50 protein-coding genes (1 of these 50 only partly in view) are annotated in these 57671 nt (G+C 40.7%); 32 read left to right on the top strand and 18 right to left on the bottom strand.

The window, feature by feature from the left end:
* From rpsM to dnaK, 7 genes are all read left to right on the top strand, one after another.
* Positions 1-299: the 3' portion of a 30S ribosomal protein S13 gene (gene rpsM / locus R2Q66_RS01415; protein ID WP_062550421.1), read on the top strand. Its footprint begins 79 nt before the window's first position; only the last 299 of its 378 coding nucleotides appear in the window; its start codon lies beyond the left edge, outside the window; the stop codon is at positions 297-299.
* 21 nt (positions 300-320) lie between these two features.
* The gene (gene rpsK / locus R2Q66_RS01410) at positions 321-710 is read left to right on the top strand and encodes a 30S ribosomal protein S11 (protein WP_041878538.1); all 390 of its coding nucleotides are present in this window, start codon (positions 321-323) and stop codon (positions 708-710) included.
* Positions 711-773: 63 nt separating this feature from the next.
* A complete protein-coding gene (rpsD, locus tag R2Q66_RS01405; protein ID WP_062550420.1) occupies positions 774-1382 on the top strand; it encodes a 30S ribosomal protein S4 in 609 nt (202 codons plus the stop codon).
* A 79-nt stretch (positions 1383-1461) separates the two neighbouring features.
* The gene (locus R2Q66_RS01400) at positions 1462-2454 is read left to right on the top strand and encodes a DNA-directed RNA polymerase subunit alpha (protein ID WP_062550419.1); all 993 of its coding nucleotides are present in this window, start codon (positions 1462-1464) and stop codon (positions 2452-2454) included.
* 91 nt (positions 2455-2545) lie between these two features.
* Positions 2546-3052: a 50S ribosomal protein L17 gene (gene rplQ, locus R2Q66_RS01395; protein ID WP_316746132.1), complete on the top strand. Its 507-nt coding sequence runs from the start codon at positions 2546-2548 to the stop codon at positions 3050-3052.
* Positions 3053-3191: 139 nt separating this feature from the next.
* Positions 3192-4403, top strand: coding sequence for an SAM-dependent methyltransferase (locus R2Q66_RS01390; protein WP_316746131.1), 1212 nt, complete (start codon positions 3192-3194; stop codon positions 4401-4403).
* A 179-nt stretch (positions 4404-4582) separates the two neighbouring features.
* Entirely contained in the window at positions 4583-6496 is a 1914-nt protein-coding gene (gene dnaK / locus R2Q66_RS01385) for a molecular chaperone DnaK (protein WP_316746130.1), read from the top strand.
* Between the two features lie 171 nt (positions 6497-6667).
* Here the strand turns inward: dnaK and R2Q66_RS01380 are convergent, their stop codons facing one another.
* The 7 genes from R2Q66_RS01380 to R2Q66_RS01350 all read right to left on the bottom strand — a co-directional run bounded on the left by R2Q66_RS01380 (position 6668) and on the right by R2Q66_RS01350 (position 15079).
* Positions 6668-7567 (bottom strand): NDP-sugar synthase, encoded by a 900-nt coding sequence (locus R2Q66_RS01380; RefSeq protein WP_316746128.1) that lies wholly within the window; start codon positions 7565-7567, stop codon positions 6668-6670.
* Between the two features lie 101 nt (positions 7568-7668).
* On the bottom strand, positions 7669-9219 hold the full coding sequence (locus R2Q66_RS01375; RefSeq protein ID WP_316746126.1) for a helicase HerA-like domain-containing protein: 1551 nt from the start codon (positions 9217-9219) through the stop codon (positions 7669-7671).
* A gap of 136 nt (positions 9220-9355) precedes the next feature.
* Complete coding sequence (locus R2Q66_RS01370; protein WP_316746125.1) at positions 9356-10468, bottom strand: M42 family metallopeptidase; 1113 nt, start codon at positions 10466-10468, stop codon at positions 9356-9358.
* An 80-nt stretch (positions 10469-10548) separates the two neighbouring features.
* Positions 10549-10968: a GNAT family N-acetyltransferase gene (locus R2Q66_RS01365; protein ID WP_316746123.1), complete on the bottom strand. Its 420-nt coding sequence runs from the start codon at positions 10966-10968 to the stop codon at positions 10549-10551.
* 6 nt (positions 10969-10974) lie between these two features.
* A complete protein-coding gene (locus R2Q66_RS01360) occupies positions 10975-12138 on the bottom strand; it encodes an MFS transporter (protein WP_316746121.1) in 1164 nt (387 codons plus the stop codon).
* Between the two features lie 3 nt (positions 12139-12141).
* Positions 12142-13683: an acyl-CoA carboxylase subunit beta gene (locus R2Q66_RS01355; RefSeq protein WP_316746119.1), complete on the bottom strand. Its 1542-nt coding sequence runs from the start codon at positions 13681-13683 to the stop codon at positions 12142-12144.
* Between the two features lie 157 nt (positions 13684-13840).
* Positions 13841-15079 carry a porin gene (locus R2Q66_RS01350; protein ID WP_316746117.1) on the bottom strand — a complete coding sequence of 413 codons (1239 nt, stop codon included), beginning with the start codon at positions 15077-15079 and terminating at the stop codon, positions 13841-13843.
* A gap of 212 nt (positions 15080-15291) precedes the next feature.
* On the opposite strand from R2Q66_RS01350, the gene R2Q66_RS01345 reads away from it, so the two are divergent.
* From R2Q66_RS01345 to can, 3 genes are all read left to right on the top strand, one after another.
* The gene (locus R2Q66_RS01345; RefSeq protein ID WP_316746115.1) at positions 15292-15633 is read left to right on the top strand and encodes a hypothetical protein; all 342 of its coding nucleotides are present in this window, start codon (positions 15292-15294) and stop codon (positions 15631-15633) included.
* Positions 15634-15713: 80 nt separating this feature from the next.
* Positions 15714-17318: a SulP family inorganic anion transporter gene (locus R2Q66_RS01340; protein WP_316746113.1), complete on the top strand. Its 1605-nt coding sequence runs from the start codon at positions 15714-15716 to the stop codon at positions 17316-17318.
* Positions 17319-17324: 6 nt separating this feature from the next.
* Positions 17325-18005: a carbonate dehydratase gene (gene can / locus R2Q66_RS01335; RefSeq protein WP_316746111.1), complete on the top strand. Its 681-nt coding sequence runs from the start codon at positions 17325-17327 to the stop codon at positions 18003-18005.
* A 149-nt stretch (positions 18006-18154) separates the two neighbouring features.
* Here can and pruA read toward each other — a convergent pair whose 3' ends face one another.
* Positions 18155-19789: an L-glutamate gamma-semialdehyde dehydrogenase gene (gene pruA / locus R2Q66_RS01330; protein WP_316746109.1), complete on the bottom strand. Its 1635-nt coding sequence runs from the start codon at positions 19787-19789 to the stop codon at positions 18155-18157.
* A gap of 111 nt (positions 19790-19900) precedes the next feature.
* Here pruA and lpxK point away from each other — a divergent pair, with 111 nt between their 5' ends.
* From lpxK to R2Q66_RS01315, 3 genes are read left to right on the top strand one after another with little or no spacing between them, the layout of a single operon-like run.
* Positions 19901-20962 (top strand): tetraacyldisaccharide 4'-kinase, encoded by a 1062-nt coding sequence (gene lpxK, locus R2Q66_RS01325; RefSeq protein ID WP_316746108.1) that lies wholly within the window; start codon positions 19901-19903, stop codon positions 20960-20962.
* Positions 20934-21749 carry a purine-nucleoside phosphorylase gene (locus tag R2Q66_RS01320; protein WP_316746106.1) on the top strand — a complete coding sequence of 272 codons (816 nt, stop codon included), beginning with the start codon at positions 20934-20936 and terminating at the stop codon, positions 21747-21749. The genes lpxK and R2Q66_RS01320 overlap by 29 nt, the downstream gene beginning before the upstream one ends.
* Positions 21749-23794, top strand: a complete 2046-nt coding sequence (locus tag R2Q66_RS01315) for a putative porin (protein ID WP_316746104.1) — start codon at positions 21749-21751, stop codon at positions 23792-23794. The genes R2Q66_RS01320 and R2Q66_RS01315 overlap by 1 nt, the downstream gene beginning before the upstream one ends.
* A gap of 18 nt (positions 23795-23812) precedes the next feature.
* Here R2Q66_RS01315 and R2Q66_RS01310 read toward each other — a convergent pair whose 3' ends face one another.
* Positions 23813-24994, bottom strand: a complete 1182-nt coding sequence (locus tag R2Q66_RS01310; protein ID WP_316746102.1) for an asparagine synthetase B — start codon at positions 24992-24994, stop codon at positions 23813-23815.
* Positions 24995-25241: 247 nt separating this feature from the next.
* Between R2Q66_RS01310 and R2Q66_RS01305 the strand changes: the two genes are divergently transcribed.
* A complete protein-coding gene (locus R2Q66_RS01305) occupies positions 25242-25703 on the top strand; it encodes a peptidylprolyl isomerase (RefSeq protein ID WP_316746101.1) in 462 nt (153 codons plus the stop codon).
* 26 nt (positions 25704-25729) lie between these two features.
* Entirely contained in the window at positions 25730-26269 is a 540-nt protein-coding gene (locus R2Q66_RS01300) for a DUF5606 domain-containing protein (RefSeq protein WP_316746099.1), read from the top strand.
* 313 nt (positions 26270-26582) lie between these two features.
* On the opposite strand, the gene rlmH is transcribed toward R2Q66_RS01300, so the two are convergent.
* On the bottom strand, positions 26583-27056 hold the full coding sequence (rlmH, locus tag R2Q66_RS01295; protein ID WP_316746097.1) for a 23S rRNA (pseudouridine(1915)-N(3))-methyltransferase RlmH: 474 nt from the start codon (positions 27054-27056) through the stop codon (positions 26583-26585).
* Positions 27057-27186: 130 nt separating this feature from the next.
* Between rlmH and R2Q66_RS01290 the strand changes: the two genes are divergently transcribed.
* Both R2Q66_RS01290 and R2Q66_RS01285 read left to right on the top strand, forming a co-directional pair.
* The gene (locus R2Q66_RS01290; RefSeq protein WP_316746095.1) at positions 27187-29001 is read left to right on the top strand and encodes a MutS-related protein; all 1815 of its coding nucleotides are present in this window, start codon (positions 27187-27189) and stop codon (positions 28999-29001) included.
* A gap of 113 nt (positions 29002-29114) precedes the next feature.
* The gene (locus tag R2Q66_RS01285) at positions 29115-30452 is read left to right on the top strand and encodes a GH1 family beta-glucosidase (RefSeq protein ID WP_316746093.1); all 1338 of its coding nucleotides are present in this window, start codon (positions 29115-29117) and stop codon (positions 30450-30452) included.
* A gap of 105 nt (positions 30453-30557) precedes the next feature.
* Here the strand turns inward: R2Q66_RS01285 and R2Q66_RS01280 are convergent, their stop codons facing one another.
* Positions 30558-32834, bottom strand: coding sequence for an aconitate hydratase (locus R2Q66_RS01280; RefSeq protein WP_316746092.1), 2277 nt, complete (start codon positions 32832-32834; stop codon positions 30558-30560).
* 275 nt (positions 32835-33109) lie between these two features.
* Positions 33110-33727, bottom strand: coding sequence for a polysaccharide deacetylase family protein (locus tag R2Q66_RS01275; RefSeq protein ID WP_316746090.1), 618 nt, complete (start codon positions 33725-33727; stop codon positions 33110-33112).
* An 87-nt stretch (positions 33728-33814) separates the two neighbouring features.
* Here R2Q66_RS01275 and R2Q66_RS01270 point away from each other — a divergent pair, with 87 nt between their 5' ends.
* The 4 genes from R2Q66_RS01270 (at position 33815) to R2Q66_RS01255 (ending at position 38106) form a co-directional block, all read left to right on the top strand.
* Entirely contained in the window at positions 33815-35269 is a 1455-nt protein-coding gene (locus R2Q66_RS01270; RefSeq protein WP_316746088.1) for a TolC family protein, read from the top strand.
* A 44-nt stretch (positions 35270-35313) separates the two neighbouring features.
* Positions 35314-36660 carry an efflux RND transporter periplasmic adaptor subunit gene (locus tag R2Q66_RS01265; protein WP_316746086.1) on the top strand — a complete coding sequence of 449 codons (1347 nt, stop codon included), beginning with the start codon at positions 35314-35316 and terminating at the stop codon, positions 36658-36660.
* 75 nt (positions 36661-36735) lie between these two features.
* Positions 36736-37734, top strand: coding sequence for an NAD(P)H-dependent glycerol-3-phosphate dehydrogenase (locus R2Q66_RS01260; protein WP_316746084.1), 999 nt, complete (start codon positions 36736-36738; stop codon positions 37732-37734).
* 51 nt (positions 37735-37785) lie between these two features.
* Complete coding sequence (locus tag R2Q66_RS01255; RefSeq protein WP_316746083.1) at positions 37786-38106, top strand: hypothetical protein; 321 nt, start codon at positions 37786-37788, stop codon at positions 38104-38106.
* An 89-nt stretch (positions 38107-38195) separates the two neighbouring features.
* Here the strand turns inward: R2Q66_RS01255 and R2Q66_RS01250 are convergent, their stop codons facing one another.
* Together R2Q66_RS01250 and R2Q66_RS01245 are read right to left on the bottom strand one after the other, a co-directional pair.
* Entirely contained in the window at positions 38196-40124 is a 1929-nt protein-coding gene (locus R2Q66_RS01250) for a DEAD/DEAH box helicase (RefSeq protein ID WP_316746081.1), read from the bottom strand.
* A gap of 85 nt (positions 40125-40209) precedes the next feature.
* Positions 40210-40668 carry a DUF4293 domain-containing protein gene (locus R2Q66_RS01245; RefSeq protein ID WP_316746079.1) on the bottom strand — a complete coding sequence of 153 codons (459 nt, stop codon included), beginning with the start codon at positions 40666-40668 and terminating at the stop codon, positions 40210-40212.
* Between the two features lie 84 nt (positions 40669-40752).
* Here R2Q66_RS01245 and truA point away from each other — a divergent pair, with 84 nt between their 5' ends.
* A complete protein-coding gene (truA, locus tag R2Q66_RS01240; protein ID WP_316746077.1) occupies positions 40753-41529 on the top strand; it encodes a tRNA pseudouridine(38-40) synthase TruA in 777 nt (258 codons plus the stop codon).
* Positions 41522-43294: an ABC transporter ATP-binding protein gene (locus R2Q66_RS01235; RefSeq protein ID WP_316746075.1), complete on the top strand. Its 1773-nt coding sequence runs from the start codon at positions 41522-41524 to the stop codon at positions 43292-43294. Before truA ends, R2Q66_RS01235 begins: the two co-directional genes overlap by 8 nt.
* A 215-nt stretch (positions 43295-43509) precedes the next feature.
* Here R2Q66_RS01235 and R2Q66_RS01230 read toward each other — a convergent pair whose 3' ends face one another.
* Positions 43510-43938, bottom strand: coding sequence for a hypothetical protein (locus R2Q66_RS01230; protein ID WP_316746073.1), 429 nt, complete (start codon positions 43936-43938; stop codon positions 43510-43512).
* Positions 43939-44180: 242 nt separating this feature from the next.
* Here R2Q66_RS01230 and sucD point away from each other — a divergent pair, with 242 nt between their 5' ends.
* The 9 genes from sucD to R2Q66_RS01185 all read left to right on the top strand — a co-directional run bounded on the left by sucD (position 44181) and on the right by R2Q66_RS01185 (position 54527).
* Entirely contained in the window at positions 44181-45053 is an 873-nt protein-coding gene (gene sucD, locus R2Q66_RS01225; protein ID WP_316746071.1) for a succinate--CoA ligase subunit alpha, read from the top strand.
* 140 nt (positions 45054-45193) lie between these two features.
* Positions 45194-45694 (top strand): methionine-R-sulfoxide reductase, encoded by a 501-nt coding sequence (locus R2Q66_RS01220; protein ID WP_316746070.1) that lies wholly within the window; start codon positions 45194-45196, stop codon positions 45692-45694.
* A 109-nt stretch (positions 45695-45803) separates the two neighbouring features.
* On the top strand, positions 45804-46202 hold the full coding sequence (locus R2Q66_RS01215; RefSeq protein ID WP_316746067.1) for a septal ring lytic transglycosylase RlpA family protein: 399 nt from the start codon (positions 45804-45806) through the stop codon (positions 46200-46202).
* Positions 46203-46588: 386 nt separating this feature from the next.
* A complete protein-coding gene (locus R2Q66_RS01210; protein WP_265840727.1) occupies positions 46589-47563 on the top strand; it encodes a ribonucleoside-diphosphate reductase small subunit in 975 nt (324 codons plus the stop codon).
* A gap of 75 nt (positions 47564-47638) precedes the next feature.
* The gene (locus R2Q66_RS01205; RefSeq protein ID WP_316746064.1) at positions 47639-50017 is read left to right on the top strand and encodes a ribonucleoside-diphosphate reductase subunit alpha; all 2379 of its coding nucleotides are present in this window, start codon (positions 47639-47641) and stop codon (positions 50015-50017) included.
* Positions 50018-50476: 459 nt separating this feature from the next.
* Complete coding sequence (locus R2Q66_RS01200; RefSeq protein ID WP_316746062.1) at positions 50477-50680, top strand: cysteine-rich CWC family protein; 204 nt, start codon at positions 50477-50479, stop codon at positions 50678-50680.
* A gap of 130 nt (positions 50681-50810) precedes the next feature.
* Positions 50811-51554, top strand: a complete 744-nt coding sequence (fabG, locus tag R2Q66_RS01195) for a 3-oxoacyl-[acyl-carrier-protein] reductase (protein ID WP_316746060.1) — start codon at positions 50811-50813, stop codon at positions 51552-51554.
* 264 nt (positions 51555-51818) lie between these two features.
* On the top strand, positions 51819-53903 hold the full coding sequence (locus R2Q66_RS01190; protein ID WP_316746058.1) for a hypothetical protein: 2085 nt from the start codon (positions 51819-51821) through the stop codon (positions 53901-53903).
* 12 nt (positions 53904-53915) lie between these two features.
* Positions 53916-54527: a trimeric intracellular cation channel family protein gene (locus R2Q66_RS01185; protein WP_316746056.1), complete on the top strand. Its 612-nt coding sequence runs from the start codon at positions 53916-53918 to the stop codon at positions 54525-54527.
* Between the two features lie 50 nt (positions 54528-54577).
* On the opposite strand, the gene R2Q66_RS01180 is transcribed toward R2Q66_RS01185, so the two are convergent.
* The 3 genes from R2Q66_RS01180 to aqpZ form a co-directional block, all read right to left on the bottom strand.
* Complete coding sequence (locus R2Q66_RS01180) at positions 54578-54877, bottom strand: FtsB family cell division protein (protein WP_187665887.1); 300 nt, start codon at positions 54875-54877, stop codon at positions 54578-54580.
* 264 nt (positions 54878-55141) lie between these two features.
* Positions 55142-56437, bottom strand: coding sequence for a phosphopyruvate hydratase (gene eno / locus R2Q66_RS01175; protein ID WP_316746052.1), 1296 nt, complete (start codon positions 56435-56437; stop codon positions 55142-55144).
* Between the two features lie 162 nt (positions 56438-56599).
* Positions 56600-57283, bottom strand: a complete 684-nt coding sequence (aqpZ, locus tag R2Q66_RS01170; RefSeq protein WP_316746050.1) for an aquaporin Z — start codon at positions 57281-57283, stop codon at positions 56600-56602.
* Positions 57284-57671: the final 388 nt, after the last annotated feature.

Raw genomic sequence — 57671 nt, 5'->3', positions numbered from 1 at the left:
GATCAACTGCTCAACGTATTTTAACGGAAGCAGGTATCGATTTTAACAAGAAAGTACAGGATTGGTCTGACGACGAGTTGTCAGCTATTCGTACCATCATCAACGACGGCGTAAAAGTAGAAGGTGCTTTACGTTCAGAAGTTCAGTTGAACATTAAACGTTTAATGGATATCGGTTGTTACCGTGGATTACGTCACAGAAAAGGTTTGCCGGTACGTGGACAACGTACTAAGAACAACTCTCGTACACGTAAAGGCAAGAGAAAAACAGTTGCTAACAAGAAAAAAGCTACTAAATAAAATTAGTACTGAATAAGAATTATGGCTAAGAGTAAAAAAGTTACCAAAAAGCGTATTGTTGTTATTGAACCTGTTGGTCAGGCGCACATCAATGCTACTTTTAACAATATCATTGTTACTTTAACAAATAACAACGGTCAAACTATTTCATGGTCTTCTGCAGGTAAAATGGGATTCAAGGGTTCTAAAAAGAACACTCCTTATGCAGCAGGTCAAGCAGCATCTGATTGCGGTAAAGTAGCATTTGACTTAGGTCTTCGTAAAGTAGAAGTTTTTGTTAAAGGTCCAGGTTCAGGTCGTGAATCAGCAATTAGAACATTGCAGATTTCAGGTATCGAAGTAACCTCTATCAAAGATATCACTCCGCTTCCGCACAACGGTTGTCGTCCTCCTAAAAAGAGAAGAGTTTAATTATTAATTTTTAAAGCTAAGAGTCTGTAGCTTAAGGCTGCATGATACTTTAATCAAAGCACAATGGCAAGATATACAGGACCAAAGTCCAAAATCGCCCGTAAATTCAGAGAGCCAATTTTCGGCCCTGATAAGGTATTAGATAGAAAAAATTATCCTCCTGGACAGCACGGTGCTTCCAAAAGAAGAGGAAAACAATCCGAGTACGCAGTACAGTTAATGGAAAAACAGAAAGTTAAATATACTTATGGTGTATTAGAACGTCAGTTCCGTAACTTATTCACCAAAGCATCTTCTCGTGAAGGTATCACTGGTGATAACTTATTGCAATTATTAGAAGCTCGTTTAGATAACACAGTATACAGATTAGGTATTGCTACAACACGTTCAGCTGCACGTCAGTTAGTTAGCCATAAACACGTAACAGTTAACGGTGAAGTAGTAAACATTCCTTCATATCAATTAAAAGCTGGTGATGTTGTTGCAGTTCGCGAAAAGTCTAAAACTTTAGAAGCGATTACTAATTCAGTAGCAGGCAGAGTAATCAATAAATTCAATTGGTTAGACTGGAATGCAAGTGAATTGTCAGGTAAGTTCTTAACTTATCCTAACCGTGATGAGATCCCAGAAAATATCAAAGAGAACCTTATAATAGAGTTATACTCTAAGTAATATATTTAGTGAATTGCCTTTATGGGCAATTCACTTTATTTCATTACATAATTTTAATAACGATCTAAAAACATTATAAATGGCAATTTTAGCATTTCAGAAACCCGATAAGGTAATCATGCAGAAATCAACAGATTTCGATGGTATATTTGAATTTCGTCCTTTAGAGCCCGGTTTCGGTGTAACAATTGGTAATGCCCTAAGAAGAATTTTACTTTCTTCATTAGAAGGTTATGCCATTACAAGTATTCGTTTTTCTGGCGTATCTCACGAGTTTTCTACAATGAAAGGTGTTGTAGAAGATTTGACGGAAATCATCCTTAACTTGAAACAAGTACGTTTTAAGAAAGTTGGTGATTCTGGTGATTCTGAAAAAGTTTTCATTTTAGTAAACGGGCAAGATCAGTTTACCGCTGGAGATATTACAAAATTCTCTAACAACTTCGAGGTTCTTAACCCTGATTTCGTTATTTGTAACATGGAAAAAACAGTGACTTTAGAGGTAGAATTAACTATCAATAAAGGCCGCGGTTATGTTCCAGCTGAAGAAAATAAAATCAATGATGCTGTAGTTGGTGTAATCGCAATCGATTCGATTTTTACCCCAATGAAAAATGTAAAATACTCGATTGAAAATTATCGTGTTGAACAAAAAACAGATTATGAAAAATTAATCCTTGATATCTCTACAGATGGATCTATCCATCCTGAAGAAGCACTAAAAGAAGCTGCGAAAATTTTAATCCAGCACTTTATGTTGTTCTCTGATGAGAATCTGGTATTAGAATCTCAAGCTAAAGAAGAAACTAAAGAAGTAGACGAGGAAATTTTACATATGCGTAAAATCCTTAAAACTGAATTGGTTGATTTAGATCTTTCTGTACGTGCATTAAACTGCCTTAAAGCAGCTGATATCCGTACTTTAGCTGACCTGGTTTCTTATGATGTTGCTGATATGTTAAAATTCAGAAACTTCGGTAAAAAATCATTGACTGAGATTCAGGAATTGGTGAAATCTAAAAGCTTATCTTTCGGTATGAACTTATCGAAATTCAAACTTGACGAAGAGTAATCAAAACTACCCTTAAATAACAATATTGTAAATCGTGCATAATTCCCTCAGATTTTAATCAACGAGACGGTATGCACTGAATAAAATCAAAATGAGACACGGTAAAAAAAATAACCACTTAGGAAGAACAGATTCACATCGTAAGGCGATGTTGGCTAACATGGCTTCATCGTTAATTAAATACAAAAGAATCCAAACTACTTTAGCAAAAGCAAAAGCTTTGCGTATGTATGTTGAGCCTCTTTTGACTAAATCTAAAACTGATACTACACACTCTCGTCGTATCGTTTTTAGCTACTTACAAGATAAAGAAATCGTTACTGAATTGTTCCGTGATGTTGCAGCTAAAATTGCAAACCGTCCAGGTGGTTACACAAGGATCATTAAATTAAACAACCGTTTAGGTGATAATGCTGAAATGGCTTTAATCGAATTGGTTGATTACAATGAAATTTACGGTAAAGAAGTTGAATCTGCTGAGAAGAAAACTACACGTCGTGGTAGAACCAAAGCTAAGAAAACTGATGATACTGTTGAAGCAACTCCAGCTACTGAAGAAGCAGCGGTTGAAACTAAAACTGAAGATAAAGGCGAATAATTTATTCCCTCATCATTATAAGGAAAACCCTGTCCGTTTCGGTCAGGGTTTTTTCTTTTTAGCGGAATTTCCAGGCTTTCCGCTTTCGCATTTAGTATTCACTGATCAAATGGGTATCTTTGCCCCGTAATCCAATTTCATGTCAAATCAACTCCATTTACAGCGTTTTCAAGAACAACTCGCAGAAAGTATTTCTTCGAGCACTTTTTTGAAAGTTTCCCTGGGCAATTATCAGGGAAATGATAAAGAATTAAAAAATGTTTATGTCCGCAGGGTAAAGATCAAAAGGGTAGATATGCTCTCTTTTACTTACCGCAACAAAACCAGAGATATCGTTAAGAACTTTGGGATTCCGGAAGGAATCACTAAAGTGTCCAATTTTATCAGCAATGATTTTAAAGCGGCTACTTTGTTTACGACCGAAAAGGAAGTGACCCTGGAGCATGATAAGAACCACGTGATCTCTATGCGGGAACGGGTATTGAACGGCGATGGAAAAACAGCAACTCCTGTATCACATAATAAAGAAAAGAAGCGGTTGATTCAGCCTGCCGGCAAGCCTTATTTACAGGAGCTGAAGATTACTGATGCAGAAGGTAATGTTTTCAAAAATGCGCAGGATAAATACAAACAGATCAATCAGTACGTAGAGATCTTAAGTTCCCTGATTAAGGAATTACCTGAAAACAGCATCAAGAAAGTGGTCGATATGGGTTCCGGAAAAGGATACCTGACTTTCGCTTTATATGATTACCTGCATCAGGTATTGAAACTGGATACGAAAGTAACCGGTGTAGAATTTAGAGATGACCTGGTGAGTTTATGTAAGGGAATTGCAAAAAGTTCTGGTTTTACCGGTCTTGATTTTGTACCGGGTACGATTCAGGATTATCAGGTAGATTCTATTGATTTACTGATCGCGCTGCATGCTTGTGATACGGCAACTGATGATGCCATCTATAAAGGGATTAAGGCCAATGCCAGTTTAATTGTGGTTGCTCCTTGTTGCCATAAACAGATCAGACGCGAAATGGATAAGGCCAAAGTTAAGAACGAAGTTTCGGTGCTGACTAAATACGGAATTTTCATGGAACGCCAGGCAGAAATGGTAACTGATGCCATGCGTGCTTTGATTCTGGAATACTATGGTTACAAAACTAAAGTGTTTGAATTCATCTCTGATGCACATACGCCTAAAAATGTTTTGGTCGTAGGTGTGAAGACTGGCAAGCTTTCGGGTAAAGCCCTGGAGGTAAAACAGGCAGAGATTAAAGAGAAGCTGGCGGAGACAAAGGCTTATTTTGGGATTGGCTACCATCATTTAGAGCGTTTACTGAAGTTAGATCAGTAAAAGACAGTGTATTTCTGTCATCCTGTCACATTTTTGTAACAAGATTCGGACAGAAGATTCCTTTCTGAATGGAAAATAACAAAATTTTCTGCCAAAACTTAATTGGCACATTGCTTGTTAAACAAGAAATAATAAGAAATAAATAATAAGATTCATAAACATAAACAGAGATAAATAGCATGTCAAAAATTATTGGTATAGACTTAGGAACAACAAACTCTTGCGTTTCCGTAATGGAAGGTAACGAACCTGTAGTTATAGCCAACAGTGAGGGTAAGCGTACTACGCCATCCATTGTTGCTTTTGCAGAAAATGGTGAACGCAAGGTAGGTGAGCCGGCAAAACGCCAGGCAATTACTAACCCAACAAAAACAATTTCTTCGATCAAACGCTTTATGGGCAGCAGCTTTGCTGAGGTTACTAAAGAAGCTGGTCGTGTACCGTATAAGGTAGTTAAGGGCGACAACAATACACCACGTGTAGAAATTGACGACCGTAAATACACACCACAAGAACTTTCTGCGATGATTTTGCAGAAAATGAAAAAAACAGCTGAAGACTTTTTGGGTCATGAGGTAACTGAAGCAGTTATTACTGTTCCTGCTTACTTTAATGATGCACAACGTCAAGCTACTAAAGAAGCTGGTGAAATCGCTGGTTTAACAGTGAAACGTATCATCAACGAGCCAACTGCAGCTGCATTAGCTTACGGTTTGGATAAAGCACAAAGAGACATGAAAATCGTTGTGTTTGACTGTGGTGGTGGTACTCATGACGTTTCTGTATTAGAATTAGGTGATGGTGTATTTGAAGTAAAATCTACTGACGGTGATACTCACTTAGGTGGTGATGACTTTGACCATATCATTATCGATTGGTTAGCTGCTGAATTCAAAGAAGAGTATGGTATGGACTTGAATAAAGATCCAATGGCTTTACAACGTTTGAAAGAAGCTGCTGAGAAAGCTAAAATTGAGCTTTCAAGCACAACTACTACTGAGATCAACTTGCCTTACATCACTGCTGATGCAACTGGTCCTAAACACTTGGTTAGAAACTTAAGCCGTGCTAAATTTGAGCAATTGGCTGCTGATTTAATCAAACGTACTATTGACCCATGTAGATCAGCATTGAAAAATGCAGGTTTGAAAACTTCTGATATCGATGAGATTATCTTAGTTGGTGGTTCAACTCGTATGCCTGCTATCCAGGAAGCAGTTAAAGCTTTCTTCGGTAAAGAGCCTTCGAAAGGTGTTAACCCTGATGAGGTAGTAGCTATCGGTGCTGCAATCCAAGGTGGTGTATTAACAGGTGAAGTTAAAGATGTATTGTTATTAGATGTTACTCCTCTTTCATTAGGTATTGAGACTATGGGTGGTGTAATGACTAAATTAATTGAAGCCAATACAACTATTCCTTCTAAAAAAGCAGAGACTTTCTCTACAGCAGCTGACAATCAGCCTTCAGTAGAGATCCATATCTTACAAGGAGAGCGTCCAATGGCTGCTCAAAACCGTACGATTGGTCGTTTCATCTTAGATGGTATTCCACCAGCTCCACGTGGAGTTCCTCAGGTAGAAGTAGCATTTGATATTGATGCAAACGGTATCTTACACGTAAGTGCAAAAGATAAAGCTACTGGTAAAGAACAAAAAATCCGTATTGAAGCTTCTTCTGGCTTAACTGAAGAAGAAATCAAAAGGATGAGAGAAGAAGCAGAACAAAATGCAGATGCTGATAGAATCGCTAGAGAAGAAGCGGAAAAAATCAACGGTGCTGATGCTTTAATTTTCTCAACTGAGAAACAATTGAAAGAATTCGGAGAGAAAATCTCAGCTGATAAAAAAGCGCCAATCGAAGCAGGTTTGCAAAAACTGAAAACAGCGCATGAAACTAGAAATTTCGCTGATATCGATGCAGCTCAGGCTGAACTACAAAACGCTTGGAATGAAGCTTCTGAAGAGATGTACAAAGCAGGACAAGATGGTGCACAACCATCAGGTGCTACTGGTGCTCAAGCAGATGCTCAGCCAGCAGGTGGTGACGATGTTACCGATGTAGACTTCGAAGAAGTTAAAGACGATAAAAAATAAGCGAAAGCTCATTTAAATGAAAAAGGTGTTCTGTTAATTCAGAACACCTTTTTTTGTTTGGGTATTTTTAAGCAGGGGACATTGCCTGGATTGATCGGTCCGGTGTTTACTGCAACAAAAAAGGGATTCACATTTGTGAATCCCTTTTTTGTTTTAATGAGATCAGGTACGTTAGTCCCAAAGATTAGATGGGTAAGCTCCGTCTTTGATCAATTGATCAATGCTAGCCTGTACAATTGGTTTATCTTCTTTATAAGTTACACCGAACCACTGGCTATCTGTAGGAATTACTTTGAAATTAGCAATTCTTGATTTTACCAGGTATTCTGCTACTAATGGAATGAAAAACTCCGATTTAGGGTTTTCTTTATTCTGAACTGCGAAATCTCTGAATAGTTCTTCCGTAATTTTGAATACAGCAGGTGTAAAGCCCCAGAAGTTCATCGATACGCGTGTATCTGGTGTTAATGGATACTGTGTGTCGCCTTCTTCGAAAACAATCGCGTCACCGTTCTTTAATACCTTAGTACGTTCTACAACTTCTTCCAGGATACCATCAGCATTAACCTGACAAACACCTCTGGAAACAGATCCGTATTCTGACAATGTTTTGCCGATTTCGTATCCGATCATAGAATAGTTGCTGTCGCTAACTTCTGTAGTTAAAAACTTAACCATTTTCTGGTAAGCATCTAAACCATAGAAATCATCCGCGTTGATCACACAGAAAGGCTCGTTAATAGCTGTTCTACCCGCAAGGATTGCATGTGCAGTTCCCCATGGTTTTGATCTTTCAATTTCGATATCTACACCGAATTGTTTAATGTTGAAGTCCTGGTAAACGTAATCTGTTTCGATTTTTCCGTTTAATTTGGCTTCAAAAATTTCTTTGAAATCCTCAAGAAACTCTTCTTTAATAATAAATACAACTTTACCGAATCCGGCTTTTATAGCATCATATATAGAATAATCAATAATAGTTTCGTTGTTCGGGCCGAACCCGTCAATTTGTTTCATGCTGCCGTAGCGACTTGCCATCCCAGCTGCTAAGATTAATAAGGTTGGTTTCATGGGACTAAAATAATTAATATGTTTAAATTCAACGTAAGAAAATGGGTGTTTTTTGCAATTTAACCAGTAATATCCCGAATTATGGGGAGAATACGCTGGATTTAGAAGCCAAATATTCCTTTTCCACCAGTATTCCGCGTTTTTTTGCCGGTTAACATTCCGAACAGGCCCCGTACAATTTCCTTGCCAATCTGTCTGGTGATGGTTGCGCCCATGACTTGTTCCATCAGGCTTTTTTCTGGCTTGTTCGTGGTTGTTCCCGGAGCTTCGCTTGCCGTTGATGCGGTAGACTGTTGATCATTGAGTCTTTTAGTGAGTATTTCATAGGCACTTTCCGGATCAACGGTAGTTCCGTATTTTTTGTTCATCGGACTCGATAGGACTAATTTCTCATATTCCGAACCGCTTAATGGGCCCATGACGGCTTTTGGAGGGGTAAGCATGGTAGCGGTTACCTCTGTAGGAATGCCTTTCTCATTTAAGACGGTGATGAGCGCCTGGCCTGTCCCAAGTGAGGTCAGGACCTTGTCGATCTTGTAAAAAGTAGAGCCGGGATAAGTGTTGACGGTTTTTCTGAGCGCATCCGCATCGTTAGGGGTAAATACCCGCAAAGCATGCTGAATGCGGTTGCCCAATTGCGAAAGTACGCTTTCAGGGATATCTGTAGGCGATTGCGTGCAAAAGAAGACGCCTACGCCTTTGGATCTGATGAGCCTGATGATCATTTCAATCTGTTCTAAAAAGGCTTTGGAGGAGTCTTTAAACAACAAATGAGCCTCATCTATAAAGAACACCAGCTTTGGTTTGTCTAAATCGCCTACTTCCGGCAAGTTATAATACAGCTCTGCCAGTAAACTGAGCAAATAAGTTGAATATAGCTTAGGCTGATTTTGAACATCTGAGATGTTTAAAAGAGAAATAATTCCTTTTCCATCTGTTCTGAGCATTAGATCTTCTATCTCAAAAGAGGGCTCTCCAAACATCTGACTGAGTCCTTGTTGTTCTATGGTGACGATTTTTCTTAGAATAGTTCCGGAGGTGGAAGCGGATATACTGCCATAATCTGCTTTTATTTCGTCCTTGCCAGGCCCGTCTGACAGGTAGGAGATTAATTTTTTAAGGTCATTAAAGTCGATGAGTGGCAGTTTATTGTCGTCTGCATATTTGAAAATCACAGACAATACGCCGGTTTGGGTATCATTGAGGTCTAAGATCTTAGCCAGTAGGGTAGGCCCGAATTCGAGAATGGTTGCCCTCATTTGTGCACCTAATTTCCCGGAGAGCGAATAAGGTACTATAGGATAGCCGGTTGGGACAAAGGGTTTAGCCAATTGTGCGGCCCTTTCCTCGATTTTTGGGTTGCTTTCTCCAGCCTGATATAATCCGGAAAGATCTCCTTTTACATCCAGCATAAAAACAGGGACTCCAGCGTCCGAAAGTTGTTCTGCAAGTAGCTGTAAGGTTCTGGTTTTTCCGGTACCGGTGGCGCCTGCAACAAGCCCATGGCGGTTCATCATGTGTAAATAAAGATTTACTTCAGCAGCTGCGAATACTTCGCCATCTAAAATTCCGGCACCCAGATAAATATAGTTCCCTTTAGCCGGGTAGGCTGCTTTTACTTTTTCTATAAAACTTTGGGTTTGATCGCTCATAAGTAAATAATTTCTAGGTGGTTGAGCTGGATGTGTTCAGCACAGGTTCCTAAAAATAGGAAATTAAAAGCAAAAGAAAAGGGTGTCTGGTTTTAGCAGACACCCTTTCAGGATAGCGTGTGGTATGACGCTGAAATTATTTATTGTACTTGAAATCGTGGTCTTTCTCGATGTTCAACAGGGAGTGATAAATCAAGCTGATTACGTTGTCTACATCTTCTTTATGAATCATTTCTACCGTAGTGTGCATATAGCGCAATGGAAGAGAGATTAAAGCGGAAGGAACGCCACCATTAGAATACGCAAATGCATCCGTGTCGGTACCTGTAGACCTTGAAGAAGCCTGACGTTGGAATGGAATGTCATTCTTTTCTGCCGTTTGAATCAGTAATTTATTCAGGTTGGTTTGTACTGCCGGTGCATAAGAAACTACTGGTCCTTTGCCACAAGCTAAATCACCCTGTGTAATTTTATTGATCATCGGTGTGCTGGTATCGTGTGTAACGTCTGTAACGATGGCTACATGCGGCTTAATGCGGTCTGCGATCATTTCCGCACCACGTAAACCAATCTCTTCCTGCACCGAGTTAACGATGTATAAAGCGAAAGGAAGTTTTTGATTGTTTTCTTTTAGTAAACGGGCAACTTCGGCGATCATGAAACCACCAGCTCTGTTGTCTAATGCTCTTCCAACATAGTAACGGTCGTTTAACACCATGAATTCATCTTCATAAGTGATTACACAACCTACATGGATACCCAATGCTTCTACTTCGTCTTTTGAAGTACAACCGCAATCAAGGAAAATATTTTTTAATGCCGGAGCTTCTTCTTTTTCGCCGCTTCTGGTGTGAATTGCCGGCCATCCGAATACTGCTTTCACCATTCCTTTATCGGTATGGATGTTTACTCTTTTCGAAGGCGCGATCTGGTGATCAGATCCACCATTGCGGATCACATAGATTAAGCCTTCCGGAGTGATGTAGTTTACAAACCAGGAAATCTCATCAGCATGTGCTTCGATAACTACTCTGTATTCTGCTGTAGGATTGATTACACCTACCGCTGTACCGTAATTGTCGATGAAACTTTCGTCGATATAAGGTTTCAGATAGTCTAACCATAACTTCTGACCAGGATATTCAAAGCCAGTTGGCGATGGATTATTGATATATTCTTCAAAAAATTGGAGTGACTTTTTAGTAACCACAGAAACGTGTTTCTGTTTATCGTCTTTCTTTTTGGTCATTTGATGTTTCTTTAAAACGTATAATAAGCTGTATTTTGCTTTACCCGAACAAATATATAAACTAGGCGGGAAGCAACAAGTTAATTGTTGAGTTGTAACTGCATGATGACAAATTCCAGGCCGGTTTTGCTAAAGCGTTCATCGGTTTCTGAAAAGCCAAATTTTGTATAAAAGGGGATAGCGGTACTGCGTGCATTGCACCACAGCATCGTAGCTCCCAACGGAATCACATAACTGATCAGGTGTTGCAGCAGGAAACTGCCATAACCTTTGCCCTGGTATTCGGGAAGTGTAGCAAACTTTCTGAACCGATAAACGCTTCCTTCGTTAAACAGGGAGACCACAGAAACCAGCTGATCAGTAGCAAATAATCCAAAATGAATACCATCACGGTCATTTTCTAGCTTTACGGCATCGTAAGGCTGATCCGGATACATTGCGGTATGTCTGATCCGCCAGGTAAGGTCGGGCCTGATTTGTTCTATGTGCGTGTTTTCCATAAAGGCTTAACTTTTAACGGTTTTGCTGTTAAATTTATAGATACATATGTTGAGCAAGATCACAGTCGCTGTTCCAAGGCAAAACAAAGGCCATTGTCCTTTATCCCATAACCATAAGCCGAGTGCTGAACCTACAGAAGCACCCACAAAACTGACCGACATGAAGACCGTATTGAGGCGGTTTCTTGCTTCCGGCACCAGGGCGTAAATTCGCGTTTGGTTGGTCACATGAATCGCCTGCTGGCCGATATCGATTAAAATAATGCCGGTTATAAATAAGTAAAGCTGACTGCCGGTGAAGTAAAAAGCAGCAATGCTGATGACTTGTAAAATGAGGCCGGTTAGTATATTTCTACGTGGATTTTTGCCGCTGCTCAGTTTGCCAACTAATGGGGCAGCTAATGCACCGGCAGCACCTGCAATTCCGAACAAGCCGATCTGCATCGTTTGAAAACTGAAGGGTGGGTTGGCTAAAAATAAGACCATGGTGGTCCAGAACGCACTGAGCACAGCGAAAGCCAGGAAGTTGATCATGGAAGCTTCCCGCAATACGGGTTCTGTTTTCACATAATGCCACATAGAAGCCATCAATTCCCGGTAAGTTCCTTTAAAAGAAGGCATGCTGAGGGGGAAACGTTTCGCCATCAGGATCATCAATAAGGCACAGATGCCAGCGGCGATAAAATACATCGTTCTCCAGCCCCATAAGAAGCCAACACTGCCACTGATGGATCTGGAGGCAAGAATTCCGATCAGTAAACCGCTGGTAATGATGCCTATGGTTTCTCCGCGCTTTTCGTTGGAGCTTAGATTGGCAGCCATCGGTAAGATCAGTTGAGGAACCACAGAGCTTGCCCCAATGAGCACACTGGCGATTTGAAGCCATAAGAAGCTATGGGAGGTGGCAGCAATTAATAAGGAGATTACGGCGAGTCCGGTGATCATTAAGATCTGTTTCCGGCGCTCAAACATATCGCCAAGCGGCACTACTAAAAATAAACCCAGGGCATAGCCTGCCTGGGTTAGGTAAGTGATCATGCCGGCATGGCTTTCCGTTAAATTAAATTCCCTGGCCACCAGAATCACCAGTGGCTGACAATAATAGATGTTTGCTACAATCAGGCCGGTACAAAAAGCCATGAGGAGGACATCTGTACGACTCAATTTCATGTTTTATAAAGGTATATTTCCGTGTTTTCTACGTGGTGCATTGACCACTTTATTTTCCAGCATTTTAAATGCTTTGATCAGTTTTATTCTAGTTTGGGCAGGCTCGATCACTTCATCTACAAAACCACGTTCTGCAGCGCGGTAAGGATTGGCAAAGGTATCAGAATAAAGCTTTTCTTTTTCCAGCCATTTTTCTTCAGGGTTTTCCGCCGTACTGATTTCTTTCTTGAAAATGATCTCAGCAGCCCCTTTAGCACCCATTACCGCAATTTCGGCAGTAGGCCAGGCATAGTTCATATCTGCGCCAATATGTTTGGAATTCATCACATCATAAGCACCGCCATAGGCTTTTCTGGTGATCACCGTAATGCGTGGAACAGTTGCTTCGCTAAAAGCATACAATAATTTTGCCCCGTTATTGATGATTCCATTCCATTCCTGATCGGTTCCCGGCAAGAAGCCCGGTACATCTTCAAATACCAGTAAAGGGATGTTGAAGCAGTCGCAGAAACGTACAAAACGCGCCGCTTTAGTGGAAGCATGATTGTCTAATACACCGGCAAGGTAAGCTGGTTGGTTGGCCACAATACCAATACTTCTTCCTGCAAGCCTGGCAAATCCGACCACAATATTTTCCGCATAGTCTCTGTGAACCTCCAGAAAGCTGTTTGCATCCATCACCTCATCAATGACAGTCCTGACATCATAAGGCTGATTCGCATTGACTGGCATCAGGGTGTTTAAAGCAATACGTTCTTCGTTTGTGGCTTCATAAGGAAGGGAAGCAGGTGTTTCTTCACAATTCTGAGGCATATAGCTCAGTAATTTTTTAACATGGTTGATGGCATCCAGCTCATTGACACAGGCAAAATGTGTGACACCGGATTTGGTAGCATGGGTAGTTGCACCGCCTAACTCTTCGGAAGTCACCACTTCATGTGTCACCGTTTTCACCACATTAGGGCCGGTTACAAACATGTATGAAGTGTTTTCTACCATCAGAATGAAATCAGTAATGGCAGGAGAATATACCGCTCCGCCAGCGCATGGCCCCATAATGGCAGACAATTGTGGGATCACCCCTGAGGCCTGTACATTCCTGTAAAATATATCTGCATAACCGCCAAGGGAAACGACACCTTCCTGAATCCTCGCGCCACCGCTATCGTTTAAACCGATAACCGGGGCACCATTTTTCATGGCCATATCCATAATCTTACAGATCTTTTCGGCATGAGTTTCTGAAAGGGAACCGCCAAAAACAGTGAAATCCTGTGAGAATACATAAACCAGACGGCCATTGATATTTCCGTAGCCTGTGACCACCCCATCGCCTGGATAAATCTCTTTTTCCATGCCAAAATCGGTGCTTCTATGCGTCACCAACATGCCGATTTCTTCAAAAGAGTTTTCATCCATTAAGAAATGAATTCTTTCCCTTGCGGTCAGTTTTCCTTTTTTATGCTGGCTTTCGATTCTTGCGGCTCCACCACCGGCATGAGCCTGTTTAACTTTATCCTGAAGTAAGTCAATTTTGGTTTTCATTAGAATATATTTGGTTTTTCTATGGTTGATTGTCTTTTTAATTTGGCCGGAAAGCACAATCTCAGTTAAATGTAGATTTTAAGATCATCATTTAACTGAGATTGGTTTCCGCTATAATGATTTCGTAAAATAGCAATATTTATTAAATAGATGCTAATTACCAGCGATACTGTAAGCGCGCAGTAAATACGTCATCCTTAATGTCTTTGGTGTATTGAGGCAGTTGTGTGTCGTCGTTAACCACATGTTCATTATATAGGGTCAATTTTAAACGGCCGTTCATCATATAAGTAAGGCCATAACCCAGGGTACTGAACTTAATATCTCCGGTAGTGGTATTGCTGTTTGGCGCGCCAATTTCGCTTTCAGACACATGAATATTTGGATCGTAAACATCATAAGCTAACAAAGCATTGAACTTAGATTTGCCGATTCGCTGTGTTAACCAGAAATAATAACCGTTAAAATCACGCAGGTAAAGGTCTGTTGCTGGCTGAGCAGAGAAGCTCATACTGGCAGCTGGACCTGTGATTTTGTCAGAACCAGCTACGCCAGGTTGTTTTCCGGCTACATATTCTGCCTTAAATAAGGTGGTGCCAAAAGAATTGTCATACTGTAATTGCAGGTTAGCGCCATAATAATCACGGTTTGCATAATCATTTACATGCGTCGGATTGGTGTCTTTAACGAAACCATTGCCATTTCTGACAAAAAACGTTTCTGTGTCGCTACGTACGTAACCTTTATAGTAGGAAGCGCCAAAACCCAGGTGTAATTTTTTGTTGGAAAGGCTGTCAAATTTGAAACCTAAGTTGGCCACAATATCTTTTTTAGAATCAGAATCTCTGGCGGTTAATCCGCTACCATTGATTACTGCAATATCTGCGGTTAAGAAGCTTAAAGGCTTGTAATCAGGTTTAAATGTAATCATCGCACCAAGGTCACGTTCTCTGGGCATCAGCGTTTGAAAGACCCTTGCACGCTCGGGGAAATCCCTGTATCCCGAAGAATAAACGATGGAATGGCCAAAGGGGCGGTTAAACAAACCTGCGGTAAAAAGAAACTGTTTGGTGTTTTCCTGGTGGAACTGAATAAAGGCATCCATTAGCTGTACACCATTCTGTGTAGCATCAATCTGGAAGACAATACTGGAGTATTTATCGGCACGGTCAATCTTCAACCGGCCCCTTCTGATCATAAAACGGGAGTCAGAATTTTTGGTAAAATCTCCTCCGGAAAAAGAATTGATTCCAGCAGATTCTGCCCATTGAAACTGCGTTTGCAGGTAACCGGTGATGTTTATTTCATGCGGAGCATAAGAGGAGGGAGCGTTATTGCTTTGCGCCAGTACCGAAAAAGGAACCAGCATAATGATGAATAATAATAATTTTCTCATGAATTAGATAAGAGGCTTTTGAGCTGCCTAAATTACAGTTAATGCTTGATTTTTCTATGAAAAAGCGGTAATTTTAAATTTAATAGCCTGTTTTTGAGTAGAATACAGGTGAAATTACATTTTTTTTACATGACAATTTGCTAGTTGGGCATTTTTGGAGCTATTTTTGAACAGTTAACTGTGAAGAATTAACAATAAACTAAATAAACAGAATGTCATTACGGAAATACCGTCTTTTAATCATCATCACCTTTTTAGGCATCTTTGGCGTAAAGATGATGATTTCTGGCGCACCCGTATTTTTTAGCGATATCCAAAAGGAAAGCATTCAGCTGGTGATCTTACAGATCGAAGTTGAGCATAGTGCGGACGGTGAGACCGGTAAAGCTAAAGTGAATCTTCTGGATTATAAAATGATTTCTTCTCATTACACCATGGACTTTAATGCTGTGCTCAGCCATTTTGGTATCAGCAACAGTTATATAGACCATTTTAAACGGCATGTAGATCCTTTTCATCCATCCGTACCGACCCCACCTCCAAACCTGTGCTAATTTAGTAGTGCAATTAAACCCCTTACAGGGATAGCTGTGCAATTTTTTAAATTAGTTTACAAGAATTAAAACATTGTTTTATGCAAAATGGTAACTCAATCTTTTCAAGATTGGAAGTGAAGAAGTATATATTAAAAAAGAACTTAAAGCGTGATTTGCCATCTAGTATCGTGGTATTTTTGGTGGCATTGCCTTTATGTTTGGGTGTGGCCCTGGCCTCAGGAGCACCGTTATTTGCCGGTTTAATTACCGGTATCGTGGGAGGTATTGTAGTTGCAAGTCTTAGTGGTTCTCAATTGAGTGTGAGTGGTCCTGCCGCAGGACTTACCGCAATCGTGCTTGGCGCGATTGGTCAGCTAGGCGGTTATCAAACGTTTTTACTGGCCGTAGTGCTGGCAGGTGCCATGCAGATTGTATTGGGCTTTCTTAAAGGCGGAATGATCGGTAACTATTTTCCCTCCAGTGTAATTGAAGGTATGTTGGCGGCGATTGGGGTAACCTTAATCCTGAAACAACTCCCTCATGCTTTAGGAGTAGATTCAGATTTTTTTGGTGATGAAAGCTTTTTCCAGGGAGACAATCAAAACACATTTTCTGCCATAGGAAATGCGCTTAATCACTTTACACTGGCCGCGATTGTAATCAGTGGACTGTCGATTGCAGTGCTGTTATACTGGCCGAAACTGAAAAAAGTAAATGTAATTCCTGCACCACTAGTTGTGGTAGCCCTGGGTATTGTACTGAGTATCGCCTTCCAGGGAACAGGATATGCATTGAATACCTCACAAATGGTAGAAATTCCAGTGGTTAACGGATGGTCAGATTTGACCGGCTTATTTACCATGCCTAATTTTTCTGCCATTACAGATAGTAAAGTATGGGTTGTTGCTGCAACTATTGCCGTAGTAGCCAGTTTAGAAACTTTACTGAGTATTGAAGCGGTCGATAAAATCGACCCGATCAAAAGAACATCACCAACAAACAGAGAGTTATTAGCTCAGGGTGTAGGTAATATGGCGAGTGGTATGTTGGGTGGTTTACCCCTAACTTCCGTTATAGTAAGGAGTTCCGCAAACGTAAATTCAGGAGGAAGAACTAAAATGTCTGCAATTTTTCATGGCGTTTGGTTACTTTTGTCTTTCTTATTTATTCCTGGTGTGATCAATATGATTCCTTTAGCCTGTTTGGCAGCGATCTTATTGGTAACCGGTTATAAATTGACACGTATTGCTTTATTCCAACATATGTACCATAAAGGCTGGGACCAGTTTGTACCGTTTGTGATCACGATTATAGCCGTGTTACTGACCGACCTGTTAAAAGGTGTGGCCGTAGGGATGTTATTCTCCATCTTCTACCTGTTACGTACCAATATGCGTAATCCATATTTTTACAAAATTCAGGAAGAAGGAAATAAGAAAAACCTTCGCATTAAATTAGCGGAAGAGGTTTCATTCTTAAATAAAGCAGCCATTCAGGTGATGCTGAACAATATTCCTAAAGAAACAACTGTCATTATCGATGGAACAAATTCCAGATATATTGATCCCGATGTGTTGGAAACGATTTTCAACTTTAAGCACAACGCTTATACCAAAGGAACGATAGTGATATTAGAGAACATTAAAAAACAATATACTGTACCAAAACTGGACAGTAAAATCATAGAAGAAATTAATAACTAGATTATTATGTGCGCACAATTAGAAAAACAAAATAGCAACCAAATTACATACGAAGGATTATTACAAGGAAACAAAGACTGGGTGGCTTCCACTCTAGCTGAGGATCCTAAATTCTTTGAGCGTTTATCAGCTGGACAAAAACCACCGATCCTTTGGATAGGTTGTTCTGACAGTCGTGTTCCGGCAAACCAGATCACGAATACCAATCCTGGTGATATCTTTGTACACCGTAACATTGCCAATGTAGTGGTGCACACGGATATGAACATGTTAAGTGTACTTGATTATGCGGTTAACGTATTAGAAGTAGAGCATGTGATTGTATGTGGTCACTATGGCTGTGGTGGGGTAGAAGCTGCCATGGGTAATAAACAATATGGAATTATCGACAACTGGTTGAGAAACATTAAAGATACTTACAGATTGCATTACCATGAACTGGACATGATCTCTGATAAAAAGAAGAGAAGCGAAAGATTAGTGGAGCTGAATGTAATTGAAGGTGTATTTAACCTGACGAAAACCTCTATCGTACAAAACAGATGGGCTAATGGTAAGAAATTAGGCTTACATGGTTGGGCTTATAGTCTTGAAAATGGCTTTATTACCGATCTGGGTGTTACTTGTGATAACAACAATAACATGAATTCTGTGTTCAGAATGGACGGTATTGAAAAAGTAAAATAGAAATTGTAAATTATGATATAACAGGCTGTGATGAGCAGCCATCATAAACCAAAAAGCGGAGGATCCTGAACAACAGGACCTCCGTTTTTTTTGTAGATCAGTATTTGATCTGCTGATCAAATACTGATTATATTTCTGTTAAAGAACGATTAGTCGTTAGACAAAAACGGGTAACGGAAATCTTTAGGTGGATCAAAAGTTTCTTTGATCGTACGTGGAGAAACCCAACGTAAAAGATTGATCATTGAACCTGCTTTATCATTGGTACCAGAACCTCTGGCGCCACCGAATGGCTGTTGACCAACAACGGCACCTGTACATTTATCATTGATGTAGAAGTTACCCGCTGCATTTCTCAAACGTTGTGTTGCTTTTTCAATCGCATAACGATCCTGAGCAATCACTGCACCTGTTAAAGCATAGATTGAAGTACTGTCAACGATATCTAAAATCTCATCGAATTTATCATCATCATAAACAAATAACGTCAATACCGGACCGAACAATTCTTCGCACATCGTAACGTACTTAGGATCCTGAACTACCAATACCGTAGGCTCAATAAAGTAACCTTTAGATTTGTCGTAGTTACCACCAGCAATAATTTCTACGCTGCTGTCTTTCTTAGCTTCATCAATGTATTTCGCTAATTTGTCGAAAGAGTTTCCGTCAATTACCGCATTCACAAAGTTTCCGAAATCTTCCGTACCGCCCATTTTGAACTGAGCAAGATCGCGCAGCATGTATTCTTTTACTTTAGGCCAGATGCTCTTCGCCACGTAAACACGTGAAGCGGCAGAACATTTTTGTCCCTGGTATTCGAATGCACCACGGATGATCGCAGTACTCGAAGATTCTGCTTCCGCCGAACCATGAACGAGGATAAAATCTTTACCACCTGTTTCCCCAACGATACGTGGGTAAGTTTTGAATTTATGAATGTTATTTCCGATCGTTTTCCAGATGTCCTGGAATACGCCTGTAGATCCTGTAAAGTGGATACCAGCGAAATCAGGGTGGTTAAAGATCACCTCTCCAGCTTCCGGTCCGGAAACATAAACCAGGTTGATTACACCATCAGGTAAACCAGCTTCTTTGAAAATCTGCATCAATACATTCGCAGAATAAATCTGTGTATTTGCAGGTTTCCAAACGATTACGTTCCCCATCATTGCTGCTGAAGTAGGTAGGTTACCAGCGATTGCAGTAAAGTTGAATGGCGTTAAAGCGAATACAAAACCTTCTAATGGGCGTTGTTCTACTCTGTTCCATGATCCTTTAGGAGAAACCGGAGGTTGTTGTTTATAGATTTCCGACATATAACTTACGTTAAAACGAAGGAAGTCGATCAGTTCACAAGCTGCATCAATCTCTGCCTGGTAAGCATTTTTCGATTGACCCAGCATTGTTGCTGCATTTAATTTATAGCGGTATGGACCTGCAATAAGATCAGCTGCTTTCAGGAAGATCGCTGCACGGTGTTCCCATGCTAGATTTTCCCATTTTGATTTTGCTGCTAAAGCAGCATCAATAGCCTGACTTACATGTTCCTTCGTTCCCTTACTGTATTCAGCAAGAATATGCTGATGGTCGTGTGGAGGAGTTGCGGTTCCTTTATTTTCAGTATGAACTTCCTTTCCGTTGATGTACATCGGGATGTCAATTTTTTTAGAGCGGGCTTCGGCAATTGCGGCCTTCAAAAGTTCACGTTCTTTACTTCCCGGGGCGTAACCTAAAATAGGCTCGTTAACCGGAGTTGGTACGTTAAAAAATCCTTTAAGCATGATATAAAATATTGTTTGTACAAAGATAGCCTTTTATTTTGTTGGCCGGTAACCCTCAATATGTATAAACTTCATAGATTACGCCCTATAATTCTTATTTTTGAGGCAAACATGATAAAATACTTACGCTACCTGTTATTTCCTTTTTCCATCCTATATGGCATCGTAGTTTTTGTGAGAAACAAGCTCTATGATACCGGCGTATTTAAGTCCACCGGTTTTGATATTCCGGTAATCTGTGTTGGGAATTTAGTAGTAGGAGGCTCCGGTAAAAGTCCGGTTACAGAGTACCTGGTGCGTCTTTTCCCAGACCTTAAAATTGCGATATTGAGTAGAGGTTATGGTCGTAAGACTAAAGGTTTTATCCTGGCGGATGATCAGGCAACTGCGGAAACCATTGGTGATGAACCGATGCAGTTTTACCGCAAATTCCCACAGGTTACCGTGGCTGTTTGTGAAGACCGCGTGGTTGGCGCAACCGAATTACAGAAAAATCACGACCTGATTATCCTGGATGATGCCTATCAGCACCGCGCAATACGCGCCGGCTACAACATCCTCTTATTTGAATTTGAAAAGTTACTGAATCCGCAGTTCCTGTTACCCGCAGGAAACCTGAGGGAAAGTTTTTCCGGATATAAAAGAGCACAATCGATTATGATCACCAAAGCTCCGGAAGAGATACCAGCCCGGATGGCCTCAGAATGCAGGAATAAATTTGAAGATAACTGGCAAAGAGAGCTGATGTTTTCTTCTCTGGTTTATCAGGATTTGGTACCTTTAATCTCCGGAGAAAGCCTGTTATGTAGCTCCATTACGCCGGATACAACCGTGTTTTTACTTACCGGAATTGCCAACCCAAAGCCGCTGAGGCAGTATTTAGCGCAATATTCGAGCATGATTCATCACTATGATTATCCCGATCATTACCGCTTTACCGAACAGGATATCAATGCACTGCTGAAGGACTTTAAAAACAACCCTTCCACAGAAAAAATCATCATCACAACAGAAAAGGATGCGCAACGTTTATTAGGTGGTACTTTAAAAGAATTACTGTTAAATTTACCAATCTTTTATTTGCCAGTCAAAATTGGGTTAGGCGCAGAAGATAAAATTATATTTGATCAAAAAATTATAGCTTATGTTTCAAGTCATACACGAAACCGTTGAATATATAAAACGTAAAACGAATGATTTCCAACCAGAAATTGGCATCGTTTTAGGAACTGGTCTTGGTGGATTGGTGAGCGAGATAGAGATTGCACATCAGCTGATGTACTCTAATATCCCTAATTTCCCGATCTCCACCCTGGAATTTCATTCCGGTAAATTGATATTTGGTACATTAAACGGAAAGAAAGTAGTGGCCATGCAAGGCCGGTTGCATTATTATGAAGGCTATAGCATGCAACAGATTACTTTTCCAATCCGCGTGATGAAAGCCTTGGGAATTGCGCATCTTTTGGTGTCCAATGCAGCAGGATCTTTAAACCCTGATTTTAAAAAGGGCGAGCTGATGATCATCAATGATCACATAAACCTGCAACCGGAAAGTCCGCTTCGTGGAAGAAATGATTCAGATATGGGACCTCGTTTTCCGGATATGAGCCAGCCATACCAACGATCTTTAATTAAAGCTGCCCTGCAAATTGCAAAGGAAAACGATATCGTTTGTCACCAGGGAGTATATGTTGCGGTAACCGGGCCAAATCTGGAAACCAAAGCAGAATATAAATATTTACGCATCATCGGCGGTGACGCTGTAGGAATGAGTACCGTTCCGGAAGTGATTGTGGCGAGACACATGAGCATTCCGGTATTTGCCATTTCTGTATTAACAGATGAAGGTTTTCCGGAAGAATTACAACAGGTAAGCCTGGAAGAAATCATCGAAACGGCAAGAATTGCAGAACCAAGAATGACAAAAATACTGAGTCAATTAATCTCTACTTTATAATGTATAAAAGCATTGCTTTATTTGTTTTTTGCTTTTTCCTGTTAGGGAGTGGGCAGCTGTTTGCCCAGGATCTAAAGACGACAGTAAATGATAATAAATTACTGGACTCCTTAAGAAAGAAAGATGAAGCGGGGTTAGACTCTGTTATTTTTACTTCCCGGTTTATCAGATATACTACGTTGAAGCTGACTAAAGACAGCATTCAAACCTTACCACTGGATACCACGCTTGCCGGTTTCCATAATTTCAGTATGATTGCGCAGCCAAGAAGACCAACCGTTGGTACGGGAAACTTAGGTTTATCCGCAATGCCGATGTTATTCGAACCTTCTAAAAGGATTGGATTTGATGCCGGATTTCACTCCCTGGATTTTTATGCCATCGGTCAGGATGATATCAAATATTATCAGGCCAGAACACCATATACCAATCTTTACTTCATTTCTGCTGGTGAAACCGAGGCGATATTCAAGGTAACACACTCTCAGAATATCAAAAGAAACTGGAACATAGGTGCAAACTATAATAGAATTGGAGCCAATGGTTATTACCCCCGACAAAGAGGTGACCACTTGAATGCGGATATTTTTTCCTGGTATCAAAGTCCGAATAAACGCTACAACTTATGGGTAGCTGCGATTTTCAATACACTGAAAGCCAGGGAGAATGGGTCTATTTACAATGATAACATCTACGGAAAAAATGAGAAGAACTTTGGTTTAGACCACCTTTCTGAAGAGGTTAGACTGGAAGAGGCAGGGCGTATTTACCGTTCAAGCTCCTTCATGATCAAGCAAACCTATTTTGTAGGAAGGATAGATAGTCTGGCTCAGGAGATTTCAGACAAGATTTTGCCTACCAATAAAATAGCTTATACCTTTAAATACGATCAGAATTCCTATACTTTTGAAAAGAAGAAACCTGATGATCATACAGCCATTCCAATGGGGATAGCAGACCTCACGTTTACTTACGATAGTACCCGCTATATGAACGTGCAGAATGAGTTTATGTACAGCTTTTTCCTTCGTGGAAAGGGGAATTCTATCATCAAAAATGAGCTGAAACTGGATGCCGGAATCAGACATGATTTCTATAAATACCATCAAGGGGTATATTATCCAAACAAAATAGATCCTTATTACGATTATAACTCCACTTTTCAAAACGTTACGCTACTAGGTTCTGCGGGTTACCGTTTTAGTAACCGGATCGACCTGAATGTAGATTTACAGCAGATATTTCAAGGAAGAAACAGTGGAGATTTTCTCTATGAAGCAAAAAGTAATGTCCTGTTAAGTAATTCAGTAGGACGGATTGTTTTAGGGGGGTACTTTCAGAACAAGTCACCAGAAGAAGTGTTTAGTCGGTATTTCGGAAACCATTACAATTGGAAGGAGAATTTTAACCGGACAAAAACCATCAACCTTTCCTTTAAATATCTGAATGACCGCTTGAATTTTGAAGCGGGAGCAGAGTATTATCGGATCAGCGATTACTTGTATTTTACAACCCCAAACCCAGAGGAAGGTGTTGCGCTCGACAGTGCCTTCTATGCGAAGAACGCGAATAATATAGTTCCGGCACAATTGGGCAGTGTTAATCTGTTGAAAATTACGGTAGGTAAAAAGCTGAAATTCGGTAAATTTAATCTGGACAGTTACCTGGTTTATCAAAAAACCGACAATCCGAATATTTTGAGAACCCCGGAATTGTATGCTTTTGCCAGTTTCTTTTTAGACCATACCTTCTTTAAAGCCTTAAAAACGAACGTTGGATTTGATATCCGCTACAATACACCGTATAAAAACTATTCATATTCTGCACCAGCAGGGCAGTTTTACGTCGGACAAGGCACAACTTTCGATACCACACCAATTGTGGATGTCTGGGTGAAAGCCAGTTTGAGAAAGGCCAATATATTCGTGAAAACAGATTACGCCAATCAGGGATTATTATCCAAAGGATATTACTCTGTAAACCGTTATCCGATGATGGATAGGGTATTGGTGAAATTTGGCGTAAGCTGGAGTTTCTACGATTAAGCGGTATTTTTTACGCGTTTATGTTTTCTGCGGTTTCTTCTTAGCCGCAGGAAACAATACATTATTCAAAATCAAGCGATAACCCGGCGAATTGGGATGCAGATTCAGGTCTGTTGGCGGATCGCCTACTGCATGCTGGTAATCCTCCGGATCATGGCCACCATAAAAGGTAAACTGACCCTTGCCAATTTCCCCGTTCAGGTACCTTACTTCTTCCGAACCCTTGTTTTCTCCTAGTACCGTGATATTCGGTTTCACCAGCGATTTTCGGAAAGCGGTAGTTTGTCCCATAAATCCTTTGATCACCTTTTCATGATTTTGCGTTAGCATAGTCGGCACTAAATCCCATTTCGCAGAAAAATCAAACAGGGTGAAAAAGTCGTTGGTCTGGATTAATGTTCTGGTCTGCGTAACATCAATGTCCGAGAATTCGTAATTATTAGGATTGATATCCAGTTTAAAGTTTTTGAAGGCAAAAGTTTTGTTGTAATCTATTTTTGATTGTGCCTGCGGATCTGCGCTGTCGCCATCAAACATGGTTTCACAAATGTCTACGCCTTCCGCACTTAAAGCAATGTCATAACTGTCCGTGGCAGAGCACATGGCGAATAAAAATCCACCACCAGCACAAAATTCTTTCATCCTTTTGGCCACGGCAAGTTTCATTTCCGACACCTTAGAGAAGCCATTTCGCTTTGCGGTGGCCTCCTGGTTTTTAACATCTTCCCTGTACCAACCCGCATTGCGGAAAGAACTCCAGAAGCGTCCGTATTGCCCCGTAAAATCTTCATGGTGCAAATGCAGCCAATCATAGCCGGAAAGTTTGTCTTTTAACACCTCATCATCATAAACCACATCATAAGGAATCTCCGCATAACGCAGCACCATCGTCACCGCATCATCCCATGGGAGCTTGCTTTTTGGCGAATACACCGCGATTTTTGGTGATTTCTCCAGTTTTACCACTTCCATATTCACCTCCGGATCACTGATTTCATTGAGGATAGCGGTCACCTTACCATCGGGCAGTATCTGATAAGAAACGCCACGGGTTTTACATTCATCTTCAATATTTTTATGGTAATCCAGGAGAAAACTGCCTCCGCGATAGTTCAGTAACCAGCTTACCCCGGCCTTTTGCTGGATGCTCCAATAGGCAATTCCATAGGCTTTAAGGTGGTTTTTTTGGTCTTCATCCATGTAAACAAGAATAGAAGAAGCCTTTAAACCGAGGCTGAAAATCATCAAACACAACAGGAGGTATACTTTTTTAAGGGACATGCTTTTATCAGGGTATATGCGAATGTAATTTTTTTGAACCTATAATAAAATTATTGTACTGAATAAACGTTTATAGACGATAATCAGTATCCATGGCTTTTTTACCAGTAATTACTATTCAGGAGTCATTACAATTTACTAAATTTGGCATTTACAAAAAATTATCATGAGCAAAGCAATAATAAAAACAGATAAAGGTAACATGACTGTTCAGTTTTATGATCAGGATGCACCGAACGCCGTTGCTAACTTTAAGAAATTAGCTTCAGAAGGATTCTATGATGGCATTAGTTTTCACAGGGTAATTCCTAATTTCGTAATTCAAGGTGGATGTCCAAACTCTAAAGACGCTTCTAAAGCACATTTAGCAGGTACAGGTGGTCCAGGTTACAAAATTGATTGTGAGTTAACAGGAGAAAACCAATACCATGATCGTGGTGTATTGTCTATGGCACATGCTGGTAGAAACACTGGTGGTTCACAATTCTTTGTATGTCACAGCAGAGACAACACTGCTCATTTAGATAGAGTACACACTTGTTTCGGAAAAGTAATAGAAAATGTTGATATTGTTGACGATATCAAACAAGGAGATAAGATTATAGGGATAGAAGTAATTGAAGACTAGTTCTTACTTCTCAAAAACAAAATATTATGAATTTAAGAGGAATCGTTGCAGTATCTGGAAGACCAGGTCTATTTAAGCTGGTAGGACAAAATAAAGGCGGATACGTTTTAGAGAGTCTGGATGCACAAAAAGTTAAAATTGTAGCTAACATTACTACAACTAAACTTGCGTCGTTAGAAGACATTACCGTATACGGCGAAGATGACGATTTGAAGTTATTAGATGTTTTTGCAAATATCGTTGCTGCTACAGGAAATGTTCCTGATGCAAAAGCGGATGCAAAAGATTTGAAAGCTTTCTTTTTAGAAGTAGCTCCAGGTCACGATCAGGAGAAAGTTTATGCTTCTGATATGAAGAAAATTGTTTCATGGTACCATTTGTTAAAGGATATGCCACTTTTCAGTGAAGCAGCTCCGGAAGCAATTGTGGATCAGGAAGGCGTTAAAATTGAAGATAAATCGGACAAAAAGCTAAAAGCAAGCCCGAAACCATCTAATACAAAAGCACCAGGTAAATCAGCTCAGCCAGCTAAAAAAGCTAGCATGACAAGCAAAAAAGGCGTTTAGTACTTGTACAGAACGATAGGTTATACAAAAGCCGGATCTTTAACAGGTCCGGCTTTTTGTTGATCATCGATTTTCTTTTGATCATTATATGATCCGGCCTGGTATCGCGTAAAACAGCGAAAAAATCTACACGTAAAACCAGATCAAAAGAAAAGCAATGATGGAAATAATAATCGCAATGATATAATTCAAACGATCCTTTCTCGGATTGCTTTTGTATCTATATTTCCGCTTAAAATCACTGGGTAATTGCATAATAACTCCTTTTTATAAATGATGATGAATAGACTGGGTTTCCATAAACCGGCTATATTTATTCGTGGTGATAAGGTTCTCCTTTTAAAATACTAAAAGCGCGGTATAGTTGCTCCACAAAGAACAAGCGTACCATTTGGTGAGAAAAGGTCATATCTGATAAAGATATGCTGCCATTTGCCCTTTGATAGACACTTTCATCAAAGCCATAAGGACCACCAATAATGAAAATGATGTGCTGCACACTACCAATCATCTGTTTGTTCAGGTAATTCGCAAATAAAACCGAAGTATATTTTTTTCCTTTCTCATCCATCAGGATCACGGTATCCAGGTTACTCACCTGTTTCAAAATCAGCTCTGCCTCCTTGCTCTTCTGTTGAGCTTCGGTTAGGTTTTTCGTGTTTTTTACATCAGGAATGACCACCAGGTTGAAGCCGATATAATGTTTCAGCCTTTTTAAATATTTATCAATTCCCTCGATCAGGTATTTGTCTTCGGTTTTTCCTACAACTAATAGTGTGATTTTCATTCTCTTAACCTTGTTTTATCTTCATGGAAGCCATGCAGTTTAGCACTTTTAGTGATTTATCCTGCTGTTGTTTTCCTTAGTGTATGTTACTAATCCCTATATTTAACCAATAAGAGAACATCCAAAGATAATGGTAAAAACAAAAGATAGTATTTTAAAGGACTACCAAAATAACATAGCGGCCCAGGAAACGAAGATTTCCGGCCTTAAGAAGAAACTCAATAACATCTCTTTCTCCAGATTGGGCTTGTTTATTATGGAGATTCTGATCATCGCAGCGATCATTAATCTGGGCTTTACTCCAGTATTAACCGGTTTGTTAGCCCTTCCGTTTATCTTGTTTCTGGTATTGGTAAAGAAACAAAGTGCGGTTCAGGTAGAATTAACTTATGCTGTGCAACTATTGTGGGTTTACCAGAATGAAGCCGACCAGATTCTAGAAGGAAAGAACGGCTATGATAACGGTGAGCAGTGTCAGGACGAGGAACATCCTTACGCGGCTGACCTGGATATTTATGGCGATCGCTCTTTATACGCTTTTATTAACCGTTGTCAAACCACAAAAGGTCTGGCAATGCTGGCCGAAAACCTGAATGTGCCAAATGATAAAGAAACTATTTTAGGACGTCAGGAAGCGATTAAAGAGCTGACCAGTCATATCGATCAGACTTTTCATTTCAGAGCCGAGCTGCTAAACCATGAACCTGATCAGTTGCGGGTAATTGAAAGGAAATTGGTTCATACTTTACCGGCGCAATTGCGTTTTACTGATAATTCCGTGTTAAAAGCTTACGTCAAGGTAGTTCCCTACCTGTCGATGGTCATGCTGGCAGCCGCGATTATTGTTGGCGGGGCGATGTGGCAAGTATTTTCCTTGTATGTCCTTTTCCATGCGGCATTGACCTTCATGCACTTAAAAAGGATCAATCAGGTTTACCTGGGCTTTACTGGTGGGGCGAACATGCTGACCTCCTTTTCCGGAACAATTAAATGGACGGAAGAAGTGAAATGGAACAGTACCTACCTAAAAAAACTGTTTAAAGAAGAACAAGACGGACTCCCGGTAAGTGGACAGATTAAACAACTGGCGAAAATTATTCAGGCTTTCGATGCCCGTTTAAATGTGCTCCTGGGCACGGTGCTAAACCTGTTCTTTTTATGGGACCTCAAATGTTGTATGTACCTGAGCAAATGGCATCATCAATATTCCGCTCCTGTACTGGATGGAATCAACCGCATTTGTGAATTTGAAGAACTGGTTTCGTTCGCCACTTTAGCCCATAATCAGCCCGACTGGACTTATCCTGAACTAGCAGATAGTTTTCATTTTGAAGCCCTGGCACTTGGACATCCGCTGATCCCTCAAAGCGTACGCGTGTTGAACGATTACCAGTTAAGCAAACAACCAACAGTAGATATCGTAACCGGCTCTAATATGGCTGGAAAAAGCACTTTCCTTAGAACGGTGGGGATCAATATGGTGCTTGCTTTTGCCGGAGCACCAGTATGCGCAGATAAAATGTCAGTTTCTATCTTCAATCTGCTTTCTTATATGCGCATTAAAGACTCTTTAAACGATCAGACTTCTACCTTTAAAGCAGAGCTGAACCGCTTAAAAATGATTCTTGATGCCATCAGTACTTCTTCAAATTCGCTGGTATTGATCGATGAAATGTTAAGAGGAACCAATAGCCGCGACAAATACCTTGGCTCTAAAGTTTTCATTGAAAAGTTGATCGAACAACAGACACCGGCCTTATTTGCGACTCATGATTTACAACTATCAGAGATGATTGCCGATTATCCGGAGCAAGTTAGAAACTATCATTTTGATATTCAGATCAGGGAAGGTGAAATGAACTTTGATTATAAATTAAAACATGGCCCTTGTACTACCTTCAACGCGGCTTTACTATTAAAGGAGATAGGCTTAACATTAAATTAATAGCTTATCACCATATTAGCCTTTATTAAATAAGGATTTCAATTGAAACTAAAATTGAAATCCTTATTTAAAACCCTGATTTCAATTGAAGCAAGGATCAATAAAGGAAGACTATGATTAAAGCATCAGATTTTGGACCAGATTTTTCCTGGGGAGTAGCAACCGCTGCGGCTCAGATAGAAGGCGCAGCAGATAACTACGGTAAAGGGCCTTCCATCTGGGATACCTTTTCCAATCGCTCCGGAAAGATCAAAAAGGGACATAGCCCTGCCATAGCCTGTGATTTTTACCATCAATATAAAGCGGATATTGCCCTGATTAAACTGCTCGGCTTTTCTGTATTCCGCTTTTCGATCTCCTGGCCAAGAATCTTACCCTATGGGGAAGGCCTGGTGAATGAAGAAGGCATCCGTTTCTACCATGACGTGATTGACGAATGCTTAAAACAAGGAATCACACCATACATCACCTTATACCATTGGGATCTGCCTGAAGCACTGGAAGCGGAGGGAGGCTGGACTGCCTTCGGCATCAACAGCGCCTTTAATGCTTTCGTTAATATCTGTGCGAAAACTTACGGAGATAAAGTGAAAAACTGGATCGTACTCAATGAACCTTTCGGATTTACTTCTTTGGGTTATATGCTGGGCATCCATGCACCGGGTAAAACCGGACTCACGAACTTTTTTTCTGCCGTTCACCATGCCGCCATTGCACAAGCCGATGGTGGACGAATATTACGTTCAGAAGTGAGTAATGCCAATATCGGAACCAGCTTTTCCTGTTGTGAAGTTGTTCCTTATACCCAAAGTGAATCTGATTTACTGGCCGCGCAACGCGTGGATTGCCTGATGAATCGCTTGTTTATAGAACCGACCTTAGGCATGGGCTATCCGGGAACCGATTGGGAGGTAATGGAAAAATTCTCTATTCAGCACTCCACCTGGCGACATACCGAACGCCTCAGTTTCGACTTCGACTTTATCGGAATCCAGAATTATTTCCCCCTCACCATTAAATACAACGCTTTTATTCCGGTGATACAAGCCTGGGAGGTGAAAGCGAAGAGTCGTAAAGTACCTTTTACGCAGATGGGCTGGGAGATCAATGGCAATGGTCTTTATAATGTACTCAAACAGTTCGCCGCTTACCCGAAGATCAAAAGTCTGATGATTACGGAGAATGGAGCCGCTTTTGCGGATAAAATCCAGGATGGTGCCATACATGATCCTGAGCGTATTAAATATTTTCAGGAATACCTGACTGCTTTATTAAAAGCCAAAAATGAAGGTCTGAACATTACCGGATACATGGCCTGGACACTGCTGGATAACTTCGAATGGGCAGAAGGTTATCATGCCCGGTTTGGCCTCGTTCATAACGACTTTAAAACACAAAAAAGAACGATAAAAGACTCCGGTTATTGGTGGCAGCAATTCCTGTCTTGTTAAACGAAAACCAATTAAGAACTACCAGAAAATTAAAAACTAGCCATAAAAAAACGGGCTGATCATTTGAAATGACCAGCCCGTTTTATATTAAGCTTTAAAAAACTACTAAGCGTTTTTCGCTGCTGCTTCTTTACGGATGATGTTTAACGCACCACCTGCTTTGAACCATTCAATCTGTTGAGCATTGTAGCTATGGTTAACCACGATCTCTTCTTTAGTACCATCAGCATGGTTTAACACCAACGTTAATGGAACATCAGGACTGAAAGTTGTCAAGCCAATGATATCAATGGTATCATCTTCCTGAATTTTATCATAATCTTCTTTGTTTGCGAACGTCAAACCAAGCATACCTTGTTTCTTCAGGTTGGTTTCATGGATACGGGCAAAAGATTTCACCAATACCGCGCGAACACCTAGGTGACGAGGTTCCATTGCCGCGTGTTCACGACTAGATCCTTCACCATAGTTTTCATCACCAACCACAATAGTACCTACATTTGCAGCTTTATATGCACGTTGAGTTGCTGGAACCGGACCATATTCGCCAGTCAGTACATTCTTAACGTTATCAGTTTTTTCGTTGAAATAGTTAACCGCACCGATCAACATATTGTTCGAAATGTTATCCAGGTGACCACGGAATTTCAACCATGGACCAGCCATAGAGATATGATCCGTTGTACATTTACCTTTTGCTTTGATCAGTAATTTCAGGCCTTTAAGGTCTGTACCTTCCCATGCTTTGAAAGGATCAAGCAATTGTAACCTGTGAGAAGCCGGAGAAACCAATACCTCTACACCGCTACCATCGGCAGCTGGCTCCTGGTAACCTGCGTCATCCACAGCAAAACCTCTTGGAGGCAATTCAAATCCTGTTGGTGGATCTAATTTTACCTGCTCACCATTGTTATTTGTTAAAGTATCCGTTAACGGGTTAAAGCTTAAATCACCAGCGATAGCCAATGCAGTTACCAGTTCCGGAGAACCTACAAAAGCAAAAGTGTTTGGGTTACCATCCGCACGTTTCGCAAAGTTTCTGTTGAAAGAGTGAACGATTGTGTTTTTCTCTTGTTTCTCTGCACCAACTCTGTCCCACATACCGATACATGGACCACAAGCATTGGTAAATACTTTAGCACCGATTTTCTCGAATACGTCTAAGAAACCATCACGTTGAATCGTGTAACGAATCTGCTCAGAACCTGGATTGATACAGTATTCTGCTTTAGCAGTTAAGCCTTTTTCATCAACCTGTTTTGCGATACTTACTGCACGGGAGATATCTTCATAAGAAGAGTTCGTACAAGAACCGATCAAGCCAACATCAATTTTCATTGGCCATCCGTTTGCAGCAGCTACTTCTTTCATTTTAGAAATTGGCGTCGCCAAATCCGGAGTGAAAGGGCCGTTCAAATAAGGCTCAAGTTCAGATAAGTTGATCTCAATGATCTGGTCAAAATATTTTTCCGGCTCTGCATAAACTTCTGCATCACCTGTTAAATGTTCTTTAATTTCATTTGCTGCATCAGCAACATCTGCTCTGTCTGTAGCACGTAAATAACGCTCCATGCTCTCATCGTAACCGAATGTAGAGGTAGTTGCGCCAATTTCAGCACCCATATTACAGATGGTTCCTTTACCAGTACAGCTCATGCTGCTGGCACCTTCACCAAAATATTCTACAATTGCACCAGTACCACCTTTTACAGTAAGGATACCCGCAACCTTAAGGATTACATCTTTCGCAGAAACCCATCCACTTAATTTACCGGTTAATTTAATACCGATTAATTTAGGGAATTTAAGCTCCCATGGTAAGCCTGCCATTACATCACATGCATCAGCACCACCTACACCAATGGCAACCATACCTAAACCACCTGCATTCACAGTGTGAGAGTCAGTACCGATCATCATACCACCCGGGAAAGCATAGTTTTCTAATACCACCTGGTGAATAATACCTGCACCTGGTTTCCAGAAGCCAATACCATATTTATTTGAAACAGAAGCAAGGAAGTCAAAAACCTCTTTACTTTCCGTGTTTGCTGCTGGTAAATCTACCTCAGCACCGTATTTTGCAGTAATTAAGTGATCGCAATGAACTGTTGAAGGAACAGCTACTCTTGGTCTTCCCGCTTGCATAAATTGCAATAAAGCCATCTGTGCAGTAGCATCTTGCATGGCCACACGGTCAGGAGCAAAATCTACATAATCAGTACCTCTTACGTAAGAAGTATTTGTATTACCATCCCAAAGGTGGGTGTAAAGAATTTTTTCTGAAAGTGTTAAAGGTCTGCCTACTAATTTACGGGCCGCCTCTACACGGGGGCCAAAGTTTGCATACACCTTTTTGATCATTTCTATATCAAAAGCCATTGATAATATGTGTTAAAAGGGTAAGTATTGTTTTTATTTGTAGCGAATTTACGAAAAAAAACAGGTGCAGGCCATCATCTGATGATCATTATATTATTTATACATATTCTAAATAATGCAGGGCGATGCGAATAATCTTCGGGAATGGTCATTTACGAACAACGCTGTTCAGAAATGAACACCATAAAAACACAAAAGCTGGATAAGCTGCAGATAAACAGTGAAATGCTAAAGGATTTATTCCTGGCCTGTGCTTGGCTTAAGGGCATATAAAATTATAAAGTGGCAAACTGATAGCCCTTTTCGCTGAAATATTGCAGGGCACGGGGCAAGGTATATTGTAAGCGGTCGAAAGCTTTCAGGCTATCGTGAAAAACAATAATAGCGCCATTACGGGTATGTTTAATCACATTTTCGTAACACTTTTCGGGAGCAAGCTGTACGTCGAAATCGCCGCTCAGTACATCCCACATGATGATCTCCAGCTCAGGGAACTCCGCCCGAAGGCTCGCGATCTGTGACTTTTTAATCCTGCCGTATGGCGGGCGGAATAAATTGGTATTGGTCAATTGCTGACACTGGCGGAAATTCTCCAGGTAAGTCTTGTCATCCGTTTTCCAACCCTTTAAGTGGTTAAAGGTATGGTTGCCGATCGCATGCCCATCTGCTTTCAGCTGATGGAAGATTGAAGGGTGTTTTTGGATATTATCACCAATACAAAAAAAGGTAGCTTTAGCCTCAAAGCTTTTTAAAGTTTTTAGCACGAAGTCTGTAACATCTGGTATAGGACCGTCGTCAAAGGTTAAATAAATAACACTTTGAGCTCGGGTTTTGTGCCAAACCAGAGATGGGTAATACCATTTCAATAATAACGGAGATTTAACCAGATACATGCCCAAATGTAGTAAAATACAAATGGTGTACCTGCGGAATTTGCAAAATCAGTTAGTTGTTTATATTATTATTGTGAAATTAAAATTATGAGAAAGTTTACCACTTCTAATGCGTTACCCAAGCTCGGCTTAGTTTTGTCATTAGCATTGATTACAGGTTTTGCGCAAAACTCCGAAGCGCAGGAAGTGATCACCATCCAGGAAGCGATAGAAAAGACCCTGACTAATAATCTACAGGTCAAGCAATCTAAATATAGTGAGAGCCTATCTGATGAGAACCTAAAGCAATCTAAAAACGCATTGCTACCTACCTTAAATGGAAATGGTAGTTACAATATCAACTTCGGACGTAGCGTGGATCCATCCACCAACTCCTTCAACAGCTCCCAGTTTTCGTCCTTAAATGCCGGTGTATCCGCAGGATTGAATATCTTTCAGGGCTTTCAGAAAATCAACCAGATCAAGCAAAACAAACTATTGTTAAGTGCAGATCAAACCAACACCGAAAAAATTAAAAACGACCTGGTCTTACAAGTAGTAACAGGTTATTTACAAATTCTTTATAATAAAGACCTTTTAAAAGCAGCAAAAGAGCAACAGAGTGTCGCTAAAAAACAGCTGGACAGAGAGCAACAACTTTTAGATGTAGGGAATAAAACCCTTGCAGATCTTTCTCAGGCAAAATCTCAGCTGGCTACCGCTGATCTGACCGTAACCAATGCCGTAAACGCATTGACGATTTCTTACCTTACCCTGGCGCAGTTAATGGATATCCCTTCTTCAACTCAGTATGAAGTACAGGCGCCATTGTCGAAACTAACCCTTCCTGCTGCTGCAAATGGCAATCCAGAGGAAATCTATGACTCTTCGATGAAGCTTTTCCCTGATATCAAACTAGCCAGCCTACGTTCGGAAGCGGCACAAAAAAGTATTGACATCGCTAAAGGAAACTATTATCCGACCTTATCTTTTGGCGCTGGATTAAGCACCAACTATTCCAGTGGCAGACAGCAGATCACACGTACTACGGAAGTGATTGGCATGTTACCGGTAGGGGTAGTGGAAGGTACTGGTGCGCTTGTAAATTCACCGATATTCAGAACGCTTTCTGAGAAATATCATTTCAAAGATCAGTTCCGTGATAACTTTGGTCAATATGTAGGTCTTTCTCTTCAGATTCCTATCTTTAATGGCTTCCAGGCGAGATCTACAGTTAGAAAAGCTAAAATTACACACCTGCAAAGTATCGCTGATGAGCAGCTGGCAAAAAATAACCTGAATAAAGTGATTTATCAGGCAGTGGCCGATTTAAAAGGCGCAGAAGGTCGTTTAAGCGCAACGACCAATACCTTTGAAGCACAAAAAGATGCTTTCCATGTGATTGAACAACGTTATGCTGTTGGATTGGTGAACTCTTTGGATTTCAGTACTTCTCAGTCTAACATGAATAAAGCCGAGATCGACATGATCCAGGCCAAATATGACTTAATTTTCAGAGCTAAAGTAATTGATTATTACCTGGGTAAACAGATTGTTTTCTAGACCATTACAAGATCCGATTGATATAAATATATAAACAAAAACAAATGAAACTAAAACCCATACTCATTACATTAGGCATCCTGATTGCTGTTGTAGTTATTCTAAAGCTTACGGGCGTTATCGGTGGTGAGAAGATTGAAAAAGTGACGATTGAGAAAGCTGCGGAACGTACAGTAACAGAAACGGTAACTGCCAGTGGTAAGGTGCAGCCTGAAACCGAAGTGAAATTAAGTTCTGAGGTTTCCGGTGAGGTGACTGAACTTTTAGTGAAAGAAGGCGATGTGGTTAAAAAAGGCCAGTTGCTGATTAAAGTTCGTCCGGATGTATTGAAATCGGGTTATGATAGAGCCACAGCTTCTTACAGCTCACAAAAAGCAAGTGTAGCTTCGGCCTTACAGATGATGAGACAGAATGAAGGTAACTTTGAAAATGCAGAAGCAACCTACAAACGTAATGTGGAGCTTTTCAAAAGGAAAGTGATTTCTGCTTCGGAATTTGATGCCGCGAAAGCCGCTTATTTAACTGCCAAAACAAACCTTGCAAGGTCTAAAGAAGACTATACTGCGGCGAAATTCCAATTGGAACAATCCGGAGCAAATGTGCAGGAAGCCAATGCCAACCTGGCAAAAGCAACGATATATGCACCGGTTAACGGGGTGATCTCGAAACTATCTGTAGAATTAGGTGACCGTATTTTAGGTACCGCACAAATGGCAGGAACGGAAATCATGAGAATCTCCAACCTGACTACCATGGAAGTAAACGTGGATGTGAATGAGAACGACATCAACAGGGTTAATGTTGGCGATAGTGCCAAGATTGAAGTGGATGCATTTGCAGATAAGAAATTCAAAGGTGTCGTAACCGAAATTGCGAGTTCTTCTAAAGACATCGGTTCTGCCGTGACTTCAGTTGATCAGGTAACCAACTTTGTGGTGAAAATCAGAATCCTTGCAGATTCTTACCAGGGCGTTAAAGGTGGCGCTAAAGACCTTCCTTCTCCATTCAGACCAGGTTTATCGGCAACGGTAGATATTGAAAGTCAGTCGGAAAAAGGTATGGCTGTTCCAATCCAGGCGGTATTTACAGAAAGTAGTAAAAAAGACGAAAAAACGGAAGGTAACGACGAAAACGTAGACAAACAAAAAGCAAAGCTGACTGATAAAACGGTTAAACAGTTCGTTTATGTGTACGATAACGGAACCGTTAAAAAGGTGCCTGTAACCACTGGAATTCAGGACGACCAGTATATTATTATTAAATCAGGTCTTAAAGCCGGACAAGAAGTGGTGTCTGGTCCATACTCTGCCATCCAGAATAGATTGAAAGATGGTATGAAAGTAGAGAAAACTACTAAAGATCAATTGTTTGTCAATCCAGACAAAAAGTAAACTTTATCAATCATTTTTAAATGAGTAAATTGCCCCGGTTAAAACAATAACCGGGGTTTTTTTATTTAATACTGTATGATACCTAAAGTTGCAATGATTGGTGGGGGTAGTTGGGCTACTGCTATAGTAAAAATGCTTTCTGATAATGAAACACCAAAAGAAATCTATTGGTGGATGCGCAATGAAGAGGCCATCAGTCACCTCAAAAAATACAAACACAATCCAAATTACCTGAGTTCCGTAGAAATCAGGCTTCCTGATAGCCACATATCAAATGATATCGTGCGCATCATTGAGCAGTCAGATTACATCATTTTAAATGTACCTGCTGCCTTCCTTAAAGAAACACTGAAAGACGTTACACCGGAACTGTTAAAGGGCAAGAAGATCATCTCTGCGATCAAAGGGATTGTTCCTGATGAGAATCAGATCATCGGCGAATTCCTGCAAACTAAATACCAGGTGCCGGTTAAAGATATTGTGGTCATCAGCGGACCTTGTCACGCAGAAGAAGTGGCGCTGGAAAAACTATCTTACCTGACTATAGCTTCCTTAGACGAAGATTTATCCGCATTTTTTGCCGGATTACTTCGCAACAGGTATATCAAAACAAATGTTTCTGATGACATCTTCGGAACTGAGTACGCTGCGGTATTGAAAAATATTTATGCAGTAGCCAGTGGAATTTGTCACGGGGTAGGCTATGGCGATAATTTTCAGGCGGTATTGATCTCTAATGCGATCAGAGAGATCAAAAGATTTGTGGATGCCGTACATCCCATCGACCGCGACATTAAAGAGTCTGCCTATCTGGGAGATTTACTCGTAACCGCTTATTCTCAGTTCAGCAGGAACCGTACTTTTGGAAACATGGTAGGGAAGGGCTATACCGTAAAATCCGCACAGCTGGAAATGAATATGGTAGCCGAAGGGTACTATGCGGTAAAGTGTATGCACCACATCAATTTAAAGTATAAAGTGGATATGCCAATCAGCAGGGCAGTATATGCGATTCTGTATGAGCAACATTCGCCACAGGCAGAAATGGGCTTACTTACGGAACAACTCAATTAAAAACAATTCTTCAAAACGCTTGTTATCAGTTTATAACAACAACATAGCGCTATGAGAAAACAAATTTTAGTTGCCGGACTAGCTTTGGCATGCTTTACGGCATTTGCGTTTAATGCAACTGCACAGGAAAAGAAAGAATCCGTTGGCCAGGCCATCGGTAAAACCGCTAAAAAAGTAGGGAATAAAACCGCTGAAGTGGCAGTAAAAGGAGCCTCAAAAGTTGCCGATCAGACCTATAAAGGAAAGATGGCGCCAGACGGTTCTGATGTTTATATCAACAGTAAAAATAAAAAGTACTATATCAATAAAAAGGGAGCGAAGGTATATCTGAAAGAATCTCAGATTAAAACCAGACCCGAAAACAAATCTTAACCAGATGAAATACGCAGGTTTAGAAACCTGTTAAATGAAAAAGGGTCGGTCTCCATATGGAAACCGACCCTTTTTTATATGATATGGGATTAAGATCTACGTCTTCTGTCGCCGCTACCAGCACCGCTTCCGCCTTCGCGTCTGCCTGCACCACCAGCTCCGCCAGCGCCACGATCTTCACGGCTTCTTCCAGAGAAATCTCTGAAACCACCTCCGCCGCCGCTTCCGCCACTGCTTCTTCTATCGCCACCACCGCTGCTTCTTCTGTCGCCGCCACCGCCGCTTCTTCCGCCGCCGCCGTAACTTCCGCCTTCGCGTCTGCCACCACCGCCACCGAATCCACCACGACGTTCGCCGCCACCACGACGTTCACCGCCGCCACCGTCGCCATCAGCTGTTTTCTCAATTCTAACACCACGGTTGTTGAATTCAACACCTTTGAAGTTACTGAATAAAGATTCTACAGTTGCATCTTCTACTTCAAAGAATGAATACACACCTTTTAAGTCGATTTTGCCAATGCTTTTTCCACTGATTTTACCGTTGTTACAAACAAAAGATAATAAATCACCTCTTGTAAAGTCATCTACCGAACCTAAGTTGATAAACAAACGTGTGTAACCTTCACTGTTTCTTGGACCTCTTTCGCCACGTTCTCCACGCTCAGATCTCTCACCGCGGTCGTCAGCAGAAGAGTTAAGATCTGGTGCGTTTTTGTAGTACTCTAAAAAGCGGTTAAACTCTAAAGATGCAAAACGTTTGATCACGTCTTCTTTACTTAATTCAGCAAACTCATCCATAATTCTAGGGATGTATTGCTCAATTTGAGCTTCGTTAACTTCTACATTGTGAACCTTGTGTACCAAAGCAAATAATTGCTTCTCACAAACGTCAAAACCTGTAGGTAAAGTAGCTTTGGTAAATTGTTTACCGATGATTCTTTCAATCTGACGGATTTTTCCAAGTTCTTTAGAGTTAACGATACAGATAGAAATACCCGATTTACCAGCACGGCCAGTACGACCAGAACGGTGAGTATAACTTTCAATCTCGTCAGGTAGTGAGTAATTCACAACGTGTGTTACGTTCTGAACGTCAATACCACGTGCCGCAACATCAGTAGCAATTAATAATTGCATGTTACGCTCACGGAAACGTTGCATTACTTTATCACGTTGTTGTTGAGATAAATCTCCGTGTAAAGCATCTGCATTATAACCGTCTTTGATCAAGTGCTCAGCAACGTCCTGTGTATCCATTTTGGTTTTACAGAACACTACCGCAAAGATTTCAGGGTTAAAATCTACGATACGTTTTAAAGCAGCGTATTTATCTCTTGCACGTACAATGTAGTACTCATGCTCAATATTTACGTTACCAGTGTTTTTGGTACCCATGGTTAATTCTACTGGAGAATCCATGTAGTTTTTCGCTATTCTTCTAACCTCTGGAGGCATAGTAGCGGAGAATAACCAGGTTTTTTTGTCGTCAGGAGTGGTAGACAAAATGTCGTTGATGTCTTCCTGGAAACCCATGTTCAACATCTCATCAGCTTCATCTAAAACTACATATTTCACACTTGTGAAATCTATAGCTTTTCTGCCAATAATGTCCAACATACGACCAGGTGTAGCCACAACAATTTGTACACCGTTTCTAATTTCACGCAACTGTTGCATAATGTTAGCGCCACCGTAAACGGCAACTACACTAGCACCAGAGATGTTTTTTGAGAAATTCTTGATGTCATTAGTAATCTGTAAGCAAAGCTCTCTTGTAGGGCATAAAATCAATGCCTGAGGCTTATTGCTTTTAAAGTCTATCAATTCTAACAGCGGCAAGCCAAATGCGGCTGTTTTCCCTGTTCCTGTTTGGGCCAAACCAACAAAATCGTTATTGCCCTCTAACAGTACAGGAATACTTTGTTCCTGAATAGGTGTTGGATTTTCGAAACCTAAATCCTTTACAGCATTAACAACGTCATCACTTATCCCCAATAATTTAAATGGGTTTATCATGTATATATATTATATTAAGCCGCAAAGATACAGTTAATTATTGGCATTTCAAGAGTGCGTAACTAAATAAAAATGAGGTAATTAATTATCGGAGCCTATCCGCCGACCTCAGTAATTGCTCGTCTTTTCGGATTCCGCGTAGTGCTAATGCACAAAAAATTAGACTGATAAGGGGAAGGAATGCACCAACACCAAGGTTTACCGAAGCGATCCCACCAGGCATATTTTGCGCCGCATTGAAGATCCAGAAGCCTAAAAATAACGTCGAAACCATCACGAAAATAGTTAATCGCTTCTGCCCGATCGTCTTTTTAAAAGTGAAAATCGTCGCAAAACACAACATACTTACCGCCACCGTATTCATAAATAATGGTTTAAAGTACTCGATTTTACCCGAAACACCATTCGTTTTTTTGTATAAACCCGTCGCAAGAATCCAATATTCTGATCCGGCCGACTGGCTGCTCACAATCGGAACAAACAATAAAAGTAAGATAGTTAGGCTCGCCAACAGCAGCCAGATAGATTGTACTCTTTGTATCATATCAGTTCAATAATTTCAACAAATATATTAAAAGGCCTATACTTACCAATCAATATCTTGATTCAAAAGATTAAATTTGCGCTATTGAAACCGAACATACAACGATATTTTATTGAACTGTCCTATAATGGGACTGCATTCCATGGCTGGCAGGTTCAGCCCAATGCCATTACCGTACAGGAGTGCCTCGACAAAGCTTTGTCGGTCTATTTCCGGCAGCCAGTCGCTAGCTTAGGTTGTGGCCGCACCGATGCCGGCGTTCATGCCACCGAGTTTTTTGCACATTTTGACCTGGAAATCAATCCGGAGAAACCTGTAAATGTAGAACGCTCCCTGGCTGGAATCAATTCCCTGCTGTCTTATCAGATTGCTGTGAAAAGAGTTTTTCCGGTCGCGGCTGAAGCACATGCCCGTTTCGATGCCACCCAAAGAGCCTATAATTATTACCTCCACTTCCATAAAGATCCTTTTAAATTAGAGCGTTCCTGGTTGTTTAAAGGAGATTTGGATGTGCCTGCCATGAATGAAGCCGCAAAGCTGATTCTCGCACATACCGATTTTTCCTGCTTCAGTAAATCCAATACCCAGACCTTTACCAATAACTGTAAGGTGACTGCCGCTTTTTTCGAGGAAATCGAAGGTGGATTGAAATTTACCATTTCTGCGGATCGCTTTTTAAGGAATATGGTGCGCGCAGTGGTGGGCACTTTAATCCGCGTAGGTAAGCATGAAATTACCAAAAATGATTTTCAGGAAATCATGGAGCAAAAAAACAGAAGTAATGCGGGACAATCAGTTCCTGCCTGCGGTTTGTACCTGGTCCAAGTTGTTTATCCCTATGTAACCTATTCATATGTCTAAAATAAGTGGTGATGCGTTAAATGTTGGCCTGTTGAGAAGAGTTTTTCAATATGTAAAACCTTACCGCAATATCTTTATCTGGGCAATCGTACTGACGATATTGCTGGCCTTAATTGCTCCGGCAAGACCATTCCTGATTCAATATACCCTGGATCATTACATCATGAAAGGGGAGTATGCCGGTTTACTAAATATGACGATCTTGATGTTGGTGCTACTGGTGGTTCAGGCAGGAATTCAATTTTGTCAGACACTGCTGACCAATACCCTGGGTCAGTCGGCCATACGAGATTTAAGAATCAACGTATTCAATCACATTACTAAATTAAGGTTAAAATATTTCGACAATACGCCCATCGGTCAATTGATCACCCGTACCGTTTCCGATCTGGAAACCATCGCAGAGATCTTTTCCGAAGGATTAATCGTGATCATCGGCGATATCCTGATGGTGATTGTGATCATTGCGGTGATGATTTACAGAGATTGGTCCCTTACTTTTGTCGTATTGCTGCCCATGCCTTTATTAATGATTGCAACTTCTGTTTTTCAGAAAGCCATCAAATCCGCTTTTCAGGAGATCAGAACGGAAGTCTCCAACCTGAATACTTATTTGCAGGAACACATTTCAGGCGTTTCTATCATCCAGTATTTTGCCAGAGAACAGCAGGAATATAAAAAATTCATCAAAATCAATGCCCGTTACCGTGATGCCAATATCCGCTCTAACTGGTATTATTCTATATTTTTTCCGGTAGTAGAAATCATTTCTGCCATGTCGCTGGGCTTACTCGTTTGGTATGGCTCTAAAAGTATTCTGGCAAAGCCGATGGATGTAACCCCCGGCACGATTGCCGAGTTCATCCTATATATAAGTATGTTGTTCCGCCCGATCAGGGAGCTTGCCGATAAATTCAATACCCTGCAAATGGGAATGGTGGGTGCAGAGCGGGTGTTCAAAGTATTAGATACGGACGAAAAAACGGAGGATAAAGGAACGTATGCGCCGGCAAAAATGGCTGGAGCTATTTCTTTTGAAAAGGTATGGTTCGCCTATATCGATGAAAATTATGTACTGAAAAACATTTCTTTTGAAGTGAAAGCCGGCAAAACGATCGCCCTGGTGGGTGCTACCGGTGCCGGAAAATCTTCTACCATCAATATCCTGAACAGGTTTTATGAGATTCAAAAAGGGCAGATTAAAATTGACGGGGTGCCAATTCAGGATTATAAACTGGATTTCCTGAGGAAAAATATTGCCACGGTATTACAGGATGTATTCTTGTTTTCAGATACCATCTTTAATAACATCACTTTAAATAATCCGGAAATCGGAATGGAAGAAGTGGTGAATGCGGCTAAAAAAGTAGGTGCTCATGATTTTATCGAGCGATTGCCGGGAGGCTACCAGTATAATGTGATGGAACGCGGTGCAACGCTTTCTGCCGGACAAGCGCAATTGATTTCATTTATTCGCGCGCTGGTCTATAATCCATCTATTCTGGTATTGGATGAGGCCACTTCTTCTGTAGATACAGAAACAGAGATGCTGATTCAGCGCGCCATTGAGAAGCTGATGAAAGGAAGAACTTCGATCGTGATTGCACACCGTTTATCGACCATTCAAAAAGCGGATCAGATTCTGGTGCTGGATAAAGGGGAGATTAAAGAAATGGGAACGCATCAGGAATTATTGAAGCTGGATGGCTATTACAAGCGTCTGTACGACCTTCAATTCAACTCCGGGGGCATTGTCTCTGCTTAAACTCCAACTGGTTAAGCAGGGTTATTACGGGATACTGAATCCTCTTTTAAAAATCGAAAAAAGATTGGATATATTGTGCGGTAAGTGGTTTTAGTTATCAGGGCGATCCGGGGGTGTTATCAGGGTTCTGGTAGGGCCTTGTAGGGCTGGTTGCCCTGTAGAAGCTGGCCCAACCCCGCAACAAGTTACTGTAAAATAACCGCTATTCCCGACTACTATTCGTTTACAACCACGCTAATGGTCTTGTCGAGTTTAATGGTGTGAACTACTTTTGTCCTTTCGCTGTACACCACTACTTTGTTTTCGTCTAAATACTGGATGAGTCTGTAAGGCTCTGAACACTGTACAAATCTCCATTGGGTATAAAACTGTTCTGCAAGGTCCTTTTCTTTTGGCAGGTAGGTGATGGCGATTTCTATATCGCTGATCTGGTCTATAAAAAAATGCTCATTACTGGTTAGTACTGCTTTTGATGCAGGAGCCTCCTGGAATTCTTTAATAGCCAGTAGCCTTAATGCATGTGAAGGTTGTGTTGGATTTCTGCTGATTACATTTACAATCAGGTTATTCACTTCATTTTTGGTGGTCAGGAACTTCCCGTTTCCTATGTTTATAATTTTAAATACGATACTAAGAGGCTTCATGCTAACTGATTGTTTTTTTTGTAAAGAAAGCAGAATTTGCGATTACTAACAAAATTTTTGTGACAATGGTTAGTTTACGGGTTGTATATTCGTTTATCCGGTATGAATTGTCGTTTATTTGACTTTTCAAAAGAAAAGAAAATTGATTGTTAGAAAAAATGAAAACCTATTGTAATAAATATGGTAATGAATTTGACAATCCATTTCAATTAGCTTAGATTTGCACAAAAAAAATTAGATACATGAGTGTTTTAGTAAATAAGGATTCAAAAGTTATTGTTCAGGGTTTTACTGGAAATGAGGGTACTTATCATGCCTCTCAAATGATAGATTACGGAACTAACGTTGTTGGTGGCGTAACGCCAGGCAAAGGTGGCCAGACTCATTTGGAAAGGCCCGTATTTAATACGGTAAAGGATGCGGTTGATCAAGCCGGTGCCAATGTATCTATCATTTTTGTTCCGCCGGCTTTTGCTGCAGATGCCATTATGGAAGCTGCTGAAGCAGGTATTAAAGTGATCGTTTGTATTACTGAAGGTATCCCTACAAAGGATATGATTCAGGTAAAATCATATATTTCTGACAGAGATTGCCGTTTAATCGGCCCAAACTGTCCAGGTATCATTACTGCTGATGAGGCAAAAATCGGTATCATGCCAGGCTTTATCTTCAAAAAAGGTACAGTAGGTGTGGTTTCAAAATCCGGTACTTTAACTTATGAAGCGGTTGATCAGGTAGTGAAAGCAGGTTTAGGTATTACTACTGCTATCGGTATTGGTGGTGATCCAATCATTGGAACAACTACTAAAGAAGCGGTTGAATTGTTAATGAACGATCCTGAAACTGAAGGTATCATCATGATTGGTGAAATCGGTGGTGGTATGGAAGCTGAAGCTGCGCTTTGGATCAAAGAACATGGTACTAAACCTGTTGTTGGTTTCATCGCTGGTCAGACTGCGCCTCCGGGCCGTAGAATGGGTCATGCTGGTGCGATCGTTGGTGGTGAAGATGACACTGCTGCTGCAAAAATGAAAATTATGGCTGAATGTGGTATCCGTGTAGTAGAAAGTCCTGCTGAAATCGGAGAAGCAATGGCTGCTTTATTGAAGAAATAATAAGATCTTCTTGTATAAATCAAAAGCTCTGGTGATTTTATCATCGGAGCTTTTTTTATTTAACGATGACAGGATTATGGCATTAAGGAAAAACTTTAAGCCTTTTTTGGCCGTATATTGTATAAATAAAGGAGCTATATATGAAAACCTTCCTCGATAAAACATTAATACTGGCTGGTTTGTTACTGATTACCAGTCTGACAGCCTGTGCACAAGGACAGAAAAAAGAACAGGGTCAGAAAGTAGAACCGACCCAAAAAACAAGCAAAAATCCTATGGAGTGGAACAAATTAACCAAAGCAGAAGAAGATGTGATCGTTCGTAAAGGGACAGAATATCCGGGAACCGGAACACTACTGAATAATAAAGAAAAAGGAACCTATGTATGTAAGCGTTGTAGCGCTCCTTTATTCACCTCTGAGAATAAATTTGAATCGGAATGTGGCTGGCCAAGTTTCGATGATGAGATCAAAGGGGCAGTAGAAAGAATTCCTGATGCGGATGGAATGCGTACCGAAATTGTATGCGCAAATTGTAAGGCACATCTGGGCCATGTATTTATTGGCGAAGGCTTCACCAGTAAGAATACAAGGAACTGTGTGAACTCTGTTTCCATGAGCTTTATTCCTGCTAAGAAATAATCGAACTTTTCGAGAAATTGCTATGATGCCCGGTGATAACTTACCGGGCATTTCTTGTTTATCCGGATAGAGTTTGCTTATGTTTGTCCTTTCACCAACAATTGTAAATATGAAGTATTGCTTATTTTTATGTTTGATGTTGTCTTTCACAGGCATTTCTGCCGGAGTAGACAATAGCGAAGAAACAATAAAAGCGGATACAACGGTACGCACAAAAACAGGTTATGCTACGTATTATGCCAGGAAATTTGAAGGTCGCCGCACTACCAGCGGAACCAGATACCGGGCACACAAAATGACAGCAGCCCATTTATCTTTACCCTTCGGCACAATCGTCACCGTCAAAAACCTGAGCAACGGTAAAAGCGTAGATGTGAAAGTGAACGACAGAGGGCCACACAGTAAAAAATACATTATTGATCTTTCTGCCGGAGCAGCAAAAAAACTCGGCTTCTTCAGTAAAGGACATTCCAAAGTAGAAATCAGCTACCAGCTGTATTCAGAATAGTCTAAAGGGGAATACCCCGGGATTTCTTCCCTTTTTCGCTATTTATCAACATCATTTACAAAGCATTGTAATCGATAAAATGAAATATTTAGCAAAATTCAACGTAATTAGTGTGTCAATTTTTTTTCAGCGTGTTGATAAATATGACCGCTTGTTAACAACTATTGTAACCGAATCAGAGCGCCAGACTTTATATTTGTTGTAGTAAAGTTCTTTAGTAAACCACATCAGGATTTTTAGTTAAAACTTTAGTATTTAGTGATTTAGGATAGATGGTGAATTTTCATTCGGCGCTCGTTTTAAAACTAAGTATGGATCGCCTGGCTGCTGGATTTTAGAACGCTTTTAAATTATTCTATACATTTATCCTTATTAAAAAGATGCTTATGCAAGAAGAAGAAGTATTATTAAGAGAAAACAAAGATCGTTTTGTTCTTTTGCCGATTAAATATCCTGAAATCTGGGAAATGTATAAGAAGAGTGAAGCCAGCTTCTGGACTGCGGAAGAGATTGATCTTTCTGACGATCAGAAACACTGGGATAACCTGAATGATGGCGAAAGACATTTCATTTCTCATATTCTTGCCTTTTTCTCGGCAAGTGATGGTATCGTCAATGAAAACCTTGCGGTAAACTTTATGAGTGAAGTGCAACTTCCGGAAGCACGTTGCTTCTATGGCTTCCAGATCATGATGGAAAACATTCACTCAGAAACCTATGCGCTGTTAATCGATACTTATATTAAAGATCCTGAAGAAAAAGACAGGTTATTCCATGCCATTGATACCGTTCCTTGTGTGAAGAGAAAAGCAGAATGGGCTTTAAGATGGATTGAAAATGGTAGCTTTGCGGAACGTTTAGTAGCTTTTGCTGCGGTAGAAGGTATCTTCTTCAGCGGTAGTTTCTGCTCGATTTTCTGGTTAAAGAAACGTGGTCTGATGCCAGGATTAACTTTCAGTAATGAGCTGATCTCGAGAGATGAAGGTTCACACTGTGAATTTGCCTGTCTGTTATACGGTATGTTGAAAAACAGACTAAGCGAAGAGCAGGTACATGGTATCATCCGTGATGCAGTAGAAATCGAGAAAGAATTCGTAACGGATGCTTTACCGGTAGCACTGATCGGTATGAACGCCAAACTGATGTCTCAATACATAGAATTTGTTGCCGATAGATGGTTGCAGGAATTGGGTTATACCAAAATCTACAATGCCACCAACCCATTCGATTTTATGGAAATGATCTCGCTACAGGGAAAAACCAACTTCTTTGAGAAAAGAGTAGGGGATTACCAGAAGAGCGGCGTCCTGACTTCAGCAGAAGATAAAGCAGCAGCTTTCTCTTTAGATGACGACTTTTAAGTACTTCCTGCTTTTCACAGGATAGTAAAAAAATAAATAATAGAAATTTGGTGGCACCTATTAAAGCTGAAAAATATGTTTGTAATAAAAAGAGATGGCCGTAAAGAAGCGGTTAGGTTTGATAAGATAACGGCTCGTATTGAGAAGTTATGTTATGGTTTTAATGTCGAACTGGTAGATCCGATTGATGTTGCCAAGAAGGTAATTGAAGGTTTATATGATGGTGTTACTACCTCTGAACTGGATAATCTTGCAGCAGAAACCGCCGCCTCTTTAACTACTAAACATCCTGATTACGCTTTGCTGGCATCCCGTATCGCCGTGTCTAACCTACATAAAAACACTTTGAAGTCGTTCTCAAAAACGATGGAAAGCCTGTATTTATATATAGATGCTAAAACCGGTAAATCCGCTTCACTGATCGCAGACGATGTTTGGGCAGTGATTCAGGAAAATGCAGATATCCTTGACAGTACCATTATATACGACAGAGATTTTGGTTTTGATTACTTCGGTTTCAAAACACTGGAGAAATCTTACCTGTTGAAAGTAGAAGGTCAGATTGTAGAACGTCCTCAGCATTTGTTTATGAGAGTTTCTGTAGGTATTCACAAAGGTGATATCGACAGTGTGATCAAAACATACAACCTGATGAGTGAGCGTTGGTTTACACATGCTACGCCTACCTTATTCAATGCGGCTACGCCAAAACCACAAATGTCTTCTTGTTTCTTGTTAACAATGCAGGATGATAGTATTGAAGGAATTTATGATACGTTGAAACAAACGGCTAAAATTTCTCAAAGTGCTGGTGGTATCGGATTGAGTATTCACAATATCCGTGCTACAGGTTCTTATATCGGTGGTACAAATGGTACAAGTAATGGTATCGTTCCAATGCTAAAAGTTTTCAATGATACCGCACGTTACGTGGATCAGGGTGGAGGTAAACGTAAAGGTGCCTTTGCAATCTACTTAGAGCCCTGGCATGCCGATGTATTCAGTTTCCTTGACTTACGTAAAAACCATGGTAAAGAAGAAATGCGTGCGCGTGATTTGTTCTATGCGCTATGGGTTTGTGATTTATTCATGAGACGTGTGGAAGAAAACGGCGATTGGAGCTTGTTCTGTCCACATGAAGCACCAGGTTTAGCGGATTGCTTCGGTGAAGAATTTGATGCGCTTTATGAGCGTTATGAAAGAGAAGGAAAAGCCCGTAAAACGATTAAAGCTCAGGAATTATGGTTCGCCATCCTGGATTCACAAATCGAAACCGGTACGCCTTATTTGTTGTATAAAGATGCAGCTAACAGCAAATCTAACCAACAGAATCTGGGTACGATTAAGAGCTCTAACCTTTGTACAGAGATCATTGAGTACACTTCTAAGGATGAAGTTGCCGTTTGTAACTTAGCTTCTTTAGCTTTACCTAGATACGTGATTAACGGTGAGTTTGACCACCAGAAATTATATGATGTGACTTATCAGGCTACTTTAAACCTGAACAAGATCATCGATTATAACTATTACCCTGTAATTGAGGCTCAGAACTCTAATATGCGTCACAGACCAATCGGACTGGGTGTACAGGGATTAGCAGATGCCTTTATTTTAATGCGTTTACCTTTCGAAAGTGAAGGTGCCCGTCAGTTGAATAAAGAAATCTTCGAAACGATTTACTTTGCGGCAATGACTGCTTCTCATGATTTAGCAGTGGTTAACGGCCCTTACCAGACTTTCGAAGGTTCTCCTTTGTCGAAAGGTAAGTTCCAGTTCGACCTTTGGAATGTGAAACCAGACAGTAACCGTTGGGATTGGGAAACATTGCGTACTAACGTAGTTAAAAACGGGGTTTATAACTCACTATTGGTAGCGCCAATGCCTACTGCTTCTACTTCTCAGATTTTAGGAAACAATGAGTGCTTTGAGCCTTATACTTCTAATATCTACACCAGAAGAGTATTAAGTGGTGAATTCGTTGTCGTAAACAAACACTTACTGAAAGATCTTGTTGCTTTAGGTCTATGGACTCCGGCAATGAAAGACAGAATTATTCTTGCGAATGGTTCGATTCAGGACATCGCTGAGATTCCTGATTATATCAAAGAATTGTACAAAACAGTTTGGGAAATCAAAATGCGTAGCATCATTGATATGGCTGCCGACAGGGGTGTTTACATCTGCCAGTCGCAATCACTAAACTTGTTTATCAATGCACCTAACACTTCGAAACTGACTTCAATGCACTTCTACGCATGGAAAAAAGGATTGAAAACTGGTATGTATTACTTACGTACACAAGCTGCTTCTCAGGCGGTTAAGTTTACAGTAGAGAATCAGGCTGGTAAAAACATGGAGCCGGTAATTCCTGAGCATATCGATCAGTCGGTAGAGGAAATTACTGATGGTCCGGTTTGTTCAATGGAAGAAGGTTGCATTAGTTGCTCTGGTTAATTCCAATCTAAACGCATAAACCATAAGGGGTAAGGTTCATTCCTGCCCCTTTTTTTATGTCTGGTTTAACAAGGTTATCCACATTCTGATTTGGAGTTCTACACAGCTTGTCCACAGCTTATACTGGTGTTCTGCACAATTGAACCTGCTTTATCCACTGTTCTCCACGTTTTTTAATCGATTTCCCACAGGTTACTAACGTGTTACCCACAGCTTACCAACAGGTTTTGCACAGGGTTATCCACAGCCATTATTTAGTTATCCACGAGGTTTTCCGACTTATCCACGAAGGGAAAAAGTTGTAAACAAGCTATCCACCGCTTGCTAACAGGTTATTCACGCGTTTCCCACAGGTTCTACACAGGGTTATCCACATGCTTGTTGGCTCTGAATAAGGTGTTTGTCATATTTATTAACGTTTATACACCTTAATCTACGATCTCGTATCTTTGTGAAACAATGGCCAAACACGAAATCATCCCATGCGAACGTTGCAATGCACCTATTGAGTGTAAGGCTAACTCCTACACCAAGTGTCAGTGTAGCGTGGTGCAATTGAACCTGAATGAGGTGCAATACATCAGTGAGCAGCATGATGGCTGTCTTTGCGCCAAATGTTTATTCGAACTTCAACAGGAATATAAGGACATGGTATCCGCTTAGAAATTATTTTCTGTTAACTTTGCAGCTGTAGCGCGATGTTTTAAGCGGGATTCTCTCCTTAGAGGATCAAAATAAACCGGTTAAGAGATCGTTTAATCAAGAACAAAGTATTAAACCAAACATATTTATAATGAAATTATTAGAAGGAAAAACAGCATTGATCACCGGTGCTTCAAAAGGAATCGGTCGTAAGATCGCGGAGAAATTTGCGGAACAAGGTGCAAACGTTGCCTTTACTTACCTGTCTTCGGTTGAAAAAGGTGAGGCATTAGAGCAGGAGCTGCAAAGCTTCGGTACCAAAGTTAAAGGTTACCGCTCAGATGCTTCTAAATTCGATCAGGCAGAACAGTTGATCAATGATGTGGTTGCCGATTTCGGTGCTTTAGATATCGTGGTGAACAATGCAGGGATTACTAAAGATGGTTTACTAATGCGCATGAGCGAAGAAAACTGGGATGATGTTATCAATGTAAACCTTAAATCTGTGTTTAACATCTCTAAAGCCGCTTCTAAAGTGATGATGAAAGCCCGTAAAGGTTCTATCATCAATATGAGCTCGGTAGTAGGGGTACAAGGAAATGCAGGTCAGGCCAATTATGCGGCTTCTAAAGCTGGTATCATCGGTTTTTCTAAATCTTTAGCGAAAGAACTAGGTTCCCGTAACATTCGTACGAATGTGGTCGCACCAGGTTTTATCCGTACGGAAATGACTGAGGTGTTAGATCCGAAAGTAGTTAAAGGTTGGGAAGAAGGAATTCCTTTGAAAAGAGCAGGTGAGCCGGAAGATGTAGCAAATGTTTGCGTGTTTTTAGCTTCTGATATGAGTGCTTACGTGACTGGACAGGTATTGTCGGTTTGCGGAGGTATGTTGTAAAATAAAATTACTGAGGAGCTTTTATCGCTTTAGAAAAGAGCTTCTTAAAAAGGAGTATCTGTGTTCTGGCTGGAACCTTTGCCTGAAGGGGCAAAATTCCCGGGCCTTCACACCAGATGCTCCTTTTTTTTGCGCAAAAAACCGGGAAGGCGTGGATTTATCCGGCTCTTTAGAGATTTGTTTTTATGTGATGCTGCTTCCTGTGGGTTTTATGGAAATAATTTGAATTTTATTTTTTAAAATTTAGCATCTTAGCCATGTCTTATGGCCAATTCCTTTAATTTTTATACGATACTGACTTTGATCGGCTGTTTGCTGTTAGGGTTGCTTTTTGCGTATGTCGCTTACCGTAAAACAGCACATTTGGAGCCTAAATTGCGGCTGTTTTTAGCCTCATTGCGGGCGCTTGTGGTGGCGGTGATTGCCGGACTGCTGTTTTTTCCTTTGGTAAAGAATTTAAGTTATCAGCTGGAAAAGCCGGTCATCATTATTGCACAGGACAATTCTCTGTCTGTGGGGCATGTACAACCAGCTGGTTTTAACAAGCGGCAATATGAGGCAGATCTGGAGAAATTAAGGGATCAGCTTTCCGCGAAGTACGAATTGAAAGTTTATCATTTTAGTGATAGTGTAAAGACAGGCTTTGATTTCTCGAATCAGGGCAAGCTCAGTAACGCTACGGCGCTGTTTAACCGCTTAAATGACGAGTACCTGAATAGGAACGTCGGCGCGGTAATTATGGCCTCAGACGGCATCTTTAACCGTGGTGGGAGTCCGCTGTATGATTTAAACAGGTTAAAGGCTCCGGTATATACCATTGCATTGGGAGATACCATTCCTAAACGCGACTTGCGACTGGCCAATGTAAACCACAATAACCTGGTTTACCTGAACAATGATTTTACGATTGAAGTACAGGTGGAGGCTTTTGAAAGTAAAGGCGAGCAGGCAAAATTGAAAGTATTTGAAAACGGGAAACAGGTAGCCGAACAGGTGCTTCCGGTTAACAGTAATGCCTTTGCCGCTACGATTCCACTGAAACTAAAGGCAGGCAAGATTGGCCTGCAAAAATATACGGTACAATTGGTTCCTTTGGCCAATGAGGTATCGGAAAAGAACAATACGCAGCAAATTTTTATAGAGGTGACTGATGCCCGTCAGCAGGTGTTAATTGCAGCAGGGGGGGCGCATCCGGATATTTCGGTGATCAGGCAGGCCTTGAGTAGTAATAAGAATTATGATTTAAAGGTAGTTTTAGGGGAGGATCTGAATGCGCTGAACCTGAATGATTATGGCTTGTTGATTTTATATCAATTGCCGGATTTGCAGCGGACAGGGGCTGCCTTTATGGGTAAATTGGCTCAGGCGAAGGTACCGGTATGGTCTATTGTTGGTGCCCAAACGGATATCAACAGGTTTAATGCCATGCAAAAGTTGGTCAGTATTAACGGGGCAAGCAGTACGATACAGGAGGCCTTTCCTGTGCTGAATAGGGAGTTTACCACTTTCGATATTGATCCGGCTGCGGCTAAAGTGATTGATGATTTTGATCCTTTACTGGCTCCTTTCGGAAAGGTGTTGGTTAATGCTCCGGCTTTTGTGGCTTTAAAACAGCGGATCGGAAAGATTAAAACGGATGCACCACAGTTGTTTTTTGTGAATGATAACGGTAGGAAGCTAGGTTACCTGATGGGGGAAGGGCTATGGCGCTGGAAATTATCGGAAGCAAAAGACGGATTGAGCAAGCCCGTATTGAATGAGCTGATCTCTAAAACGGTGCAATATCTTGCCGTAAAGGATGATAAGCGTAAGTTTAAGGTTTCGCCTTCGAAGAACACTTTTGAGGAAAATGAAAACGTATTGATCAATGCGGTGCTTTACAATGATAGTTATGTGGCGGTAAATACGCCTGATGTGAGTCTGCAATTAAAGAATGAAGCCGGAAAGCTGTACAATTTTCTGTTTTCCAGAACAGCGGCTGCTTATCAGCTGGATGCGGGCATGTTGCCTGCCGGAAATTATACCTTTAGTGCAAGCACTATGCTGGGCGATAAGAAATACCAGGCAACGGGTGCCTTTTTCATCAATGCGATGATTGCGGAGTACCAGCAAACGATTGCCAACCACCAGTTGCTTCATAATATGGCCTTACAAACCAATGGTAAGCTATATTTGCCGGCAAATCTGTTGAAAATTCAGGAGGATATTGAAAAGAATGAAAGTATCAAAACCCTGAGTTATGAAGACCTGAAATACGAAGAGCTGATAAATTTTAAATGGTTGTTTGCAATGATCATCTTATTACTTAGCTTGGAGTGGTTTTTCAGAAAGAGAAACGGCGAAATTTAATTCTCAGCGCATATGCAAATTGGTACAATGGAAACCATTGAGGTATTGGGTACGGTTGCTTTTGCAATCTCGGGCTCTTTTGCAGCGATGCAAAGAAGACTTGATCCTTTTGGCGTGCTGATCATTGCCTTTGTAACCTCCATTGGTGGTGGTACTGTGAGGGATATGCTGCTCGGCGATACACCGGTAGCCTGGATGCGGGATATCAACTATTGTCTGCTGATTCTGGCCACCTCGCTGGCTACCATCTTTTTTAAAACACACATCAAGAAATTTAGAATCACACTTTTCCTCTTTGACTCCCTCGGTCTGGGCTTATTTACCATGCTGGGTATTCAGAAAGGGATTGCTTTTGGACTCAGTCCGGGCATCTGCATCGCCTTAGGTACAATTACCGGATGCTTTGGTGGGGTGCTGAGAGATACCTTCTTAAACACGATCCCATTGATTTTCCGCAAGGAGATCTATGCCACTGCCTGTATTCTGGGGGGCTCGCTCTATTTCGGACTTAAACATTTTAAGATGGAAGATGATATGGCCAACATCACGGTGATCGCCTTTATCTTTGTATTTAGGGTGGTAGTCGTTAAATACAGACTTACGATCCCTAAATTCGGTTATTGATACTTAGAAAGTTCGGGGATTCAATGGGGGATTAATTTTCAGGAAGGATCTTAATTTTTAGGCGCTTCTTTTACAATCACAAAAACATCCTCATTGTCTTTTTTCATGAAGTATTTCTCGCGTGCAAATTTCTCTGCCATATTCAGATTAGTACTCAATTCGCTCAGGTCTTTCTTTACCTGCGCTGTTTCCTTCTCATAGAAATCCTTTTCCTCCTGAAGCTTATGTACTTCCGAACGGAATTCATATTGAGATACCATGTCATTTCTGTCAAAAAACAGCATCCACACAATGAAAGCTGCGACAGACAGAAAGTATTTATTACGTATAAGTTCCAGCAAACGTTCCATGTTACAAATATATAAACATATAAAAGTATAAACCTATGAAAATATGAACATATGTTTATATGAAAATATTTAAACAAAAAACATCCAAAGGTTTAACCCTCCGGATGTTTTCTTTTTTTTACAAGCAGACAAAATAAATGTCCTTTGAGAACCTATAAATCTTTCCTTCAAAAGATTTGAGGACGAAAAGGATTTTATTTTGTTAAGCCCTTTAAAAAATAATCTAAACAGAACGCCTCTTAAAAAGCGCTCCGTTCAAATCAATTATTTTTTCAAATATTTGAAATCTTTACCAATGAAACGTGCAGCAGAACCTAATTCTTCTTCAATACGTAACAACTGGTTGTATTTTGCTATCCTGTCTGAACGTGAAGCAGAACCTGTTTTGATCTGACCACAGTTTAAAGCTACTGCTAAATCTGCAATCGTAGTATCTTCAGTTTCTCCACTTCTATGAGACATTACAGAAGTATAACCATTAGTTTGTGCTAAAGAAACCGCATTGATTGTTTCTGTTAACGTACCGATCTGGTTAACTTTTACTAAGATAGAGTTTGCAGTTTTCTTGTCAATACCATCTTGTAAACGAGTTACATTAGTTACGAACAAATCATCACCAACCAATTGAACTTTGTCACCAACTCTGTCAGTTAACATTTTCCAACCATCCCAGTCATTCTCATCCATACCATCTTCGATAGAGATAATCGGGTATTTTTCCGTTAACTGAGCAAGATATTCTGCTTGTTCAGCACTAGTACGGATCGCACCTTTTTCACCTTCAAATTTAGTATAGTCATATTTACCGTTCACGAAGAACTCAGACGCTGCACAGTCAAATGCTAAGAAGATTTGCTCTCCTGCTTTGTAACCAGCTTTTTCAATGGCCTGGATAATCGTTTCAACTGCATCTTCTGTGCTGTCGAATGTTGGTGCAAAACCACCTTCATCACCTACAGCAGTAGAAAGACCACGGCTATGTAAGATTGATTTTAAGTTATGGAAAACTTCAGTTCCCCATCTCAAAGCTTCAGAGAAAGATGACGCGCCTACTGGCATGATCATGAATTCCTGGAAAGCGATAGGAGCATCAGAGTGAGAACCACCATTCACGATGTTCATCATCGGGATAGGTAAAATGTTCGCATTTACACCACCGATATAACGGTATAAAGGCTGACGGCTCTCTTGAGCTGCTGCTTTAGCAACTGCTAAAGAAACACCTAAAATCGCATTTGCGCCTAAGTTTGCTTTGTTTTCTGTTCCGTCAAGTTTGATCATTAAGTTGTCAATTGCATTTTGTTCAAATACATCTACACCTCTTAATGCGTCAGCAATTTTATCATTTACATTAGCAACGGCCTTTAAAACACCTTTACCTAAGTATACAGACTTGTCGTTATCACGAAGCTCTACAGCTTCATGCATACCTGTTGAAGCACCAGAAGGTACCGCAGCACGACCAAGAACGCCGTTTTCAGTCATTACATCTACTTCAATAGTAGGGTTTCCTCTTGAATCAAGGATTTGGCGGGCATGAACATCAATTATTAAACTCATTTTTATTGGATTTTATTTTGTTAGTCAGCCTTAGTGTAAATCATACAATTACTATGGCGATATCCAAAGTTAAAAATTAAACACAAAAAAGCCGTAATTAATTTAATTACGGCTTTTTAAATCGTATGCAATTAGTTTATAGCGACTTAAAAAAGGTTTTGGCTATGGTTTAGTTGCGAAAACAGCCTTGTAAACCAATCCGGCGAGTATCGCGCCAGCAATTGGGGCTACCCAGAACAACCATAACTGACCCATCGCATCTCCACCAACAAATAACGCCTGACTGGTGCTTCTGGCTGGATTTACAGAAGTATTGGTGATTGGAATGCTGATCAGGTGGATGAGTGTTAAGCTCAATCCGATGGCTAAACCCGCAAAGCCTTTTGGGGCTCTTTCGTCTGTAGCGCCCAGAATAATGAGTAGAAAAATGAAGGTCATCACCACTTCCGTAACCAATGCTGCGGTCATGCTGTACTTTCCGGGAGAATGCTCCCCATAGCCATTGGAAGCGAAACTGCCGATTTCACTGCCATTGCCAGTGGCAATTACATAGAGGACGGCTGCGGCTAAAATACCGCCCAAAACCTGGGAAATGATGTAAGGGATAAGGTCTTTAGTCTCCATACGGCCACCGATCCAGAGCCCGACAGATACTGCGGGGTTGAAATGTGCACCGGAAATGTGTCCAACGGCATAAGCCATCGTCACTACCGTGAGGCCAAAAGCGAGGGCAACACCCAAAAAGCCGATGCCGGCACCAGGGTAGTTACAGGCCAGTACGGCGCTTCCGCAACCACCAAGAACCAGCCAAAAGGTTCCAATAAATTCAGCAGCAAGTTTTTTCATTTTCTATAGGTTTAGTTTGTTGGTATTTATACAGGAATTTACCAGTATAATTTTAATATTCCTAATGTTGATATTTTGCGCTATGGTACTGGTGCTCAGTTTGATGTAATCTTGTTTTTTATGTAATTCAGGGCATGTTTTAAGGGGGGAGTCAGGACTATTCTTACCGCATTCCGCGTGTTTTATAGCGCGTACCAGAATCATTAATAGAAAAGAAAGAATGACTTTCTGCGGGAATCCCCTGTGATTTTCGGGGATGCAAAGGATTTTATTTTAAGGTAGGAAGGGCAAATGTTTTGGAAAGTTTGTTCCTAAAAAAAGCGTTCCCCCTTTCGGAAGAACGCTTTAAATGAGTTGATTCTTGAGAAGCTTTGAAAATCAATGATCT

Origin of the sequence: Pedobacter gandavensis (assembly GCF_032677645.1) — a bacterium.
GTDB classification, from domain to species: domain Bacteria; phylum Bacteroidota; class Bacteroidia; order Sphingobacteriales; family Sphingobacteriaceae; genus Pedobacter; species Pedobacter gandavensis_A.
This window is presented reverse-complemented; position numbering and strand designations above follow the sequence as displayed.

Coding starts and splice junctions, on each gene's coding strand:
- rpsK (WP_041878538.1), top strand. CDS start 321: ATGGCTAAGAGTAAAAAAGTTACCAAAAAGCGTATTGTTGTTATTGAA.
- rpsD (WP_062550420.1), top strand. CDS start 774: ATGGCAAGATATACAGGACCAAAGTCCAAAATCGCCCGTAAATTCAGA.
- R2Q66_RS01400 (WP_062550419.1), top strand. CDS start 1,462: ATGGCAATTTTAGCATTTCAGAAACCCGATAAGGTAATCATGCAGAAA.
- rplQ (WP_316746132.1), top strand. CDS start 2,546: ATGAGACACGGTAAAAAAAATAACCACTTAGGAAGAACAGATTCACAT.
- R2Q66_RS01390 (WP_316746131.1), top strand. CDS start 3,192: ATGTCAAATCAACTCCATTTACAGCGTTTTCAAGAACAACTCGCAGAA.
- dnaK (WP_316746130.1), top strand. CDS start 4,583: ATGTCAAAAATTATTGGTATAGACTTAGGAACAACAAACTCTTGCGTT.
- R2Q66_RS01380 (WP_316746128.1), bottom strand. CDS start 7,567: ATGAAACCAACCTTATTAATCTTAGCAGCTGGGATGGCAAGTCGCTAC.
- R2Q66_RS01375 (WP_316746126.1), bottom strand. CDS start 9,219: ATGAGCGATCAAACCCAAAGTTTTATAGAAAAAGTAAAAGCAGCCTAC.
- R2Q66_RS01370 (WP_316746125.1), bottom strand. CDS start 10,468: ATGACCAAAAAGAAAGACGATAAACAGAAACACGTTTCTGTGGTTACT.
- R2Q66_RS01365 (WP_316746123.1), bottom strand. CDS start 10,968: ATGGAAAACACGCACATAGAACAAATCAGGCCCGACCTTACCTGGCGG.
- R2Q66_RS01360 (WP_316746121.1), bottom strand. CDS start 12,138: ATGAAATTGAGTCGTACAGATGTCCTCCTCATGGCTTTTTGTACCGGC.
- R2Q66_RS01355 (WP_316746119.1), bottom strand. CDS start 13,683: ATGAAAACCAAAATTGACTTACTTCAGGATAAAGTTAAACAGGCTCAT.
- R2Q66_RS01350 (WP_316746117.1), bottom strand. CDS start 15,079: ATGAGAAAATTATTATTATTCATCATTATGCTGGTTCCTTTTTCGGTA.
- R2Q66_RS01345 (WP_316746115.1), top strand. CDS start 15,292: ATGTCATTACGGAAATACCGTCTTTTAATCATCATCACCTTTTTAGGC.
- R2Q66_RS01340 (WP_316746113.1), top strand. CDS start 15,714: ATGCAAAATGGTAACTCAATCTTTTCAAGATTGGAAGTGAAGAAGTAT.
- can (WP_316746111.1), top strand. CDS start 17,325: ATGTGCGCACAATTAGAAAAACAAAATAGCAACCAAATTACATACGAA.
- pruA (WP_316746109.1), bottom strand. CDS start 19,789: ATGCTTAAAGGATTTTTTAACGTACCAACTCCGGTTAACGAGCCTATT.
- lpxK (WP_316746108.1), top strand. CDS start 19,901: ATGATAAAATACTTACGCTACCTGTTATTTCCTTTTTCCATCCTATAT.
- R2Q66_RS01320 (WP_316746106.1), top strand. CDS start 20,934: ATGTTTCAAGTCATACACGAAACCGTTGAATATATAAAACGTAAAACG.
- R2Q66_RS01315 (WP_316746104.1), top strand. CDS start 21,749: ATGTATAAAAGCATTGCTTTATTTGTTTTTTGCTTTTTCCTGTTAGGG.
- R2Q66_RS01310 (WP_316746102.1), bottom strand. CDS start 24,994: ATGGATGAAGACCAAAAAAACCACCTTAAAGCCTATGGAATTGCCTAT.
- R2Q66_RS01305 (WP_316746101.1), top strand. CDS start 25,242: ATGAGCAAAGCAATAATAAAAACAGATAAAGGTAACATGACTGTTCAG.
- R2Q66_RS01300 (WP_316746099.1), top strand. CDS start 25,730: ATGAATTTAAGAGGAATCGTTGCAGTATCTGGAAGACCAGGTCTATTT.
- rlmH (WP_316746097.1), bottom strand. CDS start 27,056: ATGAAAATCACACTATTAGTTGTAGGAAAAACCGAAGACAAATACCTG.
- R2Q66_RS01290 (WP_316746095.1), top strand. CDS start 27,187: ATGGTAAAAACAAAAGATAGTATTTTAAAGGACTACCAAAATAACATA.
- R2Q66_RS01285 (WP_316746093.1), top strand. CDS start 29,115: ATGATTAAAGCATCAGATTTTGGACCAGATTTTTCCTGGGGAGTAGCA.
- R2Q66_RS01280 (WP_316746092.1), bottom strand. CDS start 32,834: ATGGCTTTTGATATAGAAATGATCAAAAAGGTGTATGCAAACTTTGGC.
- R2Q66_RS01275 (WP_316746090.1), bottom strand. CDS start 33,727: ATGTATCTGGTTAAATCTCCGTTATTATTGAAATGGTATTACCCATCT.
- R2Q66_RS01270 (WP_316746088.1), top strand. CDS start 33,815: ATGAGAAAGTTTACCACTTCTAATGCGTTACCCAAGCTCGGCTTAGTT.
- R2Q66_RS01265 (WP_316746086.1), top strand. CDS start 35,314: ATGAAACTAAAACCCATACTCATTACATTAGGCATCCTGATTGCTGTT.
- R2Q66_RS01260 (WP_316746084.1), top strand. CDS start 36,736: ATGATACCTAAAGTTGCAATGATTGGTGGGGGTAGTTGGGCTACTGCT.
- R2Q66_RS01255 (WP_316746083.1), top strand. CDS start 37,786: ATGAGAAAACAAATTTTAGTTGCCGGACTAGCTTTGGCATGCTTTACG.
- R2Q66_RS01250 (WP_316746081.1), bottom strand. CDS start 40,124: ATGATAAACCCATTTAAATTATTGGGGATAAGTGATGACGTTGTTAAT.
- R2Q66_RS01245 (WP_316746079.1), bottom strand. CDS start 40,668: ATGATACAAAGAGTACAATCTATCTGGCTGCTGTTGGCGAGCCTAACT.
- R2Q66_RS01235 (WP_316746075.1), top strand. CDS start 41,522: ATGTCTAAAATAAGTGGTGATGCGTTAAATGTTGGCCTGTTGAGAAGA.
- R2Q66_RS01230 (WP_316746073.1), bottom strand. CDS start 43,938: ATGAAGCCTCTTAGTATCGTATTTAAAATTATAAACATAGGAAACGGG.
- sucD (WP_316746071.1), top strand. CDS start 44,181: ATGAGTGTTTTAGTAAATAAGGATTCAAAAGTTATTGTTCAGGGTTTT.
- R2Q66_RS01220 (WP_316746070.1), top strand. CDS start 45,194: ATGAAAACCTTCCTCGATAAAACATTAATACTGGCTGGTTTGTTACTG.
- R2Q66_RS01215 (WP_316746067.1), top strand. CDS start 45,804: ATGAAGTATTGCTTATTTTTATGTTTGATGTTGTCTTTCACAGGCATT.
- R2Q66_RS01210 (WP_265840727.1), top strand. CDS start 46,589: ATGCAAGAAGAAGAAGTATTATTAAGAGAAAACAAAGATCGTTTTGTT.
- R2Q66_RS01205 (WP_316746064.1), top strand. CDS start 47,639: ATGTTTGTAATAAAAAGAGATGGCCGTAAAGAAGCGGTTAGGTTTGAT.
- R2Q66_RS01200 (WP_316746062.1), top strand. CDS start 50,477: ATGGCCAAACACGAAATCATCCCATGCGAACGTTGCAATGCACCTATT.
- fabG (WP_316746060.1), top strand. CDS start 50,811: ATGAAATTATTAGAAGGAAAAACAGCATTGATCACCGGTGCTTCAAAA.
- R2Q66_RS01190 (WP_316746058.1), top strand. CDS start 51,819: ATGGCCAATTCCTTTAATTTTTATACGATACTGACTTTGATCGGCTGT.
- R2Q66_RS01185 (WP_316746056.1), top strand. CDS start 53,916: ATGCAAATTGGTACAATGGAAACCATTGAGGTATTGGGTACGGTTGCT.
- R2Q66_RS01180 (WP_187665887.1), bottom strand. CDS start 54,877: ATGGAACGTTTGCTGGAACTTATACGTAATAAATACTTTCTGTCTGTC.
- eno (WP_316746052.1), bottom strand. CDS start 56,437: ATGAGTTTAATAATTGATGTTCATGCCCGCCAAATCCTTGATTCAAGA.
- aqpZ (WP_316746050.1), bottom strand. CDS start 57,283: ATGAAAAAACTTGCTGCTGAATTTATTGGAACCTTTTGGCTGGTTCTT.